Genomic DNA, 54,230 nt, shown 5'->3' with positions numbered 1-54,230 from the left:
CCTGTTCCTCGGCCCGACCGGTGTCGGTAAAACCGAGCTGTGCAAGGCGCTGGCGGAGTTTCTCTTCGACACTGAAGAGGCCATGGTGCGCATCGACATGTCCGAGTTCATGGAGAAACACTCCGTGGCTCGCCTGATCGGTGCACCACCAGGCTACGTAGGGTATGAAGAGGGCGGCTACCTGACCGAAGCCGTGCGGCGCAAACCTTATGCGGTGGTGCTGTTGGACGAGGTCGAGAAGGCCCACCCTGATGTGTTCAACGTTTTGCTGCAGGTGCTGGAAGACGGTCGCCTGACTGACAGCCACGGGCGGACGGTGGATTTCCGTAATACCGTGATCGTCATGACCTCCAACCTGGGCTCTTCGCAGATCCAGGAACTGGTGGGTGATCGTGAAGCACAGCGTGCGGCGGTGATGGATGCCGTGGGTTCGCACTTCCGGCCGGAGTTCATCAACCGGATCGACGAAGTGGTGGTGTTCGAACCGCTGGGTCGCGAGCAGATTGCCGGCATCACCCAGATCCAGCTCGGCCGCCTGCGCAGCCGTCTGGCCGAACGTGAGCTGAGCCTTGAGCTGAGCCCCGAGGCGCTGGATAAACTGATCGCCGTCGGTTACGACCCGGTCTATGGCGCACGGCCGCTGAAACGGGCGATCCAGCGCTGGATCGAGAACCCGTTGGCGCAGTTGATCCTGTCGGGCCAGTTCCTGCCAGGCAGCGCCATCACGGCGAAGGTCGAGGGCGAAGAGATCGTCTTCGCCTGAGTTTTCGGCGGGTTACGCTAAGGCCTCGAATTTCGAGGCCTTTTTTCTTTGCATTTTTTCTCGAGTGCTTGTAAAGTGCGCCCCGCTGTATGTCGCCCCGCAGCTTCCCGGCAAAATTGGGAATCTGAAAAAAAGTTGCAAATCAGTAAGTTGAATGCAAATTAGGGGTTGACAAGGGTTTTGAAGGTTGTAGAATAGCGCGCCTCAGAGACATGAACGCAGCGATGCACAAGGTCGAAGAGTTCGAAGCGGTAGTGATACAGCACTCGAAATTGCAGCACTGTTGTAATTGAAATTGATAGTTCCGCGATAGCTCAGTCGGTAGAGCAAATGACTGTTAATCATTGGGTCCCAGGTTCGAGTCCTGGTCGCGGAGCCAAATTTCAAGCCGGGGTATAGCGCAGTCCGGTAGCGCGCCTGCTTTGGGAGCAGGATGTCAGGAGTTCGAATCCCCTTACCCCGACCATCTTAGGGTCGTTAGCTCAGTTGGTAGAGCAGTTGGCTTTTAACCAATTGGTCGTAGGTTCGAATCCTACACGACCCACCATTTTTGAATCCGGTACGCTGGGTTCAAATCTTAAAAGGTTGGTTTGCCATTAGCAGCCAGCCATAAAAAAGGCACCTTAATCGGAGCCTTTTTTTTTACCGGGGTATAGCGCAGTCCGGTAGCGCGCCTGCTTTGGGAGCAGGATGTCAGGAGTTCGAATCCCCTTACCCCGACCATCTTCAGAAAGAAGGGCACCTTGCAAAAGGTGCCCTTTTTTCGTTTCTGCGCCCTGGCTGATACTATCCGGCTATTTCCTGCAAAGGAGTTGCGCCGTGCCCCTGAAAACCTCCGTGTACATCGCCACCAGCCTCGATGGCTTCATCGCCCGTGAGAGCGGTGAGCTGGACTGGCTGATGGTTGCCACCAGCTCCAGTGACGATCACGGCTATGCGGCGTACATGGCCACCATCGACACCCTGGTCATGGGCCGCAACACCTTCGAGAAGGTCCTGACCTTTGGCGAGTGGCCGTATCCGCACAAGCGCGTGGTGGTGCTGAGCAGCACCTTGCAGCAGGCCGATATGCAGCATGGCGTTGAAGTGCACCCGGGGCCGGTCGCCGACCTGGTCGAGCACCTGAATGAAACAGGCGCCAAGGGCCTGTACCTCGATGGCGGGCAGGTGATTCAGAGCTTTTTGCGCGAAGGCCGGCTGGATGAACTGACCATCACCCGCATACCGGTGTTGCTGGGCAGCGGCATCCCGCTGTTTGGGGCCCTGGCGAAGGACGTGACGCTGCAGCATATGCGCAGCACCACCTTTGAAAGCGGCTTTGTGCAGAGTACTTATCGGGTACTGAAATAAACAATGCCGACGCCATCGCGGGTCAAGTCGGGTCGCCGCACCGCCGCTCCCACAGAAACACCGCCATACCTGTGGGAGCGGCGGTGCGACGCCTCGACTTGACCCGCGATGAGGCCCTCAAAGCCAATACAAAATCAGTGCAGCTTCAACCGCGGCTCAGTCCCGCGACCAATCCGGCTGCCGAGCATCAGCATCAGCGTACGGAAAGTCCCATACAGCGCCATCTGGTGCATGCGATACAGCGACACATAAAACATCCGCGCCAACCAGCCCTCGAGCATCACGCTACCGGTCAGGTTGCCCATCAGGTTACCCACCGCCGAGAAGCGCGACAGCGACACCAGCGAGCCGTAATCCCGGTACGCATAAGTCGGTAACGGCTTGCCTTCCAGGCGCGCCTTGAGCCCCTTGGCCAGCAACGACGCCTGCTGATGCGCAGCCTGTGCCCGTGGCGGCACGTTACGGTCGCTACCCGGTTGCGGGCAGGCAGCACAGTCGCCAAAGGCGAAAATGTTGTCGTCCAGAGTAGTCTGCAGGGTAGGGCGCACCACTAGCTGGTTGATGCGGTTGGTTTCCAGGCCGTCGATGTCCTTGAGGAACCCCGGCGCCCGAATACCCGCCGCCCACACCTTGAGGCTGGCCTGAATCACCTCGCCATTGCTGGTGCGCAGCTCATCGGCCGTCACTTCGCTGACCGCCGCGTTGGTCATCACCGTTACACCGAGTTTTTCCAGGGTCTTGTGCACCGGCACGCTGATGCGCTCCGGCAGGGCTGGCAGCACCCGCGGGCCGGCTTCGATCAGGGTGATGTGCATGTCTTTTGGCTGGATACGATCCAGGCCATAAGCCGCCAGCTCGTGGGCCGCGTGATGCAGCTCGGCGGCAAGCTCGACACCGGTGGCACCGGCACCAACGATGGCCACGCTGATTTTTTCATGGGCCTGATCACCTGCGTGGGCACGCAGGTAATGGTTGAGCAACTGCTGGTGGAAACGCTCGGCCTGCTTGCGGGTGTCGAGGAACAGGCAATGCTGCGCCGCGCCCAGGGTGCCGAAGTCGTTGGTGTTGCTGCCCACCGCGATCACCAGGGTGTCATAGCCCAGGGTGCGCGCAGGCAGCAGCTCGCGGCCGTCTTCATCGAGGGTCGCGGCCAGCTGGATCTGCTTGGTTTCGCGGTCCAGGCCGCTCATGCGCCCGAGCTGGAACTGGAAGTGATTCCACTTGGCCTGGGCCACGTAGTTCAGTTCGTCTTCGGAAGAGTTGAGCGAGCCGGCCGCCACTTCGTGCAGCAGCGGCTTCCAGATGTGCGTCAGGTTGGCGTCGACCAGGGTAATGCTGGCGCTACCCTTTTTGCCCAGGGTCTTACCCAGGCGGGTCGCCAGTTCCAGGCCGCCGGCGCCGCCGCCGACAATCACTATACGGTGAGTCATGGAGATATCTCATAAGGTTTACGGAATTCGGGTCTTGAGTGGTAGGCCGCACGGGGCGGGCGTTGTGGGCGAGCGCAAGGCAGCTCATAGCACCAGTTGACTCAAGAGGCGGCTCAACAAGCCGAGCGCAACCGTTACGGCCACCACCAGCACAAGGAGCAGCCAGGGCCGGAAAGGCTTGCGCTCGACTTGGTGCTGAGGGGCTTGCAGGTATTCATCGACACGACGCTGGTCATCGGGATTCAGGCGGCTGGTCATGAGGGCCTCGTCAGATAGACGCTTGTGACTGTGGGAAAGCTACAGTGTTCACTGTAGTTGCTCGAAGGTCGCCCATCTTTCAGTCACTTGGCTGTCTTTATAACGAATGATTGCGCTTTGTATCACCGGCGCAGAATTTATGCCATCGGGCTTTGGCAGGGGGCCAGCTCAGAGGCTGATTCCGACATCAAAAACGATGCTGCGCCCCAGATTGCCACGCAAGAAATCCGGCGCATCGGGGTGGGCGAACAGCACCCGGGCGAAGGTCGGGCCCACCAGCGACAACGAGCGCCAGCCCTGGCGCAGGTATTCGGTGGGTGGCGGGAAGTGGCTATTGAGGTCGAGCACTTCGCGCTTGAGGCTGGCGAAGGCAATGATGTCCAGCTCGCTCAGGTCGAGGCCGCGTTCCTGATAGTTGTGCGATTTTTTCCGCAGGGTCGGCGCCAGGCGCTGCAGCAGTTCCTGGGCGCTGATCCGCCGTGGCCGGGCCTCGCGGCGCACCAGCTGGCTCAACGAAAAGGCACTGCGCCGGCGCTGCAGCTCTTCGCGCCACTCGTCGTTCAGGCGCCGGCCCTCATCGAGGACAAAAAACACCTCGAAGGCGGCATCGCGAAACAGCACGTCAGGCGGCTCTTGCCCGGCGGCGGCAAAATCTTCGCTGCGGTAAGGAATATTCAGGCCTTGCAGCAGGCGCTGGCAGACCCAACGCTCACGTTCCCATTTACGGGCATTGGATAGAAACGCATTGGCTTGTTCGGCCTGAATGGTGAGCAGGCGCAAGTAGTCTGAGTCGTCCATGGGCACAAGCTTAGCGTTCAATTGAGCTTTGCAGGAAATGTCTGCAAGCCATTGCTGCAACGCCGGGCCAGCGCCTAGACTGCGCACCCGTTGTGGGCTCAGTGAATATCAGGGAAGAAACATGAGCGTAGTGAAGATGGGCGGCATATTCGGTTCTGGCACGGTGGTCTGTGCCCTGGTGGTGTACGGCGTGGGCTTTTTGTTCTGGACGCCTACCGTGCCCTACGACACCCCGGATGGCCGCTATGTAGTGCTCAAGGAGGGCGACTCAGCGCCCTACAGCGTCAAACTCATCGACCATCGCGGCGCAGAAGATGAAATCGTGCGCAGCTACGCCGAGTTCAACCCCAAGGTACTCAGCGTCATGCCCGGCGATTACCGCTTGCGTCTGACCCTGAACGAGTTCGCTTGCTACGGCGCCTGGGCCGATGTGCAGGTGTCGGCGACCACCGTCAGCGTGGTCGAGCTGCAGCGCAACCCGAGTTGCCAGCCAGCAGACTGGCTGGTTGAAGGCGCGGTGTTCCGCCTGTTCGAGGCGCCCAAAGCACCGGCGGAGGCTGATCAAGCCAGCCCCGAGGTGTAGACTGCCCCCAGGTCTATTGCCTTACTCGCACAAGGGTTATTTGCCGTGATCAGTGCCGCCGTACTTTCCAGCCAGACCCTGACCATCGCCTGGGTCGCCTACGTACCCGTGCTGATCTGGGCGGTGGCGCGTACCCGCTGGCTGGAACTGTTCGCTGACAGCCGGCGCCAGCACTTGCTGTTTGGCACGGTGTTCGCCTTGTTTGCCCTGTGGCTGGTGCGCCGCGACTTCGACACCGGGGTGTCGTATCACTTTATCGGCATGACCGCCGTCACCCTGCTGCTGGACTGGCCGCTGGCGATTGTCGGTGGCTTGCTGGCGCAGCTCGGCCTGCTGGCGCTGGGGCGTCAGGACCTGGCGGCGATGGGGGTCAATGGCCTGCTGCTGATCGGCCTGCCGGTGCTGGTCACCGAGGTGTGCGCGATCCTGGTGGAGCGAGCCCAGCCGCGCAACCTGTTCGTCTATATCTTCTGTTCAGGCTTTTTTGCCGCGGCGCTGTCGGCACTCTTGTGCCTGCTCGGTGGGCTGGGGTTGCTGTGGATGGACGGGCGGTTCGTCATGCCGGAGTGGATCGAGGACTTTATCGGCTACCTGTGGCTGATCATCTTCCCCGAAGCCTTCATCAACGGCATGGTGGTCAGCGCCCTGGTGGTGTTCTGCCCGGAGTGGCTGGAGACCTTCAACCGGACCCGCTACCTGCAGGCCCCGTGGAAGGATGACGACCCCGAGCGCTGAGGCCTCAGTGACGCGGGTCGAGCTCGCCGGAGAACAGCTCGTCTTCGGCATCCGGAGCGACCGGAATCTTGTGCTCTTCCGAGGCCCAGGCACCCAGGTCGATCAGCTTGCAGCGGTCGGAACAGAACGGCCTAAACGCGCTGGCGGCGCTCCATTCCACAGGGGCGCCACAGGTCGGGCAATCTACGGTCGTTGGTTGGCTCATGCTTGGCCTCCTCGCAAAGTCAGGTAAAAGTGGTGCAGGCGGTCGACCTCCGAATGCAGCCAGGCCAGGTCGCGGTCGTTGACGATCACGTCGTGGGCGTGGCTAAGGCGTTGTTCACGGCTGGCCTGGGCCTTGAGGATGGCCTGCACCTGCTCAGTGCTGGTCTGGTCGCGCAGCAGGGTGCGTTGCACCTGCAGTGCCTGCGGCGCATCGATCACCAGTAGGCGGTCGGTGCGTTTGTACTGGCCAGACTCGACCATCAACGGCGAAACAAACACCGCATAGGGCGACTCGGCCTTGGCCAGGTAGCTGAAGATCTCCTGGCCGATCAACGGATGCAGCAGCGCTTCGAGCCACAGCCGTTGCTGCGGGTCGGCGAAGATCAGCTCGCGCAGGGCCGCGCGGTTGAGCTGGCCGTCTTCGAGCAGCACCCCCGGGCCGAAACGCTCGACGATACTCGCCAGCGCCGGGCGGCCCGGCTCGACCACCCAGCGCGCGGCCTGGTCGGCGTCGACCAGGTGCACACCCAGCTCGACAAAGCGCTGCGCGGCGGCGCTCTTGCCACTGCCGATGCCGCCGGTAAGGCCGAGAATCCAGGGGGTGAAAGCAGCGGTGGTCATCAGAATCCGGAATATTTCAGATAGGAAGTGGTTATTTGACCACCCCAGAGCAGCGCGATCCAGCCCGCAATGGCCAGATAGGGACCAAAGGGGATCGGCGTGCTCGCCTGCTTGCGCTGCAGGCGCAGCATAACCAGGCCGATCACCGCCCCCAGCAGCGACGACAACAGCAAGGTCAGCGGCAAAATCTGCCAGCCGCCCCAGGCGCCAAGCATGGCCAGCAATTTGAAATCGCCATAGCCCATGCCCTCTTTGCCGGTGACCAGCTTGAACACCCAGAACACCGACCACAGGCTCAGGTAACCGGCCACCGTGCCCCACAGGGCATCCTCCAGCGGCACGAACAGCTCAAAGGCATTGGCGATCAGCCCCAGCCACAACAACGGCAGCACCAGGGCATCGGGCAACAGATGGTGCTCGATATCGATCAAGCTCATGGCCAGCAGGCCCCAACTCAGCACCATCAGCGCCAGGGCCGCAGCGGTAAAACCCAGATGCCAGGCGGCAAACAGCGTCAGCGCCCCGCAGGCAACCTCCACCAGCGGGTAGCGCGGGCTGATGCGCGCCTGGCAAGCGGAACAGCGCCCGCGCAAGGCCAGGTAACTCACCACCGGTATGTTTTCCCACGGGCGAATGCGGTGGGCGCAATGCGGGCATTGCGAGGGCGGTAAAAACAGATCGAAGCGCGGCGCTTGTGCCTCGCTGGGCAACGCCAGCACCTCACGGGCCTCGGCCTGCCATTGGCGTTCGAGCATGATCGGCAGGCGATGCACCAGCACATTGAGAAAACTGCCGACAATCAGCCCGAGCAACAGGGCGAAGCTCAGGTACATCAGTGGCTGGCTGGCCAGGGTGTTCAACAGGTTCATGGTCAGATCACATTGCCCAGCTGGAAGATTGGCAGGTACATGGCGATCACCAGGCTGCCCACCAGCAACCCCAGGATCAGCACGATCAACGGCTCGAGCATGGCCGTGAGGGTGTCGATCAGGTGGTCGATGGCCTGTTCATAATGGCTGGCGATCCTGGCGAGCATATCGTCCAGCGTGCCGGCTGTCTCGCCAATGGCGCACATCTGCACCACCAGCGCCGGGAACAGCCCGCTGATACGTAACGCCACGTTCAAGGCCAGGCCACTGGCAAGGTCGTCGCGCACCTTGTGCACCGCCTGCTCATACAACGGATTGCCGCAGGCCCCGGCAACCGGCCCCAGCGCCTCCACCAGCGGCACCCCGGCGGCAAACGAGGTCGACAGGGTGCGGGCAAAGCGGGCGAGGGCGGCGTGCCGGAGCAGGCTGCCCAGCACCGGCAAGCGCAGCGCCACGCGCACCAGCCACAAACGCACCCCAAGCTTGTGCCGATAAGCCCAAACCAGCGCACTACAAGCGCCGCCAAACGTTATCAACAGCCACCCAAGGTGCGCGCCCAACCACTGCGACAAATTGATCACCTGTTGAGTAAACGCCGGCAGCTCGGCACCAAAACCGCCGAACAACGACTGAAAGCGCGGCACCCACCTCCAGCAATAACAACGCCGACACTCCAAAGCCCACCAGCAACACCAGCAGAGGATAGGTCATGGCTTTTTTCAGCCGCATGCGCAGGGCCTGGCGTTGCTCCTGCAGCGCCGCCACCTGGGCCAGCACCGTCTCCAGGCTGCCGGACTGCTCACCGGCGTCCACCAGGTTGCAGTACAGCCGATCGAAGTACTGCGGGTGGCGGCGCAGCGCAGTGGCCAGGCTGCTACCAGCGGCGATATCGGCCTTGATCGCCCCCAGCAGGCTGGCCAGCGCCGGGTTGGTGCTGCTCTGGGCCACTACATCCAACGCCTGCAACAGCGCCACCCCGGCCTTGACCAAGGTGGCCAGCTGGCGGCTGAACTGGCTCAGCGCCTTGCCATCCAGTGGCCGCCGCCATTGCCACAGTGGCTGGCGCACACTGGCGATACGCCCCGGGCGAATCCCGCGCTGGCGCAACTGCGCCCTGATCAACGCCGGGCTGCGCGCCGCACTCTGGCCGCTGATCAAGGCACCCTGGGCGTTAGTGCCTTGCCAGCTGTACATCCGGTTGCTTTCGGTCATCGCCACATCCTTGTTGCGCTGCCTTGCACAAGCCTGGTAACAGCTCCAGGCCCCGAGTGGCGAGCAGGGTTGCCCGCCGCCCACTAGAGTAGTCGAGCCAGAGCGACCGAATGACCGTCACGGGGTGACAAAAGGTGTCTGTTCGGGCCTACTGGCGCGCCTGCTGGCGCCGCACCACTGCGGCCGGCATGAACTGATTTTGTGAGGGAGAGTGTCCATGAAAGGGCAACGCGGTATTACCTTGATCGAACTGATGATCGTGGTGGCGATCATCGGCATTCTGGCGACCATCGCCTTACCGATTTACACCAACAGCCAGGTCCGCACCAAAGCCACGGCGGCCCTGGTAGAAATTTCTGCGTTGAAGACCGCCTTCGACCTGCGCCTGAACGAAGGCAAAGACATCGCCAACGTCGCCGCCCTGGGCGGCCAGGAGCGCACCGCCCACTGCGCCATCGCCGCCAGCGGCACCGCGGCCACGGGCGTGGGCAGCATCGTCTGCACCCTGATCGACGCCCCGGCCATCGCCACCGACAAAACCATCACCCTGACCCGCGCCGCAAGCGGCTGGGCCTGCACCAGCACCCTCAACGAAGACCTCGCCCCGGCAGGCTGCAAAGCCCTCTGAAACAGACGCAATTGCTGTTAATAAACAGTGATTTGCGTAAGCGATCCGGCAGTGGTAGCGTTATCGCCACGCCGGTGTAGCTCAGTCGGTAGAGCAGCGCACTCGTAACGCGAAGGTCGCAGGTTCGATTCCTGTCTCCGGCACCAGAGTTGTCGATAGTGTTCAGTTACTCTATCGGGCTGATGAACCGCCTTCGGGCGGTTTTTTGCTTCTCGGGGCGGCTGAATCGCTAACCCTAGTGGGAAGCTTGTCTCAGAGGATGCAACGGATGCCCTTTACGGCCGATGAGCAGCGGATTTGGGATGATGCGATAGGCTTCGCGAGGAGCAACAAGAAGGCTATCGGACGACGTTTGACGTCAGTGGATATCTATCCGGCTGAAGAGGAGCCCGTCTCGGTTTTCATGTCAGGATCTCCGGGTGCAGGCAAGACCGAGGCGTCGATTGCCTTGGTGACCCTCTTCTCCAATTCTGCGATCCTGCGCATAGATCCAGACGAACTGAGAGGTGAGTTCCCTGAGTACAGGGGAGGGAACGCCTACCTTTTCCAAGGCGCCGTCTCGATACTTGTTTCCAAAATTCTCGACTTCGCGCTGGATAGAAGGCAGTCTTTTTTGCTCGACGGCACTCTGTCGAATCTCGACGTTGCGAGACAAAATGTCGACAGGTCCCTGGCCAAAGGACGATATGTCCAGATCCTCTACGTTTACCAGAATCCCTTGCTGGCCTGGGAGTTCGTGAAAGCGCGAGAGCAGGCTGAAGGCCGGCGGATCCTCGTGGAGTATTTCGTCGAGCAGTATTTTGCGGCGCGTGACGTCGTGAACAGGCTTAAGCTAGAGTATGGAAAAGACATCCACGTCGATCTCCTGCTGAAGCACATCGACAATTCGGACCGCCTATACAAGGCTGGGGTCGAAAAGATTGACTACCATATCCCCGAGCGCTTCACCCGCGAGCAGCTGGTTGCCGCGATTGGGAACGCAATGCCCTAGGAGCTACCCATGAACCCGTTCAAGTCACGTTCTGAGAAGGTCAAAAGCCCCTTCGCTGAGTTCATTCGCAATGCGAAATCTGACGAGAAGAAGCGTATCTACAGCACTGTCCTGATTGAGGCGACCAAGCGTCAAAATGAAATCATGGTTGCAGCGCAAGTGAAGGACGCTTGATCCGCAGTGCGTTACAGGAGGCCCGGCTAAAAGCCGGGCTTTTCTTTGGCCAGGAGCAAATGATAGTTGATGTGGCTGGCTGCGGGCACCGTCAACCTCGTCAACTGTCAACCATCGTCAACCGGCAGCCGCTAGCAAAGCGGCGCGGGTTCCCGACCCCGTGCTAATAGAAATTTTGCAGGGGCCCGGAGTTGAAGGTGGTCAGAAGTCTTATCTTAGTGCTGGCTGTCGGTGCTCAGGTTACGGGAGCCGATCAGGTGTCCTAGTATCTGCCGGGGCTGGCCATCATGGCCACCATAAGAGCGAGGGAATACGCGATGCAAATGGTCCAGGTCAGATCATCCGCTATTGCTGCCGTTGGTTACGACGCTACGACGCGGAGAATGAAGATCACATTCAAGCAGGGTCGCACATACGATTTCTGCGGGGTACCGCCAGAGGTGCATCAGGGCCTGATGAATGCAGGCTCAGTTGGTGCTTACTATGATCGGGTAATCAAAGACAGGTATCAGTGTTGACCGTCGAGGACTCAGGTGCGGTCACTGGCAGGTAGTTTTCGATTTACGGATACGTTGGGCGACTATTTTCTTTAAACCTCAGTATTTGCTGGTCTGAATTGCCAAGATTCGACTCCTGTCTCCGCACCAGATATCTGATTTCTAGCTGTCTGAGGCCTCTACGAAATACCCAACAAATCCTGCCTTGTGCGGGCTTTGTTGTTTCTGGTTTTTTCTGATGTCCTGTTGTCTCTCTGCTGGTCCAGGGATTGAGTATGGATGTTCAGGTGGTACCATAGATAAGTGTTACGGATAATGGAATTCATGGAGTGTCCAGTGTGAAAAAATGGAGGTTAGTATTAATCGGTACAGTTTCGCTGTTCCTCGCAGCCTGCGAGAAAGCACCCTCTTATGAGTTCGAGGGCACATACTTCATAACTGAAGGTGAAGACTGCAAGATTCCGGCAAGTGCGGAAGACAACGAGAAATATTTTTTAGAAATAACCAAGCAGGTAAACACTGGAAGCGTGTCGTACTCCGCCAAGCTCCCATCAGTTGCAAAAGCCGAAATGCCCATTATTAGCGTGCAAAACGCCTCGCCAAGCAAAGACAATGAACTCACGTTCAGCTTCACTCACGCCAAGGTGCCCGGCGCCGTGCCGGGGAGCTCAAAGATGAGCTTCGAAATTTCTGTAGTTCCTAATAAGAACAAGGAAAACCATCTATGGCTAACTAAACAAAAGGCCATCATGGTTCGGGACGAGAAAGTATCCGAGTACGACGTTCTCGATAATTTGAGAAGATTTTTCGAACTCGGGAAGGCCGGCGCTTGCTTGAGGAAGGGAACAGCGGAGGGCTGAGTGCAACAGGGAGGCGGTGTTGGCGAGGATAACCAAACTTGCTCAACCTCGCCCGCCACCTTTTGGTCATTCGCCAAACAGCGCCTTGGTGTATTTTTTGGAGACGGCCCCGGATCGCTCCCCGTTCGCGCCGTAGTACCGATCCTCGCGACATAGCCGCTCTTTCACGTCGCAGAATATCCCGTTAACGAAGGTGAATTCGGTCAGGTCAACGTCACTCGATGTGAATACGTCGGTCGTCGCTGCCTTCTTGCCTAGGTACTTTTCCGTTAGCTCGCGGGAGATGCCTTTGTCATTGGCGCACACGTAACGGTCGCAGAGTACGCCCGATGCAGGCGTTTTCAGTGCGGTTCGCTGTTTGGCCTGTGCGGGCATCACGCCCACGGCCAGCAGCAGCGCCAAAGAGAACAGTAGAGGTGATTTATTCATACTCATTGGACTTCGTTCAGTGGGTTTCAGATTTACGCAAGCCACGGCGCTGCAGGTTAGCAGACCATGTTAAGGCAAAGAGGTTTCTGCGAGACCAGGCGATTCATTTGCCGTCGCCAAATCCTCGATCAATGCCTTCGCCATCCCACTGAGAAAATGAGCCGCACAAGTCATCGCTTCATCTTCTTCAATCATCACGTGATGAGTCAGCTTGCTCACGCAGCCCATCAACAAAGCTGCCTGTTCCAGCACAAATTCCACACTGTGCCCTGGCTCAACCCGAAACAGTCGTTCGGTGGTCTTCCCGCCCGGGCCTTCGCCGAAGGTGCCGACGCCTATCGTTTTCAGAACTGAAGCACGATCTTCGCTCATCCATACCTCCCAAAGCAGGCAGCCAGCATTGCCGAAGCAACACTGGCGCTCTTCTGAAATTGACCTCAGTGCTTCAACTGAACCTTGCTCAAAGCCACTTCAATCAAGCTTCGGGCGTGTTCAATCTCGTGCATGGTGGCCAAGGTCAGTACCTGCTCAGGCGGCCTGGGATGGAGCAGCACGGTCTGCTGAGCAATAGTCAGCGCACGGACCAAATATCCGGACGTCTGGACGAGAAGGTCTTCAAGGGATTGGTTGGGATGATGCGGTGGGTCTGGGACGATTTTTAACATGGTGTCTCCCCGGTGAATGGAGTCGCCACGAATCTGCTGTCAAACAAATGGGTGGCAACTGTACGCGGGTTGACAGACCGAACACCGGAGAACTCGGCGCACACGAAGGTGCCCCACGTACAATCGCCATAAAGGCTTGCACATGTCCACGGTGTAGTCGGCCTGTCAAAACCGGTCGCTGAAATTGCCAACGACCGGCCGAGACTAGTGTCCTCCCGGGACCACTGCAATGCTTTGAAAGCGGCAAAAGTATGATTGGGAAATGGACTACATGGAATCAGGAAATTCTGAAGATTTCCGCCGTTAAAGTACCGTTCTCGCGACTATTCGTTACAAATCCACGCTCCACGCTGGTGACCCTGCCATCACCCAAGCCATCATAGGAGGTCACCGCAACCTGGCCTGTCCAGGCGCTGCGTTTTATACGAAGGGCAACGAGAGCCCTCTTTTTCTGCTGGGGCGATGGATGAAACAAGGGCGAGTGTGGGCGCTGATGTTGATGGTTGCGGTCTTGTCGGGCTGCGCCACGGCGCCGCCGAGGGATCAGAACAATCTGTGCAATATCTACCGCCAGTACCCGGACTGGTACGAAGATTCGCTGAAGATGCAGCAGCAGTTCGGCACGCCGCAACATGTGGCGATGGCGATCATGAAGCAGGAAAGCAGCTTCGTCTCCGATGCGCTGCCGCCCCGCGACTACTTGCTGTGGGTAATTCCGTGGGGGCGGGTGAGTTCGGCCTATGGTTATGCACAGGCCCAGGATCCGGTCTGGGGTGAGTACAAATCCGGCACCGGCAATGGCGGCTCGCGGGATAACTTCGATGACGCGGTGATGTTCATCGGCTGGTACACCGCCGGCACCCAGCGTCAGTTGGGGATTTCCAAGTGGGATACCTACAATCAGTACCTGGCCTATCACGAAGGGCGCGGAGGTTTTAGTCGTGGGACTTATCGCAGCAAGCCGTGGCTGATGCAGGTGGCGCGCAAGGTGGAGGCGCAGTCGCGGGTCTATGGCGCCCAGCTCAAGGCCTGTCGCCAGGAGCTGGAAGATGATCGCGGTTGGTTCTAGACCGTTCGGCGCAGCAGCGGGCGGGTCTTGATCAGCCCCGCCGCAAGGGCCGCCAGAATCAGGGCAATGGCGATGCCTTCGTTGCGCTCGATGTGGTGGCCGAGCATGACGATGGAGCCGGCGATGCCGAATATCGGGATCAGCAACGACAGCGGCGCAACGGTTGAAACCGGGTATTCGCGCAGCAACAGGTTCCAGCCCCAGTAGCAGAAGTGCGTCGCCGCGTAGACCTGGAACAACAGCGATAGCAGGGCGATGCCCTCAAGGTGGCTGGCCAGGGCGGTGAACGGCGCGCTGCCCTGGCTGAGCCAGGTGAGCAGCAGCAAGGGGATCGGCGGGAAGAGGCTGGCCCACACTACAAAGGCAAACATCTCACGCACTTTCGAGCGTTTGATGATGACGTTGCCAACGCTCCAGCTGAAGGCGCTGACCAGCAATACGCTGTACCCCACGGTCGTCGCCTGGCCGGGGCTGCTGGCGATAATGCAGAGCAAGCCGAGGGCTGCGAGTAGCACGCCAACGCACTGGCCAAGGCTCATGCCTTCGCGAAACAGCAGCACGCCCCAACCCAAGGTGAAGAAGGCACTGAACTGGATCAGCAGGGCAGCGGTGCCGGGTGGCACGCCCAGGCTGATCCCTAAGTTGATCAGCGCCCACATTGCCACGCCGAAGATCAAGCCATAGGCGGCCAACCAACCCAGGGCCACGGGCGGGCGTTTGATGAAGAATACCCAGGGTAGGGCGGCGAGGCCGAAGCGCAGGGCGGTAAGCAACAGCGGGTCGATCTCGGCCAGGGCCAGTTTGCTGATGGGGAAGTTCAGGCCCCAGACGGCGGTCACCAGCACGGCGAGCAGCAAGTGTTTTGGTTGCATGGTGTTGTTATCCACAGGCGGGCAGGGCGCCACTATGCGCAATGCAGGCGCTGGCCCGCTTGCGTTATCGGGTCGCAGGCCGGTAGATTCGGGCCATGATTGAAATTGACCCGTCTGAACACATTCCCCGCGATGTAGTGGTGACCGCCGTTGATTATGCCGATGGCCATCACTTCGCGCTGCATACCCACCAGCGCGGGCAGTTCGCCTACGCGGCCTGTGGGGTGATTACCGTGTTCACCCGCCAGGGCAACTGGGTGGTGCCGCCGCAACGGGCGATCTGGGTGCCGGCGCAGGTGCCCCATGAGATGGTCATGAGCGGGCCGGTGACCATGCTCAACACCTATATCAGCAACGAGGCGGCGGCACGTTTGGCGCTGCCGGGGTTGTGTCAGGTGTTTGATGTGTCGGCGTTTTTGCGCCAGTTGCTGATTCAGGCAGCAGACGTGCCGGCGCTGTATGCGCAAGAACAGCGCGACGGTCATTTGATGGCCTTGCTGCTACACGAAATCGCCAGCATGGCGCCGCTGTCGCTGAATGCGCCGCTGCCGGATGATCCGCGCCTGGCCCAGGCGTGCCAGCGGCTGTTGCAGCAACCCTCGCTTGACGTGAGCATCGATGACATGGCCCGGCAGGTGGGCCGGAGCCGGCGTACGTTTACCCGGCTGTTTCGTCAGCAAACCGGTATCAGCTTTGTCGAATGGCGCCAGCAGGCATGCCTGTTGGCAGCGGTGGTGCGCCTGGGCAATGGCGAGCCGATCACCCGGGTGGCGGTGGACCTGGGCTATAGCAGCCCGAGTGCGTTCACCAGTGTGTTTCGCAAGGTGCTGGGAGCGGCGCCGAGTCGGTATTTCAGCAAGGATGCGCTATGAATCATGAAGCACAGGTGCAGCAGATTATCTCGACCGATACGCGCCGCTGGCAGGTGCTTGAGGTGGTCCGGCGCCTGGATCTGCCGGACTGCTGGATCGGTGCCGGATTTGTGCGTAATGCGGTGTGGGATTATTTGCACGGTCGTACGCCGTCAGCGCTGACCGGGGATGTGGATGTCATCTGGTTTGATCCGGCTCGGGCAGACGCTGCCGAAGACCAACGCCTGGAAGCGACGTTGCGCGTGCTGGCTCCCGGCATCGACTGGTCGGTAAAAAACCAGGCGCGCATGCACAGCCGCAACGGCGATGCGCCCTACGGTTCATCCGCCGAAGCAATGTCCTTCTGGTGTGAAACGGCTACCGCCATTGGGGTACGGCGTACTGCCGATGACAGGTGTGAAGTGTCGGCGCCTTTGGGGCTTGATGACTTGTTCGCGCTGCTGCTCAGGCCGAGTCGGCGCTTTGTGATGGATAAGCGGCAGGTTTATGAGGAGCGGATTGCGGGTAAGGCGTGGTTGAGTAAGTGGCCACGGTTGCGGTGTGTTGGCTGATGTCCTTTTGTGGGGTGGCTGAGTCCCTGCAGAAAGCGAAAACCCGATGAAAGCTGGTGGGATCATTTCTCGCTGGGCTCGTACTCGGGTTTTATAGCTTTCGCGGATAAGCCCATCCATGAAATAGTACTAGTGCCATGGAGAGCCAATCTATGAGTGGGTAATCACCCGATGAATAGTTTTGAATTCTAAGGTAGGTGTATTTTTCATGGTTCACCAGATAGAGGTAGCAACTGCTGAAAAAGACATTGCAGGTCAAGGAGATGAGGAACTTTGTCCAGCCTAGGTCAGCCCCAGTGAAGCGCTTCTTTAATAGAAGTGCTAATGAAATGCCCAGGGTTGCAAACACGAAAAAAGCAGTAATTATCATTTTTAAATTCGTCGCATACTTTCTTGTTTGTTATGGCGTCGTTCATGATTTTAGTGGCTAGTGATACGTTTTCCAATTTTTTGAATGCGCGTACATAGGCCGTTTTCCAGAATCGGAAAGGGTGCAAGGTGAGGCGCGCTTCAGGTGGTGTTGGGCCTCATCTTCGCTTTTCTTTCTTGGGGTAGCTGAATCCATGAAAGAGAAATAGAAGTGGAGCGCACCAGCCAATAAATTGATAGTCTTCGATTATGTCGGGGCGGTATCCGAAATAAACAAAATGATCCTGTTTTGCGATTAAAAGATAGCAAACCCCAAAAAAGGCATTGTAAGCCAAGCAAAACAATAGCTTGGTCCAGCCTAAGGATGGCCCGGAAAAATGTAATTTTAAAAAAATAGAAGACGCAATGCCAATAATTGCAAATCCTATAAATGCTAATGGGATCATTTTTTTATTTCATCATGGATTTGCATTCCTGTGAGTATGTCAGCTATGACTTCGGAACCCAGCGTCCCTGCCCCCATATTTTTATAGCCCCGCTCGAAGTCAGATTTCAGGTAGCGAAATAAGCGCCAGGAGTCTTTCTTGAGAACATTTCTGCCGAAGCCGTAAGCCGATAAACCTAAGTCAATACTGTTGTATGCGATATTTCCTTCGCGATTTTGAAAGCCGGCCGTTTTAGCAAGGGACTGATATCCCTTACGGACCGGACCTTCGGTATCATTGCTTCTTGTAACGAGATTTCGCCCATTTTCATAAATGTTATTTGTTCCATGTGCCATAAGTGGCACTCCAAAAAATACACATAGGGATCCAACACTGGCGTAACAAATACCTCCGCCAGCTACGACCTGAGCGGTGCCAACAGCCACACCGAATCCTTTGAAAAATATCTCCTGCGACTGTTTGAGCAAACTCCGCTGCTCCTCCTGAATTTCTCTAAGCCCTTCCTCAGGGCTCAAGCGTCGCTGCTCGACATCATCGACCACGCGCTTGGCGTAGTACGCCAGCTCGCGGTTGAATTGCATGCGTACACCATCATCCTGAAGATGTCGGGCACTGATCGAGCAGGCGTAGCTGGTCAGGCGTGCGGCGGCGCTACTGACGTCCCATAGATCGTGTGAGCGCAGTTCAGGTTTTTTCTTCATTCGCTCCATTGCTTGTCCCCCCAAAAGGCATGACCGCTGGTGCCTGCCAGGTGATGAGTCCAGAAAATGTCGCGATAGCGGATGGCAAGGTGTTCCTGGGCATCCATGTCGTGCTGGAGAACCGCGTGGGGTACATCGATTCTCAAATCGACGACCATCCCGCCCCTGAGTTCTATGGTGTAGTACTTCTCATGGTGGCCGCTGGAAGAGATTCGAAAGAAGTTGATCAGGCACTTCAGCTCCTCTCGATTGGCCAGCGCCTGAGCCAGTAACGGTGATGCCTTGTCTATGTTTTTGCTGATGACAATCGGGCGGTGGGTGGCGTTCTGGGTGTTGCCGAGGTTGGAAAGGTTATGACTGTACGCCAGCACCATGATCTCGTCGCAATGCCCGGACTGATACTTGTTGCCCATTGAATCTGCGGTGGAGCAGCCAGCCGAGATCAACCCTTGCTGCCTGCCGGTGATGGTCATGTATCCATGATTGGCCATAAGCGTTACTCCCTGTAGTCAGAGAGCGCAGCCTAGATTCGAATAAGTTGATGGGTATGTAGGTCGTTTCCGAAAATTGTCGCTTTGGCCTGAAAGATTTACGCCCAGCCAAACAACTCACAAGCATTACCCGTACTCACCTCAGCCAACCGCTCAACCTCGATCCCCATGATCCCAGCCAGCGCCTGGGCAATCTGCGGCAGGTGCTCCGGGCTGTTGCGCACGCCGGGGAACATCACCGGGGGCATGTCTGGCGCGTCGGTTTCCAGCACCACGCTGTCGAGCGGTAACTGTGGCAGCACCTTGTGCAAGCGCAGCGCTTGCGGCCAGGTCGCGGCGCCGCCGAGGCCGAGTTTGAAGCCGAGCTTGTGGTACTCGCGGGCTTCTTCGACGCTGCCGGCAAAGGCGTGGATGATGCCGCCGCGCTTGAGTTTGTAGCGTTTGAGCGTGGCGATGACCACGGCGTGGCTGCGGCGCACGTGCAGCAGGGCGGGCAGGTTGCAGTCTGCGGCCAGTTGCAGTTGTGCTTCGAACAGCGCCTGCTGGCGTTCGCGGTCGAGTTCGGGCAGGTAGTAATCCAGGCCGAATTCACCGACCGCGCACAGCTGGCGCTCGCCCTGCAGGCGGGTCAGCCAGTCGCCCAATTCGACAAGGTGCTCGGGGCGGTGCTGGTCTAGGTAGACCGGGTGCAGGCCGAACGCGGCATAAAGTTGCGAGTCGCTGCGCACCAGGTCCCAGACCCGCTGCCAATTATCCTGATGCACCCCCAGCACCACCATGCGCTCGACCCCACCGGCCCGGGCGTTGGCCATTAAGGCCGGGCGGTCGGGGTCGAAGTCTGGAAAGTCCAGGTGGGTGTGGGTGTCGATCAGGCGCATGTTCAGGCCGGGAAGATTCGCTGTTTGAAGGTTCGACCGATGGCGTGCACGCCAGGTTGGTATTGCTTCTGTTCAACGGCGGCGAGGGCCAGTTTTAGCGCGGTTTCAGCGATTAGGCCGTGTTGCTGGGCCATGGCGTTGACCGGCAGCGGCAGAAAGTCGAGCAGTTGGTTGTCACCGAAGGTGCCCAGTTGCAGGCGGCGCGAGTCGGCCGGGCGCGCTTGCAGTACGTCGAACACGCCTTGCAGCAGCACGTAGGAAGTGGTCACCAAGGCGTCGGGCAAGCGGCCGAGGTCTTCGAGCAACTGGTTCATCAGGCGCTGGCCGCACTCGCGGCTGAAGGCTTCGCCTTGCAGGCGGCTGACGTTACCGCTGAAGCCTTCCAGGGCCTGGTCGAAACCACCGGCGCGGGCCTGGCTGACGCTCAGCTCCGGGCGCGCGCCGATCAGGGCGATGTGCGCAGGCTGGGTGGCCAGCAGGCTGCGGGTCAGTTGCTGGCTGGCGTTGCGGTCGTCGCTGACGATCGAGCAGAAGTGCGCGGGGTCGAGGCTGCGGTCGATGGCGATGATCGGCATGCCCTTGGCTTGCAGTTCGCGGTAGCTGTCGTCTTCTAGCGGCAGGCAACTGGCGACGAACAGGGCGTCGCAACGGCGGGCGCGAAACAGCTGCTGCAGCTGGCGCTCGCTGTCGGGCTGGTCGTCGCTGCTGGCGATCAGAAGTTGGTAACCCTGGGCCCGGGCGCGTTGTTCCAGTTGCTTGGCGATTCGCGCGTAGCTGGGGTTTTCCAGGTCGGGGAGGATGAAGCCGAGGGTACGCGTGTGCCGGCTGCGCAAACCTGCAGCCTGGGGGTTAGGGGTAAAGCCGTGGGCTTCGACCACCGCCTGCACCCGCTCGACAGTGCTTTTGCTGATGCGTTGCTGTTCGGCCTTGCCATTGATGACGTAGCTGGCGGTGGTGACGGACACACCGGCCAGACGCGCGATATCGCTGAGTTTCACCGCATTTTCCTTGTTATTACCGAGACTGGCTGCAAAGCCTGACCGGGTATTGTCGCCGATCCTGGAAGGATGGCGCAGACGACCATTGTCGCAATTGTCCTACAACATGGGCAATGTTGTTCACAGTTGGAGCGCAGTACCTGTAGGAGCGGGCTTGCCCCGCGATGAGGCCAGTACAGCCCACACATCATTACGACCGCTTCGCATTCGATCGCAGGGCAAGCCCGCTCCTATAGCAATACGACAAGCAGGGCTTCATTCATCCCACATTATCGAGTAACGTGCTCGTGAATCTAGATTAAACGTTTCAGCAGGCGATTTACTGCCGATCCCTTCGCCTGGACAGGGCCATTGCAACTGGCCCTTAGCTGAACAATTCACAACAATACCTCAGCACCGCCCTGGTGCTGCAAAGGAGAAGGTCATGCTCGAGCTCACCGTGGAGCAGATATCCATGGGCCAGTCGGCTGTGGATAAGTCGGCGGCGCTGCACCTGTTGGCCGAGCGCCTGGTCAGCGACGGCCTGGTTGCCGAAGGCTATCTGGCCGGCCTGCAAGCCCGTGAAGCGCAGGGCTCGACCTTCCTCGGCCAAGGTATTGCCATCCCCCATGGCACCCCCGCAACCCGCGAGCTGGTGCATGCCACCGGGGTGCGCCTGCTGCAGTTTCCCGAAGGGGTCGACTGGGGCGATGGCCAGATCGTCTACCTGGCCATTGGCATCGCCGCCCGCTCCGATGAGCACCTGCGTCTGCTGCAACTGCTGACCCGCGCCCTGGGCGAGACGGACTTGGCCGAAGCCCTGCGCCGTGCCAGCTCTGCTGAGGCATTGCTGAAGTTGCTGCAAGGCGCGCCGCAAGAGCTGGCGCTGGATGCGCAGATGATCGGCCTGGGCGTGCCCGCCGAAGATTTTGACGAGCTGGTATGGCGCGCCGCACGCCTGCTGACCCGCGCGCAGTGTGTCGGCGGCGGCTTTGCCGGGGTGTTGCAGCAGCTCGACCCGCTGCCGCTGGGCGAGGGGCTGTGGTGGCTGCACAGCGAGCAGGCGGTGCGCCAGCCGGGCCTGGCCTTCGTCACCCCGCAGCAACCGCTGCGCCACAATGGCCAGCCGGTGCAGGGCCTGTTCTGCCTGGCTAGCCTTGGCGCTGCGTATCAGGCCTTGCTCGAGCGCCTGTGCACGCTGTTGATCGAAGGCCGCGGCCAGGAGCTGTGCCGCGCCACCAACAGCCGCACCGTGCTGGAAGTGCTGGGCGGCGAGCTGCCTGCCGACTGGCCCAGCGCGCGTATCGGCCTGGCCAATGCTCACGGCCTGCATGCGCGGCCGGCCAAGGAGCTGGCGCAACTGGCGAAAAACTTTGATGGCGAGATTCGCCTGCGCCTGGTCGACAGCGGCCAGCCGGCGGTGTCGGCCAAGAGCCTGAGCAAGCTGCTGAGCCTCGGCGCCCGGCGTGGGCAGATGCTGGAAATCATCGCCGAACCCGCCATTGCCGGCGATGCCTTGCCGGCGTTGCTGGCCGCGATTGAAGCGGGCCTGGGCGAAGAGGTGGAGGCGCTGGCGCCCGTCGTCGAGGCGGTCATCGAGGTGATCGCCGAGCCAGAGCTTGTGCCACCGGCAGCGGGCGCGCTGATCCACGGCGTTGCCGCCGCGCCGGGCATTGCCAGCGGCCCGGCGCATATCCAGGTGCTGCGCGAGTTCGACTACCCGCTGCGCGGTGAATCGCTGCCGATTGAACGCCAGCGCTTGCAGCAAGCGCTTAGCAATGTGAACCAGGAGATCGCAGCGCTGACCCAGCGCAGCCCGGCCAAGGCCATCCGCGAGATTTTCGTCACCCACCAGGAAATGCTCGCCGACCCGGACCTTACCAACGAAGTCGACCAGCGCCTGCGCCAGGGCGAAAGCGCCGCCGCTGCGTGGATGGCGGTGATCGATGCCGCCGCGCGCCAGCAGGAGTCCTTGCACGATGCGTTGCTCGCCGAACGTGCCGCCGACCTGCGCGATATCGGCCGGCGGGTATTGGCCCAACTGTGTGGCGAAGCCGACGTGCCGGCGCCGGAGCAACCCTATGTGTTGGTGATGGAAGAGGTCGGCCCCTCCGATGTGGCGCGCCTCGACCCGCAACGGGTAGCCGGAATTCTGACCGCTCGGGGCGGCGCCACCGCCCACAGCGCCATCGTCGCTCGTGCCCTGGGCATCCCCACTGTGGTGGGTGCCGGCGATGCCGTGCTGCTGATTGCCCCGGGTACGCCGCTGCTGCTTGACGGCCAACGCGGGCGCCTGACCGTCGCCCCCGCCGCTGACCAACTCGAACGGGCCCTGGCCGAACGCGACCGCCGCGAGCAACGCCTGCAGGCCGCCAAGGCCCGGCGCCTGGAGCCTGCAATCACCCGCGACGGCCATGCCATCGAGGTGTTCGCCAATATCGGCGAAAGCGCCGGGATCGAAGCGGTGGTTGATCAGGGCGCCGAAGGCGTTGGCCTGCTGCGCACCGAACTGATCTTCATGGCTCACCCGCAAGCCCCCGACGAAGCCGTGCAAGAGGCCGAGTACCGCCGCGTGCTCGATGGCCTTGCTGGCCGGCCGCTGGTGGTGCGCACCCTCGATGTCGGCGGCGACAAACCCTTGCCTTACTGGCCGATCGCCAAGGAAGAAAACCCCTTCCTCGGCGTGCGCGGCATTCGCCTGACCCTGCAACGCCCGCAGGTGATGGAAAGCCAGCTGCGCGCCTTGCTGCGCGCTGCTGGCGACCGGCCGCTGCGGATCATGTTCCCGATGGTCGGCCAGCTCGAAGAGTGGCGCCAGGCGCGGGCCATGGTCGAGCGCCTGCGCGAGGAAATCAGCGTCAGCGACCTGCAACTGGGGATCATGATCGAGGTGCCATCGGCCGCCTTGCTGGCGCCGGTGCTGGCCCAGGAAGTGGACTTTTTCAGCGTCGGCACCAACGACCTGACCCAGTACACCCTGGCCATCGACCGCGGCCACCCGAGCCTTTCGGCGCAAGCCGACGGCCTGCACCCGGCGGTGCTGCAACTGATCGACATCACCGTGCGCGCCGCCCATGCCCATGGCAAATGGGTCGGCGTGTGCGGCGAGCTGGCGGCCGATCCGCAGGCGGTGGCGCTGCTGCTCGGCCTTGGCGTCGATGAGCTGAGCGTTGCTGCGCGCAGCATCGCCGAGGTGAAAGCCGAAGTACGTGAACTGAACTTTGAACATGCCCAAAAGCTTGCGCGCCAAGCCTTGCTGCAGGGCAGTGCCGGTGCAGTGCGGGCACTGCTGGAGACCCGTTGATGGCCAAGATACTGACCCTGACCCTGAACCCAGCGCTGGACCTTACCGTCCGCCTCGACAGCCTGCAGGCCGGCCAGGTCAACCGCAGCCAGGCGCAGCACAGCCATGCCGCCGGCAAGGGCCTGAACGTTGCCCAGGTACTGGCCGATCTTGGCCATAGCGTGACGGTGGGCGGCTTTCTCGGTCGCGACAACCTGGCGCCGTTCGAGGCCCTGATCGGCCGCCGTGGCTTTGCCGATTGCTTCGTGCGGGTAGCCGGCGAGACCCGCTGCAACATCAAGCTGGTCGAAGCCTGCGGCCAGGTCACCGATATCAACGGCCCCGGCCCGCAGGTCGATGAGCAGGCGCGTCTGGAACTGCTGACCCGCCTGGAGCAGATCGCCCCCGGTCACGCTGCGGTGGTGGTCGCCGGCAGCCTGCCGCAGGGCATCAGCCCGCAGTGGTTGCAGATGCTCCTGGCCCGGCTCAAGGCCATGGGCCTGAAAGTGGCTCTGGACACTAGCGGTGAAGCCTTGCGGGCCGGGCTTGCCTGCGGGCCGTGGCTGGTCAAGCCGAACACCGATGAGCTGAGCGAAGTGCTTGGCACTGCGGTGCATGATGTTGCCCAGCAGCAACAAGCTGCAACCCGGTTGATCGGCCAGGGTGTCGAACATGTGGTGGTGTCCCAGGGCGAGCAGGGCGTCAACTGGTTCCGCCAGGGCAGCGTCCTCAGCGCCGTGCCGCCCAAGGTCACAGTAGCCAGTACCGTCGGCGCCGGTGATTCGCTGCTGGCGGGCATGGTCCATGGCCTGCTGAGTGCCGACACGCCGGCGCAAACCCTGCGTCGGGCCACGGCGATTGCCGCCCAGGCGGTGACCCAGATCGGTTTTGGCATCAACGACCGGGCGCAACTGGCGCAACTGGAAAGCCAGGTGCAGCTGACAGAAGCACAACAAGAGGCTTGCAGATGAACATTGCCATCGTCACCGCCTGCCCCAATGGCCAGGTCTCCAGTGTGCTCAGTGCGCGCCTGCTGGAAGCGGCCGCGCTGCGCCAGGGCTGGAGCACCAGCGTTGAAGTGCACGACCCGCAGCAACCCGAGCGGCAGTTATCGGCGGCGGCGATCGCTGCCGCCGACTGGGTGCTGGTGGTCAACACCGGCCCGCTGGAGCTGCGCCGTTTCGCCGGCAAGCGCCTGTACCAGAGCACCCCGGCGCAAGCCCTGGCGGATGTCGAAAACTTTCTCCGTGAAGCGGCCGAAAAGGCTGTGGTTTATCAGCCCGAAGCCGAGCCGGTTGCAGCGCCGGTAGAGCGCAGCGCGAAGATTGTCGCGGTCACTGCCTGCCCGACTGGCGTCGCCCATACCTTCATGGCCGCCGAGGCTTTGCAGCAGGCGGCGCAGCAGCTGGGCTACCAGCTCAGCGTCGAGACCCAGGGCTCGGTGGGGGCGCGTAACCCCTTGTCGGCAGCGGCCATTGCCGACGCCGACGTGGTGCTGCTGGCCGCTGATATCGAGGTGCCCACCGCGCGCTTTGCCGGCAAGCGCATCTACCGCTGCGGCACCGGCGTTGCCCTCAAGCAGGCCCAGGCGACACTGAAAAAAGCCCTGGCCGAAGCCCGCGAAGAAGCTGCCGTGCAAGGTGCAAACGCAGCGCCTGCGCGCAGCGAAAAAACCGGGGTGTACAAGCACCTGCTCACCGGCGTGTCGTTCATGCTGCCGATGGTGGTGGCCGGCGGTTTGCTGATCGCGCTGTCGTTTGTGTTCGGTATCGAGGCTTTCAAAGAGCCCGGCACCCTGCCTGCAGCATTGATGCAAATCGGCGGTGACGCGGCGTTCAAACTGATGGTGCCGCTGCTGGCCGGTTACATCGCTTATTCGATAGCCGACCGTCCGGGGCTGGCGCCGGGGATGATTGGCGGCTTGCTCGCCAGTACCTTGGGCGCGGGGTTTATCGGCGGGATCGTCGCAGGCTTTCTCGCCGGTTACAGCGCCAAGGCCATCAGCCGCTGGGCGCGCCTGCCCAGCAGCCTTGAGGCGCTCAAGCCGATCCTGATCATCCCGCTGCTGGCCAGCCTGTTCACCGGCCTGGTGATGATTTACGTGGTCGGCAAGCCGGTGGCCGGCATGCTCGAAGGCCTGACCCATTTTCTCGACAGCATGGGCACCACCAACGCGATTCTGCTCGGCGTGTTGCTCGGCGGGATGATGTGCGTCGACCTCGGCGGGCCGATCAACAAGGCGGCCTATGCGTTTTCGGTCGGGCTGCTGGCGTCGCAGAGTTATGCACCGATGGCCGCGACCATGGCCGCCGGCATGGTACCGCCGATTGGCCTGGGCATCGCCAGCTTCATTGCCCGGCGCAAGTTCGCCCAGAGCGAGCGCGAAGCCGGCAAGGCGGCGCTGGTGCTGGGCCTGTGTTTTATTTCCGAGGGGGCGATTCCGTTTGCCGCCAAAGACCCGCTGCGGGTGATCCCGGCCAGTGTCGTCGGCGGTGCGCTGACCGGCGCCTTGTCGATGTACTTCGGCTGCAAGCTGATGGCGCCCCATGGCGGCCTGTTCGTCATGCTGATCCCCAATGCGATCAACCATGCCGTGTTGTACTTGCTGGCGATCGTCGCCGGCAGCCTGCTGACGGCAGTGGTGTATGCCGTGCTCAAGCGTGGTGAAGGGGTGGAGCTGACCGTGCAGCCGGCCAAGGCCTGATCAGTTGCGCGGGCGCGGGTACTTCTTGCGCAGGGGGACCAGCAGGTCGCTCAGGCCGTTGTGATCGACCTCGTGCATCAGCGCCAGCAGGCTACCCAGCTCGCCCTTGGGAAAGCCCTGGCGGGCGAACCAGTTGAGGTAGTGACCAGGCAGGTCGGCGATCAGCCGGCCCTGGTATTTGCCGTAGGGCATTTCGCGGGTGACCAGCAGGACGAGGGCTTCCGGGTTCATGGCAAGGCTGTTCTTTGAAGAGGTGGGCCAACATACATGCAATCTGCATGAAGGCCAAAGGACAGTTCATGCAGAACGCGTGCAAGTGATAAGTTCATTTAATTTCAAGTTATTGAAAGTTAACGATATTTTTTATGTTCGCCGGCTGGCACGAACCCTGCTCCGATCTATTGCACTTCCCTCATGCAAAGGAGCAACGTCATGACTACCCCCAACAAAGAAGTGGTCTCGGTTCTCAACGAACTGATCGAGTTCAGCAAGGATGGCGAAAAGGGTTTCAAAACCTCTGCCGAGGATGTGAAAAATCCGCAGCTCAAAAGCTACTTCATCCAGCGTGCCGGTGAGTGCGGTAGCGCCGCCGCCGAACTGCAACAGCAAGTGCGCAGCCTGGGCGGCGACCCGGAAACCTCCACCAGCGTCAGCGGTGACCTGCACCGTGGTTGGGTCAACCTGAAGTCGATGCTCACCGGCAAGGATGAAGAAGCGGTGCTCAACGAAGTCGAGCGCGGCGAGGACCACGCCCTGAAAGCCTACAAGGACGCCCTGGAAAAACTGGCTCGCCTCAACACCCTGCCAAGCAGCGAGGTGTACGCGCTGGTTGAACGCCAGTACCACGGTGTGCAGCGTAACCATGACCAGGTCAAGGCCCTGCGCAACCAGGCTCGCGCCAGCTCTTAACGCGCAGCCTCGACCCGGTTGCGGCCGTTGCCCTTGGCACGGTAAAGCGCCTCGTCGGCATCGCCCAGCAAGGTCGCAAGATCTTGCTGGGCGCCTGGCGTGTGGCAACCGATGCCGATACTGACGGTCACCGGCGCTGTGTCAGCGCCAAACGGCGGCAACGCCTCGACGGCTGTGCGAATGCGTTCGGCCAGCAGCAGTGCCCCCGGCAGTTCAGTCTCCGGCAACACCACCAGAAATTCCTCACCCCCATAGCGTGCGGCCAGGTCGGCCGGGCGGCGAATGCTGCTGGCAATCGCTGCGGCCACCTGGCGCAAGGCGGCATCGCCACCCGGGTGGCCATGGCGATCGTTGAAGGCCTTGAAGTGATCGACATCGACCATCAGCACCGCCAGCGGCCGGGCATTGCGCAGGCTTCGCGCCCATTCCTGGCGCAGCACCTGGTCGAGGCGCCGGCGGTTGGCAAGGCCGGTCAGGCTGTCGGTGGCGGCCAGCGCCGCCAGGCCTTGTTCGGCGCTCTGTCGGCGGCGTAATTCGCGACCCAATAGCAGGGTCAGCCAGAGAATGCCGATGCACAGTACGCCGGTGGCGACGCTGACCAGCACGGCGGTGCGCCGCCACGACTCGAAGACTTCGTCGGCGGAGTGGGCGACGATGACGATCAGCGGCAAGTCGCCAACCCGGGCGAAGGTAAACAGCCGTTCTTTACCGGTGCGGGTGGAAACCCCGGCAAAGGTGCCGCTGACATCGGCGCGCATGCGCTGGAAGTTCGGCCGGTCGCTGTAGTTCTGGCCGATTTTTGGTTCATCCGGGCTGCCCGGCTGGCGTACCAGCAGGGCGCCGTCGGTGTTCATCAGGTTGATGCTGCTGTCGGTGCCGATGTCCAGGCGCTGGAACAGCGTGCTGAAGTACGACAGGCGCAAGGCCCCGGCAGCCACGCCGAGAAACTCGCCGTGTGGCCCGGAGATGCGCCGGCTGAAGCTGATGCACCAGTCCAGGTCGCCCAGCCGCGCCTTGAACGGTTGGCCGATGACCAGCCCCAGGTCAGGGTTGTCGCGATGCTGCTGGAAGTCCTTGCTGTCGGCGAAGTTGGCCTGGCGCGGGATGGCGCTGGTGGAGTCTGCAACCACGTCGCCCTTGGCATCGAGCCAGAGGATATCGCCACGTACCGGTGCGGTAACGGCCTGGTTGAAGAGAATCTGCTGGCGCAGCTCGACCGGCACGGCGAGCAGTTCCGGGCGCTGCACGGCCCAGATCAGGCCTTGCAGGGAAAGGTCATAGAGTTCGACATTGCGCACGATGTCGCTTTCGATCAGCTGCACTATGTTGCTGGCCGAGCGTGCGGCAGCCTGTTCGACGCTGCTGCGTTCGCGCATCAACAGGAAGGTGACGATGGCGACGATGGCGAGCACCGCGAGGCAACTGCCCAGGTTGAGGATCAGCTCCGGATGAGACTTGTACAGGGCGGATCGCTGGGATCGGGTGGGCAACGTCATGGTCACTGATGCCGAAGACCGTCTGGAAAGTGCGGTATTACTGCGCGGCGGCCGTATTCTAGGGGCGCGCGGATTGTCGGACAAGGATTTAATGGTGACATTCTGACGAATGTGGGAGCGGGCTTGCCCCGCGATTGCAATGGGTCAGACCCATCGCATCGCGAGTCAAGCTCGCGCCTACAGCTTCGATCAGAAAATGTTCAGCGGGTAGTCAACGATCACCCGGTACTCGTCGACATCGTTGTCGATGTGCGAGTAGCCCTGAGTGCCACGGTGCGAGGCCCAGCGCAGCAGTACCGAGAGGTCCTTGAGCTGGCCTTGCTGGAACACGTACTGCAGGTCGACGTCACGTTCCCAGTGCTGGGCATTCTCGCCGTCGGCGTTGTACCAGTGGCCGTAGCCGACGCTGTTGGGGTCGACCTTGCTCATGTCCAGCTCACCGCGCGAGTAGGACACAATCGAGGTCAGGCCGGGGATGCCGGCACCGGCGAAGTCGTAGGCGTACTTGAGCTTCCACGAGCGCTCGTTGGGGCCGTTGAAGTCCGAGTAAATCTGCGAGTTGTCGAGAAAGACGCTGTCGCCCTGGTTGATGTAGTCGAACGGGGTGTTGCCGTTGACCCGCTGGTACACCGCGGTGAGGCTGTTGTAGCCGACGTTGACGGTGAAATGCAGGCTGTAGGTGTTGTTGTCGATGTGCCCGAGCAGCGCCTGGCCGGTGTCCTGGGTGTGGTAGAAGTGCAGGCCGGGGTTGAGGCTGACCAGCTCGTTGAGCTGCCAGGTGTAGTCCAGATCGAAGTAGTACTGGTTCCAGATGTCCTTGAGCTCGGCGGCATACAGGCTCGAGGTCAGGTTCGGTACGCCGCTCCAGGCCACCCCGGCCCAGTTCAGGTGGCGGCTGTCGCGCTCGTCCTGCAACTTGCCGTAGAAGGTGTCGATGCGCCGATGGCCGCTCTGGTTGTAGGGCTTGGTGAAGCTGGCCTGGCCGGCTTCGAGCATCACCCCGTCAAAGCTGTTGTTGGTGACGCTGACGCCACGGAAGGTCTGCGGCAGCATGCGCGACTCGCCGCCGGCGATCACCGGGTTGGTGAGGAACAGGTCGCCGGCCTTGAGCTCGGTGTCGAAGGCTTTCATCTTCAGCGCAGCGCCGGCAGTGGAGAACGAATCGTGGGCCTTGCCCGGTTCGCCATCGCCCTTGGTGTTGATGGGCAAAATACTCGAGCCGGAGGTACCGCCACCGCCGTCGAGTTTCAGCCCGAGCATGGCGTGGGCATCGAGGCCGAAACCCACCGTGCCTGGGGTGTAGCCCGATTCGAACTTGCCGAGAAAACCCTGGCCCCATTCGCGGTTGTCACGCACGCCTGGCAGCAGCTGGTTGCGGTTCAGGTAGTAGTTGCGAGCGTGCACATTGAGGCTCGACCCTTCGATGAAGCCTTCGGCCTTTTCCTCGTCGGCCTGGGCGCTGCAGGGCATCGTTGCAGCCAATGCAACGAACAGTGGGGTGAAGCGTAAAGCAGTGTTCACCGGTGTGGACTCCTTGGGGTGAATGTACGGCAGTTTTTATTGTGTGAAAGACGGTCTTGTTATGAACAAACGAGCCAGCGCGCTGGCATTTTTCGACACACGAAAAAAAGCCGCTGATCGGCAGCGGCTTTGAAAGACAACCGCACAGGCGCTCAAGTCACCTGTACGGCCATCGAGGGAGTCGAAGGAGTGGAGCGTGTCGCTATCAGCTATCGGAAGCGTCACTCGCTTGAGCCTTGGAAGCGGTCTGTTCCAGGCCTTTGGCCTGCTCGGAACGTTGCGCGGCGAAGGCTTCCTGAACGACGGCGGCGCGCTCGGCATTACGGGCAACAAAGGCCGGGGATTCTTCAGCCATGGCCAGTGGCGACAGCAACAGGGACGACAGGACGAATACGCTGGCAACACCCATACTGTTGGACATTTGCAACAACCTTCTTGCTTGGCAAGTGTGGATTAGGTTTGACTAAATTAGTCGGAAATGGGTGATAGAAACAGTTACTTTTAGGATAAGCACTGTTGCGTCAAAGGTAATAGTCATCGCGGGTCAAGCCCGCTCCCACAATGGATCTGTGTACACCGGACCTGCGATGAGGCCCTCAGGCCGGCAACAGGATCCCGAAGGTATTGGCCCCCGCCTGGCTGCGCACGAACACGCTGCCGCCATGCATCAGCGCAATCGCCTTGACGATCGCGAGCCCCAGCCCGTGGTTGCCGGCGCCGCTGTTGCTGCGCGCTGCATCCACCCGGTAGAAGCGTTCGAACAGCATCGCCAGGTGTTCCTCGCCAATCGCCGGCCCCGGGTTGCTCACGGCGATGCTTACCTGGCCGTGCTGCTCCTCGATTCGCACCTGGATCACCTGCTCGGGCAAGGTGTGCTGCACCGCGTTGTTCAGCAGGTTGATCAGCGCCCGGCGCAGCTGGGCCTTTTCGATGCGCGCCTGGGCATCGCCGCTGACCTGCACACTGATGCGCGCGTCCTCGAGGATGTAGTCCAGGTAGTCGAGAGTGGTCGCCACTTCTTCGGCCAGCGAGGTGCTGGTCAGCGCCGTGGCCTTGCTGCCCTGGTCGGCGCTGGCGAGGAAGAGCATGTCGTTGATGATGCTGCGCAGGCGCTCGAGTTCTTCAAGGTTCGATTGCAGCACCTCGAAGTAGTGCTCGGCGCTGCGCCCACGGGTCAGGGCGACCTGGGTCTGGCCGATCAGGTTGGTCAGCGGCGAGCGCAGTTCATGGGCGACGTCGGCGTTGAAGGCTTCCAGGCGGCTGTAGGCCTGGTCGACGCGCTCCAGGGTCGAGTTGAAGGCGCTGGCGAACTGCGCCAGCTCCGGGGCGAGGTCGGCCAGTTGCAGGCGCCCGCTCAGGCGCGGTGGCGCCAGCTTTTGAGCTTCGGCCGAGAGTGCCAGCAACGGCCGCAAACCATAGCGCGCCACCCAGTAACCGAGCAACGAGGCCAGCACCACGCCCAGTACCGACAGGCTGATGATCGCCACCAGCAAGGTGTGCTGGGTTTGCCAGAAAGTCTCGGTGTCGATGCCGATCAAAAAGCGCAGGGCCGGGCGCTTGCCCATGGCCGGCAGTTCGCTGACCAGTACCTTGTAAGGGTAGGGGCTGGCGGCCAGGTGCAGGTCGCGCATGCCCAGCCGGCCCTGGGCAAAGGTGCGGATGCTGGCGTCTGGCTGGCCATACTCGAACGGGCTACCGTCGCTGACCACCCAGAAGCGGATGCGCCGGTCTTCTTCGCTGAGCAAATTGAGCTTGTTGGTGATCTTCTGCCAGTGCTCGCGGGTGTCGTAGCGGGTCAGCGACGACTCCAGCACGCTGAAGCGCGCTTCAAGCTCGGCGGTGGGCAGCAGGTCGAGGCTGCGGTCGACCTGCTTGTACAGCGCGGTTCCGATCACCAGGAACACACCCAGCGCCACCAGGGTGAACAGCGCGCTCAGGCGCAGGGCGATGGAGTTAGTCGGCACGGTTTTCCAGAACATAGCCCATGCCTCGGATGGTGTGCAGCAGTTTGGTTTCGAAAGGCCCGTCGAGCTTGGCGCGCAGACGCTTGATCGCTACCTCGACGACGTTGGCGTCGCTGTCGAAATTGATATCCCAGACCAGCTCGGCAATCGCCGTTTTCGACAGAATTTCGCCATGCCGGCGGGCCAGCACGCTGAGCAGCGAGAACTCCTTGGCGGTCAGCTCCAGGCGCTGCCCGGCGCGGCTGGCCTTGCGGCTGATCAGGTCGACCCAGAGGTCGGCGACCTGGATCTGCACCGGCTCATGGCCGCCGCCACGGCGGGTCAGGGCTTGCAGGCGGGCGACCAGTTCGAGGAACGAGAACGGCTTGCCAAGGTAGTCGTCGGCGCCTTCGCGCAGGCCGTGGATGCGGTCTTCGACCCGCTCGCGGGCGGTGAGCATGATCACCGGCGTCTGCTTGCGCGCACGCAGGGCGCGCAGCACACCGTAGCCGTCCAGGCCCGGGAGCATCACATCGAGGACGATCACCGCATAGTCGCCTTCCAGGGCCATGTGCAGGCCATCGATACCGTCGCGCGCCAGGTCCACGGTAAAGCCTTGCTCGCTGAGGCCGCGGTGCAGGTAGTCGGCGGTCTTTTGTTCGTCTTCGATAATCAGCACACGCATGGTCGGCTCTCAACTGGCATCGGTTTGCGCCATGGTCACGGCCGTCTGGCGCCGGTGGAACAGGCGTTCCAGGGCCAAGTATATGACCGGTGTGGTGAACAGTGTCAGCGCCTGGCTGACCAGCAGCCCGCCGACCACAGCAATGCCCAGTGGCTGGCGCAGCTCGGCGCCGGCGCCCATGCCGAACATCAGCGGCACGGCGCCAAGCAGGGCGGCGAGGGTGGTCATCATGATCGGCCGAAAACGTGTCAGGCAGGCCTTGTGGATCGCCTCTTCGGCGCTCAGGCCCTGGTGGCGCTGGGCGTCGAGGGCAAAATCGATGAGCAGGATGCCGTTCTTCTTGACGATGCCAATCAGCAGCACGATGCCGATCAAGCCCATGATCGAAAAATCCTCGCCCGACAGCCACAACAGCGCCAGGGCGCCGAGCCCGGCCGAGGGCAGGGTGGAGATGATGGTCAGCGGATGGACGAAGCTCTCGTAGAGCACGCCGAGGATGATGTACACCGCCACCAGCGCCGCGAGGATCAGCCACGGCTGGCTCGACAGCGAACTCTGGAAGGCCTGGGCCGCACCCTGGAAGGTGCCGATGATCGAATCGGGCATGCCCAGTTCGCGCTGGGTGCGTTCAAGAATCTGCACCGCGTCGCCCAAGGCGACGCCGGGGGCCAGGTTGAACGACAGGTTGGCAGCCGGGAACAGGCCGTCATGGGCAATCGACAACGGCCCGGTGCTCGGCGCCGCGACCTTGGCCAGCACCGACAACGGCACCATCTCGCCGCTCAAGGGCGAGCGCAGGTAGAAGTAGTTGAGGCTCTCGGCCTTGCCGCGCTGGCGGGCGTCGAGTTCGAGGATCACCTTGTACTGGTTGGTCTCGGTCTGGAACTCGCTGATCTGCCGCTGGCCGAAGGCATCGTAGAGCGCCTGGTCGACGTCGGTGGTGGTCAGGCCGAAACGCGCCGCGGCCTTGCGGTCGATGTCGATGCGGGTAACGCTGGCGCCCAGTTGCAGGTCGTTGGACAGGTCGCGAAAGGCCGGGTTGGCCTTCAGCCGCTCGGTCAGGCGCTGGGTCCAGAGGTTCAGGGCCGGGCCGTCGTTGCTCTTGAGCACGTACTGGTACTGGCTGCGGCTCGGTCCGGAGCTGAGGTTGATGTCCTGGCCGGCGCGCAGGTACAGGACCACGCCTGGCACCTTGGCCAGCTTCGGCCGCAGGCGGTCGATGAATTCGCTGGCCGAGACGTCGCGATCGCCGCGGTCCTTGAGGGCGATCCAGAAGCGGCCGTTGGCGATGGTCTGGTTGCTGCCGGTCACTCCGACAGCATGGGAGAAGGCTCGCACGGCCGGGTCGGCCTCGACGATCCTGGCCAGCGCCTTATGTTTTTCGAGCATGTCCGGGTAGGAGACATCGGCCGCCGCCTCGCTGGTGCCGAGCACGAAGCCGGTGTCCTGCACCGGGAAGAAGCCTTTGGGGATGGCAATGTAGCCGACCACCGCCAGGGCGAAGGTCAGGCCGAACAGGCCCAGCATCAGTCGCTGGTGGGCCAGGGCCTTGACCAGCCCGCGCTCGTACCAGCCGAGCAGGCGGCTCGGGGCGTCATGGGCGTTGTGCTGCGGGCGGCGCATGAACAGGGCGCAGAGGGTCGGCGCCAGGGTCAGCGACACTACCACGGAAATCAGGATGGTCGAGGTGGCGGTGAGGGCGAACTCCTTGAACAGCCGCCCGACCACGCCGCCCATGAACAGCAGCGGAATGAACGCGGCAATCAGCGAAAAACTGATCGACACCACGGTAAAGCCGATTTCGCCCGAGCCCTTGATCGCCGCCTCGCGCATGCCGTCACCGGCTTCCAGGTGACGGTGAATGTTCTCCACCACCACGATCGCATCATCGACCACAAAGCCCACGGAGATGACGATGGCCACCAGGGTCAGGTTGTTCAGGCTGAAACCGAACAGGTACATCAGGGCGAAGCTGGCCACCAGCGACACACCGAGCACGCTCGACACGATCAGGGTCGCCGACCATTGGCGCAGGAACAGCGCCATTACCCCGATCACCAGCAGCACGGCGATCATCAGGGTGATCTCCACCTCGTGCAGCGAGGCGCGGATGGTCTGGGTGCGGTCGTTGAGCACCGACACCTGCACGGATGCCGGCAGCATCTGCTCAAGCCCCGGCAAGGCCGCCATGATGCCGTCGACGGTATCGACGATGTTCGCCCCGGGCTGGCGGAACACCACCAGGTTCAGGCCCTGCTGCTTGCCGGACCAGGCTTTGACGTAAGCGTTTTCGGCGCCATTGATGACCTTGGCAACATCCTGCAGGTGCACCGGCGCGCCGTCGCGGTACGAGACGATCAGTTGGGCGTATTCCTCGGGGTGGAACAACTGGTCGTTGGTGGCGATGGTCGACACGCTGTTCTGCCCGTATAGCGCGCCCTTGGCCAGGTTCAGGCTGGTCTGCTGGATGGCCTGGCGCAGGTCGGCCAGGGTCAGGCCCAGGGCGGCGAGTTTTTCTGGCTGGGCCTGTACGCGGATGGCCGGGCGCAACTGCCCGGTGATGTTGATCAGGCCGACCCCGTCGATCTGGCTCAACTGGCGGGCCAGCAGGGTTTCGGCGTAATCACTGAGCTCGTTGGCCGGCATCTGCGCCGAGCTTACGGTAAGAATCAGCACCGGGCTGTCGGCCGGGTTGACCTTGCGCCAGGTCGGTGGGCTGGGCATGTCCTGGGGCAGGCGCGCGGTGGCGGTGTTGATTGCTGCCTGGACTTCCTGGGCGGCGGTGTCGATGCTCTTGTCGAGGGTGAACTGCAAGATCAGGTTGGTCGAGCCCAGGGCGCTGCTGGAGGTCATCTGGGTCATGCCGGGGATGGCGCTGAACTGCACCTCCAGCGGCGTGGCCACCGACGAGGCCATGGTTTCCGGGCTGGCGCCGGGCAGTTGCGCGGTAACCTGGATGGTCGGGAAATCGGCTTCGGGCAATGGCGCCACCGGCAGGCGCGGAAAGGCGATGACCCCGAGCAGCACCAGGGCGAAGGTCAGCAGCAGGGTGGCGATCGGGCGGTCGATGCACCAGGCGCTGATCGAGCCGCGCGGGTTCATGGCTGCACCTTGGCGCTGGTCACGTCTTCTGGCGGCGGTGCCTCAGGGGCGATTTCGACATGGGCGCCGGGCTTGAGCCGCGACTGGCCGTCGGACACCAACCGGTCGCCAGCTGCGACCCCGGCAATGATGTTCAGCACGCTGTCCTGGTAAAGCACCTTGACCGGCACGCTGTCGACCTTGTCGCCATTGAGGCGGTACACGTAATGGCCGTCGATGCCGCGCTGCACCACTTGCGGTGGCACCACCAGGGCTTTTTGATCCAGCGCGGTCTGCAGCTTGAGGGTCACCAGTTGCCCGGGCCACAGCCGCGCATCCGGGTTGGCGAACTCGGCCTTGATCCGGATGGTGCCGGTGTTGGCCGCCACCTGGTTGTCGATCAGGCTAAGCCTGCCCTCGCCCAGCAGCGTGCCGCCGCTGTCGCCGTCGCCTTCCAGGTAGGCTTGCACCACCGCCGGGGTTGGCGCGGTGAGCAGGCCCTGCAGGGTTGGCAGCAATTGCTGCGGCAGCGAGAACTCGACACCGATCGGGTCGATCTGGGTCACGCTGAACAGCCCCTGGGTGTCGGCCACGCGCAGGAAGTTGCCCTCGTCGACATTGCGAATACCGACCCGGCCGGTCACCGGCGAGCGAATCTGCGTGTACGAAAGTTGCACTTGAGCGGCGGCAATCGCGGCCTGGTTGCCGAGTACCGTGGCCTTGAGCTGGTTGAACAGTGCCTGCTGCTGGTCGAGGGTCTGTTTTGAGACGCTGTTGTCGGTGCTCAGCAGCCTATAGCGCTTGAGGTCGACTTCGGCCACCTGCAACTGCGCCTGGCTCTGGCCCAGTTGGGCCTTGGCCTGTTCGAGGGTGGCGCGGATCGAACGGTCGTCGATGGTGGCCAGCAGGTCGCCTTGCTTGACCGCCTGGCCTTCTTTGACCAGCAACTGCGTCAGCAGCCCTTCGACCTGCGGGCGAATCACCACGCTGTGCAGCGACAGCACCGAACCGATGCCGCTGACAAAGCGCGGCACGTCCTGCTGCTTGACGCTGACCACGCGCACCGGGATGGCGCTACTGGTGGTGGATTGTTCCTTGCCGGGGCGGTTGACCAGCCACAGGGCGATGCCTGCCAGGGCGATGAGCAGGGCGCAGATAACGAGGGAACGAGGCTTGATTCGCATGCTTGCAGGGCACCGCGGACGGAAGGGTGAGTATTTAGCGTTATAGCTGCTCAATCAGGTCAGCAGCGTGACCGCTAACTGACAGCGCTGACAGGTTTGGCGTACACCGCTCCTTTGTGGGAGCGGGCTTGACCCGCGATGAGGCCCGACCTGCCAACACAGCAGATTCTGTGTATTTCAGCTCGGTAATGGCCAAGTGCCAATATCCTGAGCTGGATCAAGATTGCGCAAAAATTTGCCACTAGAGTCGTACGCCCTGCCGATTCTCCCCGACAAAAACGAGTGCCTCCGATGAAGAGCAATTTGCCTGTGACCGGTCGCAATGTGGATTATCCCGGTGACGCCAATATCCTTTCCACCACTGACCTGACCAGCCAGATCACCTACGCCAATGACGATTTCATCAAGATCAGTGGCTTTACCCGCGAAGAGTTGATCGGCAACCCCCACCATATCGTCCGCCACCCGGACATGCCGCCCCAGGCTTTCGCGCAAATGTGGCAAACGCTGAAGAGCGGCCGCTCATGGATGGGCCTGGTGAAAAACCGTTGCAAGAACGGCGACCATTACTGGGTCAGCGCCTTTGTTACGCCCATCTCCAGCAACGGTCAGGCCATGGAGTACCAGTCGGTGCGGACCAAGCCCAGTGCCGAGCAGGTCGAGGCCGCTGAGCGTTGTTACGCCCACCTGCGCAGTGGCCGCAACCGCTGGTGGCAGCGTCTGCCGGTGCTGGGGTTGGGCTGGCAGTTGTGGGGCGGGGTGACCCTGGCGCTGGCGGCGGTGTTTGCCATCAGTCGCCTGCTGCTGCCGGTGCTGCCATGGCAAGGTGCGCTGGAGCTGATTGTGGCCAGCGGCCTGGCGGCGTTGATGATCTTCATTGCCCTGCGCCCGCTGGAGCGCCTGCGCGTGCAGGCCCAGGCGATTGCCGACAACCCCTTGAGCCAGCAGCTGTACACCGGCCGGCGCGACGGCATCGGCCAGATCGACTTCGCCCTGCGCATGCTCAAGGGCCAGTTGGGCGCGGTGGTCGGGCGTATCGGCGATACCTCGCGGCGCCTGGCCGGGCATACCGGCAGCCTTGCCCAGTCGCTGCAAAGCAGCCACAGCAACAGCCTGGAGCAACAGAGCGAAGCCGACCAGGTGGCCACCGCGATCAACCAGATGGCCGCCAGCGTTGCCCAGGTCGCCAGCAGCGCCCAGCAAGCCTCGCAGGCTGCCGACCAGGCCGAAGGGGAAACTCAGGCCGGGCATCAACTGGTCGATCTCAACCGCAGCGCCATCCAGAACCTGGCCAACTCGCTGAATTCGGCCACCGAAGTTATCCACAATCTGGAAAGCCACAGCAGCGAGATCACCGGGGTGCTCGAGGTGATTCGCGGCATCGCCGAGCAGACCAACCTGCTGGCCCTCAACGCTGCCATCGAAGCAGCGCGAGCCGGTGACCAGGGCCGTGGTTTTGCCGTGGTTGCCGACGAAGTACGCGGCCTGGCCCAGCGCACCGCGCAGTCGACCCACGAGATCCAGCGGATGATCAGCGCCCTGCAAAATGGTGCGCGCGAAGCGGTGCAGGTCATGCAGCAGAGCAGCGAACATGCCGGGCACAGTGTCGAACAGGCGCAGCGCGCCGCCAGCGCCCTGGACGGCATCAGCCTGCGGGTCAACCAGATCAGTGAAATGAGCCTGCAGATTGCCGCGGCAGTGGAGCAGCAAAGCCAGGTCAGCGAGAGCATCAACCGCAACATCATCAGCATTCGCCAGGCCAGCGAAGCCACCGTGCAGGTCGGCCAGCAGAGCCACCTGAGCGCCACCGACGTGGCCGGGCTGGCGCAAGACCTGCGCCGGCTGGCCGATGAGTTCTGGCGGCGCTGCCAGTAGGGTGATTCAAAAACCGATGAAGCTGTAGTACAGGCTCGGCTCGCTGCGCACCTGTGCGCCGCAGGCCTCAAGCTCGGCGCTCAGTTGCGGATCGACCACATGCAGCGTCCACGGCGCCAGCGGCTGCTCCAGCGCTGGTTGTTGCAGGGCCTGGGCAAGCGCGGCAGTGTCGGGCAGGTATGCGGTAAAGCCATTGCCCTTGAGCGCGCTGACATCGATGCCCAGCGCCTGGCAGATGGCAACCTTGGCACGGATATCATCGCGGTCGGCCTGGCGTGAACGCTCGATCAGCTCCGCCAGGCGCTTATCGACCAATTGATTGCCGTGGATCAGCGCCGGGCCGCTTTGCCAGGCTTCGCCCGGGCAGTCCTTGGCTTCGGGGCGCAGCGGGATGTGCGGGTTGATTTCCATCGGGTAGATGCGGCACACCAGCGGGCGGATCTCGTAGATGCCGCAGCGGTTGTCGTCATCCAGGTTGCGGCAGCGGCCGGGGTTGAAGGCAGCGAAGGTGATGGTCACCCAGGCTTCGCTGCTGCCGCAGGGCACCGGCCAGGAGCGGCGCATGGCGTGCTCGCGCTGCTCGGCCGGCAGGCCCAGGCCGTTGGCGAGGAAGGCTTCGACCAGGACGATGACCTGGCCGCCAGAGCCAGCCCATTGGCGAGCTTCGCTCAAGGTCAGGGGCACATGATGTCCGGTGCAGCATTTGCCACAGCCGGTGCAGTCGAAACGGATATCGGAGGCAGGTGCGCTGTTCACGGTTGGCCGGGTGCCCACTCGGTGACGTAAGCCGCCTTGCGTTTTTTATCGAACAGGCACAGCTCGGTGCCTTTGCGGTTGTTCATGTGTTTTTGCGGGTAGCGGCCTTCGAGCAGCAAGGCGCTGTAACCGACGCGGTCGTCGAACTCGGCGGCCTTGCCCAGGGCCTTGACCTGTTTGAGCTGGCTGGCGGCGATGCAGCTTTTCAGGACCTGCTGTTCATGCTCGCTCCAGGCCTGGCTGCTGGAAGCCTGGGCGCCGGCACTGAACACAGCGCAGCCGAGCAGGGTGAAGAGGAGGGCTTTCATGGCGGGTACTCGCAAAGGTGTGCGCACAATTGTGCCTGAGCCTCAGGCACATTCAAGCGCAGCGCTTCGCGGGTATGTGTCAGCGTTCTTCGAAGGCCACGGTGCGCGCGGCGACGATCAGGCAGTCGGTCAGCTCCGGCGAGGAGAACTTGGTCAGCACCGCGTTGGCCCCGGCATCCTTGGCTTTGTCGCTGTTCATGGCGCTGTCCAGCGAGGTGTGCAGCAACACATAGAGGTGCTGGAAGTCAGGGGTTTCGCGCAGGGTGCGGGTGAAGGCGTAGCCGTCCATCTCTGACATCTCGATGTCCGATACCACTACGTTGATCTCGCGCTCGGTGCCTTGCAGTTCCAGCAGGGTGTTGATTGCATCCTTGGCGCTGCGCGCGGTGTGGCATTCGATGCCGAGGTTGCGCAGGGTGTGCACCGACTGCTGCAGGGCCACCTGGCTGTCATCGACCACCAGAATGTTGGTGGCGGCCAGTACCGCAGCATCTTCGGCATTGAGCTCGGAGCTGGCCACCTCATGGGGCGGCGGGGCGATGCCGTGGATGACCTTCTCGATATCCAGTACCTGTACCAGGGTGTTGTCGACCCGGGTCACGCCGGTGATGAACGACTTGCTCCCCGAGCCGTAGGGCGGCGGCTTGATGTCGGTGCTCAGGCAATGGACGATCTTGCTCACCGCCTGCACGTGCAGGCCCTGTTTGGAGCGGCTGATGTCGGTGACGATCAGGCAGCCGCCGTCCGGGTCTGCCAGCGGCCGTTCGCCGATGGCCCGGGACAGGTCGATGACCGACAGCGAGTTGCCGCGCAGGGTGGCCACGCCTTTGACGTGGGGGTGCGACTCCGGCAGCTTGGTCAGCGGCGGGCAGGGGATGATTTCACTGACCTTGAGCAGGTTGATCGCCATCAGCTTGCCGCTGCGCAGGGTAAACAGCAGCAGCGACAGCGAGTCCGCGCGGGCATTTTGCGACGCCATAGGCACCTTCAGGGCAGAGTAATAGGGGGAGATGCCAGGTTATCGACCCGGCAGCCCGTGGCTTTAATCACTCGGTGAAATCAGCGTAGACCCAAGCGCCGCGCCAGGCGACTGAGATTGGCCCGGTCCAGGCCCAGCTCGCGGGCGGTGCTGGCCCAGTTGTGCTGGTGGCGCTCCAGGCAGGCCTGGATCAGCTGGCGCTGGTAGTCATCCAGGGCCTGGCGCAGGTCGCCAACGGGCAGCGGCGCTTCGACCAGCGGCTGTGTTTCGGCTTGTGTCGGCAGCGCCTCGAGCGGGCGCAGGTCCAGGTCGGCGGCCTCCAGGGTGAGGATTTTCGGCCGCTGTGCATGTTGCCCCAGGGCCTTGAGCGCCGAGCGGCCGATCAGGTGTTCCAGCTCGCGCACGTTGCCCGGCCAGCTGTAGGCAAGCAACGCGGCCTGGGCTTCGGCGCTCAGGCGCAGGCTACCGAGGCCCATGCGCGAGCGGTTCTGTTCAAGAAAGTAGCCGCTGAGCAGCAGCACATCGCGCCCGCGCTCACGCAGCGACGGTACCAGCAGCGGATACACGCTCAGGCGGTGGTAGAAGTCGGCGCGGTAACGCCCGGCGCGCACTTCTTCGGCCAGGTCGCGGTTGGTGGCGGCGATCAGGCGTACATCGACGCGGTGCTCCTGGTCCGAGCCCAGGCGTTGCAACTGGCCGCTTTGCAGCACGCGCAACAGCTTGGCCTGCACGCTCAGCGACAACTCGCCGACTTCATCGAGAAACAACGTGCCGCCATTGGCCAGCTCGAACTTGCCACGGCGCTCGCCGACCGCGCCGGTAAAGGCGCCACGCACATGGCCGAACAGCTCGCTCTCGACCAGGGTGTCGGGCAGCGCCGCACAGTTGAGGCTGATCATCGGCCGCTCGGCGCGGCTCGAGGCCCGGTGGATAGCCTGGGCCACCAACTCCTTGCCGACCCCGGTTTCGCCGGTGATCAACACCGTCAGGTCGCTGCTGCCGACCAGGCGGATTTCTTCCAGCAGGCGTTTGTGCGCCTTGCTCTGGCCGATCAGTTCTTTGTGCTGTTGGCCGCTGGCCTGGCGATACACCTCGGCGCGCTGGTGTTCGTCTTCGGCGCGCAAGGCCAGTTGTTCGATGCGCTCGGCAACATTGACCGTAGCCGCGGCCAGGCTTGCAAAGGCCTGCAGGGCATCGAGCTCGACCTGCTGGAACTGCTCCGGGTCGAGCGCATCGAGGGTGATCAGGCCCCAGGGCTGTTCGTCGACAAACAGCGGGCAGCCCATGCAGTCGTGGACTTCAAGCTGATGATGCAGGCCTTCGACCAGGCCGTCATAAGGGTCGGGCAAGTCGCTGTCGCTGGCGAAGCGGGTGGGCTCTTCGCGGCTGAGGATGGCGGCAAAGCGTGGATGTTCATCGACCTTGAAGCGCCGCCCGAGGGTATCGGTGCTCAAGCCGTCCACCGCCAGGGGCACCAGCCATTCGCCGTCCAGGCGCAACAGCGCCGCGGCATCGCACGGCAGCAGGCTGCGCATGGCTTGGAGCAGGCGCCGGTAGCGCTCGCGTTCGGGCAATTCGCGGGACAGGTCGCTGACCAGCGGCAGCAAGGCGGTGAGCAGGGATTTTGCGGTCATAAAGACTCCTGTGGGTCAAAATGACTATATCGCAGATGTTGTCGTTATGACTCTATAATTTATAAGTTGTTGATTTATATGGATTAAATAGTTGGCATGAAAGCTGTAATAACTCAGGCATTCATCAAGAAGCCACAGGCTCAGGAGTCATCCATGCTCAATGCCCAGGATCGTGCAATCGTCAAAGCCACCGTACCCCTGCTGGAAAGCGGCGGTGAAGCGCTGACCACCCATTTTTACAAGCTGATGCTCAGCGAGTACCCCGAAGTGCGCCCGCTGTTCAACCAGGCCCACCAGGCCAGCGGCGACCAGCCACGGGCCTTGGCCAATGGCGTGCTGATGTACGCCCGGCACATCGACCAGCTCGAACAACTGGGTGGCCTGGTCGGGCAGATCATCAACAAGCATGTGGCTTTGCAGATCCTGCCGGAACATTACCCGATTGTCGGTAGCTGCCTGCTGCGCGCCATCGAAGAAGTCCTCGGCAAAGACATCGCCACCCCTGAAGTGATCGCCGCCTGGGGCGCGGCCTATCAGCAACTGGCCGATATCCTCATCGGCGCCGAAGGCGAGGTCTATGCACAAAAAGCTGCGGCCCCTGGTGGCTGGCGTGGCGCGCGCGCATTCAAGCTGGTCGAGCGGGTCGAGGAGAGCAGCGAAATCGTCTCGTTCTACTTCGCCCCGGTTGATGGCGGCGCGATCCTGCAGGCCGAGCCTGGCCAGTACATCGGGTTGCAACTGCTGATCGACGGCGTCGAACAGCGCCGCAACTATTCGCTGTCGGCCCTGAGCAATGCCGGCCAGTACCGCATCAGCGTCAAGCGCGAAGCCGGCGGCAAAGTCTCCAACTACCTGCACCAGCAGCTGGCGGTAGGCGACAGCATCAACCTGTTCCCGCCATCGGGCGAGTTCACCTTGAGTGCCAGCGACAAGCCGCTGGTGCTGATCAGCGGCGGCGTCGGCATCACCCCGACCTTGCCGATGCTCGAAGCGGCGCTGGAAAGCGGCCGTTTGGTGCACTTCATTCACTGCGCGCGCAACGGCGCGGTGCACGCCTTCCGCGACTGGGTCGATGAGCTGGCGGCGCGCCACCCGCAGGTCAAGCGCTTCTACTGCTATGCCGAGGACGATGGCGTCAGCCAGCCGGCGGACGCCGTGGGTTTGCTCAGCGCCGATCAGCTTGGCCAGTGGTTGCCGCAAGAGCGTGATGTGGACGCCTACTTCCTCGGCCCGAAAGCCTTCATGGCCAGCGTCAAGCGCCACCTCAAGGGCCTGGGCGTGCCCGAGCAGCAGAGCCGCTACGAATTTTTCGGCCCGGCCTCGGCGCTTGAGTAAACGTTTCGGTAACCGCGAACTGAAAGGATAGGGGCACGGCCAGCGATGGCTGTGCCTTGCGGCAATCGGTCGCCTTCTCAAGCAGGGGGGCCTGGCCTTTTTACTGCATGCAGACAAAGCGTCATGCGCCTGGCGCATCATCCTTCCAGCCGTATCAAGGAAACCGTATCGTGAGCATCAATTGGGCTGACAAACTGCGCAAGAGCCTGCATGGCTCGGCCGACTCGCTGGGCAACCTGTGCGTCGAGGCGTTCCACTACCTGGCCCTGTTCGGCATCGGTGGCATCACCGCCTACGCGGCCGTGGTCACCTTCATCGAGATGCTCGGCAAGGGCGTCAGCGTCGACGACATCCTGCTGCTGTTCATCTACCTCGAACTCGGCGCCATGGTCGGGATCTACTTCAAGACCAACCAACCGTATCTAACACAGTTTTCTCTGCGGCCTGCTGGTTGGCAAGCCTAGATCTCATTCTATCTGGCGTAATTTGGAGTAATTGAGTATGAAGTGGGCGGATGTCAGCCGAAAACGCTTACACGACGGTGCCAACTCGATTGGCAACTTGCTGGTGGAAAGCTTCCACTATTTGGGTTTGTTTGCTATTGGTGCTGCTACGGCATGGGCCTCTGTAATGGCCTTTATGCAGATGTTCGAAAAAGGAAATGCCAGCATTGATGATATTCTCTTGCTATTTATTTATTTAGAGCTGGGAGCGATGGTAGGCATATATTTCAAAACCAATCACCTGCCTATTCGATTTCTGCTGTACATAGCAATAACCGCACTTACCCGATATCTGATTGGCGATGTATCGCATCATAGAGCTCCAGATATTGGGCTGTTGTACCTATGTGGTGGGATCTTTTTCCTGTCGCTATCCGTTTTGGCGGTTAGGGTTGCTTCAAATAAATTCCCCTCCAGTAAAGCGATAGATGCGACTGGTGACTTCGTTGAGGATAAAATGGTTGAAAAAAATTGACGTAGTAGTGATTTTTTGATAGAAAGCCGTCACCTCCACCCGCAATTAAATAGGTTGTTCAAATGCGACCTGATTCAAAAATGCTATAAGCAACTGCTCTACGCTAATCCTAATGGTTAACGTTTGGCTACCCTTAAGTCTATAGAGTGAAATGCGGGTGGGGGTTTTTTGAGCAAGCTTAAATTATGTAAATCTGTCGACGAGCTGGCTGCTCTGCTTGGTACTACATATGGGAAAATCCGGTATTTCTATTATTTGCACCCTACATCAGAAAGCTACTCAACTTTCGAGATAAAGAAGAAGAGTGGTGGCGTACGAGAGATCTCAGCTCCCTCTGATAAGTTAAAAACTCTTCAGGGGCGATTGAAGGTTTTACTCAGTGAGATTTACGAGCCTAAAAAGTATGTGACAGGTTTTGTTAATGGAAAATCTATTGTCGCAAATGCAAAGCCTCACACCAGAAAGAAGTTTGTTTTTAATCTGGACTTGCAAGATTTTTTTCCTTCAATAACATTTGCTCGTGTTCGTGGGTTATTAATTTCTAAACCCTATTCCCTAGATTCATCTGTAGCAACTGTAATATCCCACCTTGTAACAGTGAATGGGAAATTGCCACAAGGTGGTCCTTGTTCTCCTGTAATTTCAAATATGATTTGCTCATCGCTGGATAGGAAGCTGAAAACTCTTGCGGTGCAAAATCGAGCTGAATACACAAGATATGCTGATGATATAACCTTTTCTTTCTATGATGATCTTGAATATCTTGCGAGCGATATAGTTCAGGTTTTGAAAGGAGACGAGCTTCCTAATCACTACTTTGCAAGGTGTGGGCGAAGCTTGGAGAGGTTAGTTGTTGACGCTGGTTTTAAGGTAAATTACTTAAAGGTTAGGTTGCAGGGGCGATACGAGAGGCAAGTAGTTACTGGTCTAGTAGTAAACAAAAAACCAAATGTAAATCGGCAATACGTCAGAAAGACGGCTGCGATGATTCACTCGATTGAAACAAAGGGACTGGAGGAAGCCAGGAGGATACACTCGGAGAAAATTATTAAGCAAGAAAAAAAGAGTAGAGGTGGTAAGGACGAAGAGATCAAAGTTCCACCGGTTGAGGCTCATATACAGGGGCGACTGTTGTTTTTGAAGCAGGTTGTCGGGCTTGAGTCGCAGGTTTACAGACGACTGGCGTTACGTTTCAACCTTCTTGGATTAAAATATAGAGTGCCTCTAGGGGTTTCAAAAAATAAATTCAGCGAGGAGTTTAGGAAATTTACCAAGTGGTATGACTCCAAGTGCTGGGTTGTGGAGGTTGAGGGTGAGATACGCGGGGAGTTTGAGTGTGGTCAGGGTTCTGGTTTCATGATTTCTGATCAGGTGCTTGTGACATGCTCCCATGTGTTGGATTTAAAAGGCGTTAAGCTGGATGAAGCAACAGTTTATCAAGCATCCTCTAGGTCGAGAAGTTATAAAGCTAATTTGCTTTATCGTGACGACCATAGAGATATAGCTTTGCTTAAGATTTTAGTTGATAAGTCTGAGTTTGACTATTTTGATTTGGAAGCTTCAGTGTTGGCTGATGTCGGTGATGAAGTTTCTATCTTGGGCTTCCCGCAAGACAAGCTCGGTGCTCAGAGTGCAGGGAATCAAACTGCCTTTGTTCGAAATAAATTCCCCATAAGTGGGGTTGGTTTTGTTGAGGTAGATAAAGAGTTGTATGCCGGAAATAGCGGCGGGCCAGTGCTTAATCAGGATAGTCGAGTAGTAGGTGTTGTTGGTATTGGTAACGATGGTGAGTATTGTGACCACAGCCGATTTATTTGTGTTTCTGAGTTGGTGAAGGTTCTTGATGCATTTAAGACTGCTTCAGTTGAGGGTTCTAAGCTTGAGACTGCTTAGAGTTTTTAAGTGAATTCGTGCTGAGTGTGTCTTGTGGTCAGTGATAATACTGCCTGTAAAAATGACCCAAAGTATTAGGCACTGATTCTTTGTGCTGGAAACGTCGGATGCCGATATTTTCTCTTTTTCCATAATTATGGCCTCAATGCATTAAGGGTCTTTGTGGCAGGATTTTTAATAGTGCGAGTTGAACATGCAGTTTTGGCACGTATTAACGTGCCATTGCTTTAGGGAGGTTGTTAACTGCCAAAAGCTGTTGTGATTGTAGATCCTACTATTCCCCCGAGAATACCTGCCGAAAGAATAGTCAAAAGCTCGATTGCTTTGCTGTTTTTTTGATCGAAGTATTTTATAAGTTCGCTTGTTTCGTTGAGGGGGTATTGAGGGTGCTCGGATATTTCTTGGTCGATGTATTCTTGCAGGTATGTCTCTGATTCTCCGCTTTTATACATCGCAGCGTAGTTGCTAGCGATCTGCCCTTTTCTGAATATTAAATGTCCCTTAAGTAAGCCGATATCCTTAAATGCTTTTTGGAAGAGCTTTGGCTTTTCTATTGTCCTTTTTATGATGTTTTTCTTGTTTGTTTTTTCTTGAAGCTCAAGGATCGAATGTGTTGTGTCCTGAATCTCTCCCCATTTTTTCAAACTGAATTGTGCATCTTTGTTTAATTGGTAGAAAAATGACAATTCGTCCGCGAGGGTTTCTTGTAGTTCTTCAAGAGCTTTGTCCTCGTTTTTAAATTTATGTGGGTTGTAATTAAATTTAAGAGTGTTGTATCCTCGGCTCTTTATTTCATTGAGTGTAAATGACGAACTTTCAATGGTTGTGTCGCTTTCGTTTAGGTAGAAATTTGCGTGAAAGGGTGACGGGCCTAGAAAATCATACTCTAGGAATGTTTCGATCTTTTGTAGTTCTTTAGTTAAGAACTCCCTGACTACTTGAACCGCTGTAGAGGGTAGGGTGTCTTCTGTGGCGGATAGACACTCGATATAGCTCACTGGGCCATGCCACTCATGTCGCACAGTGATTTTAAAGTTCTCGGTGCCCGTATCTAAATATTTTTCTGGTAGATTTATTAACTCTGCTTGAATTCGAGATGGTATATAGATTTTAAAAGTTAAATTTAAGAATGTAATAAGTGGATAGCCATGGTCACCCTCTCTAATTTTAGGGTTGGGGGGTGATGTGTCTATTTTCTCATCTTTAATATCTTCATCGAAAGATATGGTTACGTCTGATGCGTTTGTAAGATTTTTAAGGGTTTTGGTTATTTCATCGATATATTCTTGTACGGAGATTTCTTTGTCTATGTTGTCTTTCAATGAAAAGTGAAAACATCCTACCCCAAAAGCTTTCATGTATTTCCTTATGTAGTATATTGGCGGTTGTAGTTTTTGGCGGTTGTAGTTTTTGGCCAATTGCTATCATAGGGTCAGAGTTTTCTCTGTCAACCGGTAGGAATGTCGAAGCTCTGCTTTGCGAGGCAAAAATATTAGCATCCAAGGCCTCCAGCTGTGCCATAGATAAAGGCGAATGTCAGACCGCGTGGTCAAGACCAACCACATGCCGATCCGCTTCCTGCTGTATGTAGCGATCACCGCGCTGACCCGCCTGCTGATTGGCGACGTGTCGCACCACAAGGCGCCGGACGCCGGTTTGCTGTACGTGTGCGGCGGCATCCTGCTGCTGGCGTTCTCGATCCTGGTGGTGCGCTACGCCTCGTACCGCTACCCGTCGACCAAAGCCATCGATGCTAGTGGCAAGGAGATCGAGGAAGCCAAGTAACCTGGCCGGCTTTTGCACCGTTGCGGGTCATGGCGGCGAGGGTTTCCACGGCGCTGTGGCCCTGTTCGATGGCGATACCGAACTGGACGCTCTCGATCAAGCGCTGCAGGCGCTGCGGGTCGTTGCGCTGGGCCGGGCTGATCAGCCGCTTGGCGACGATGCCGGTGTCGTTGGAGAGGGTCAGCATGATGCTGCCGTCGAGCCGCTCGATACTCAGGTTGACCCGGTACTCGGGGGCAAAAGCGGCGTTGATCTGTGCGAAAGGGTTGATCATGGAGCTTCACCTGGCAAAGACATGCAGTGATTGACCGGGTGAGGGAGGGTTGGTTCAGGTGATTTTTCTCACGGTCTTTTGCGATATCTGACAGCTAAATCCTACGACCGAGTGGGATGCTTCTGAATTGCTTCTGCCCAAGCAGAAGGCCACCTTTACCGTGCTAGGTTCCGGGCTTCATTTGCCCAAGGAAGCTACACATGACACGGAATAATCAACCCACCTCTTCCTTCACCAACGCGCTGACTTCGCAACAGAGCGCAGCCGTTTCATCCTCTGTTACCGAAGCCATCTATCGTCTGGCAACCCAAGGCAGCCGCACGCGCAAGGGGGGTGTCATTCGCCAGGCCAGTGCCCCACTGACCATCACCCTGGACGATGGCCAGGTGGTGCGCGTGGCGCAGACCGGTGACTATGCCGAGTATCCGGACGGCAGCCGCGCGCACATCATTAGCGGCGCCGGAGCCCAAGGGCAACTGCAGGATCAGGCCATTGCCCTGGTCGGCAGTGCCTTGAGCAACGGTGATGAAATCATCGATACCCCACAAAACACCGTGCTGATCAGCAAGCAGCAAGGTGTACCCATGGCGGACGATTTCCTCACGAGCGCGAGGTGAGCGATGGTCTATCGCCTGAGCCTCAATGGTCGCGGCGCCGGGCAGCATGGCGACCCGACCACCAGCGGGGCGACCTGCCTCAGCAGCCAGTCCAGTCACCTGCAGAACGGGGTCGGCAGCCTGCGCCTGGGGGATGCCACCACGCCTTGCCCGGAGTGCGGCCAGGCCGGCAAGATTGCCGAAGGGTATGCTGACTGGACCATCAACGGGCTGCCGATCGCCTTTGATGGTGCGCAGATCGACTGCGGCTGCCCGGCCGGCAGTAACCACCTGGTCGCGCCGCTGGATGGTGGCGGCGCCAGAGCGGCGCCGGTAGCGGGCGGCTTTGCCGCGCCGGCTGGCCAGGCCTTCAAGCCGCCTGCGGCGACGCTCAGGCCAACTGCCATCGGTACGACCGGGCCCGCTTCAGCCATGTCCAGTGCGCCCGGCACGCTGGAGCCTGGCTTCTATGTGGTGCCACGCAGCATGTCGGGCCAGCAGGTGCTGGCCCGGCTTGGCGGCGAAAACCGCTACCTCAGCGCCCGGCTGCAACGGCTTAACCCCAGCTTCGCCGAAGGCTTCAAGGCCGGTGAGCTGTTCGTCCTCGGCGACCCCGACAACGGCATGAGTTGTACCCGCGAGGAAGCACAACTGATGGCCGCTGCCGCCCAGGTGCGCGAGGTACTGGCGCCGCTGACCGAGGAAGAGGCCAACTTCATGGTCCGCTACCAGGGTGAAATTGCCGGCTTGTTCAGCGGCGCCAGCCAGTCGATGGGCGTCGGCAAAGACATGCTCGGTCATGGTTTGAGCCAGGTTGAAAACAGCCTGCGCGCGCTTGAACAGCTGCATCAGCGCTCGTTCAGCACCTACGGGCATCTGAACAGCCCGCAGTTTTTCGCCTCCCGCCAACAGCTGTACCGCCAGCTGGATGCCCAGTTGAAGACGGCGTTTCTCAACAAGCCATTGAACCTGGGCAATTACGAGAGCCTGCGTCGAGACCTCGGCATCTCGACCAAAAGCCTGGTTCACCACTGGAGGCGTGCCGGTGCGCCGGGAGAGATCCCGGGTTATGCCACGCATCTTGAGCAGGTATCCCGGACCGCGAAATACCTTAAGCACGGTGGGTATGTCGGTATTGCCCTGGGGGGCGGCGCTTCGGTTCTCAAAGTGCAGGAAGTGTGTAGAGCGGGGGAGACGGAGGAATGCAAGAAGATTCGATTTACTGAGGCTGGGAGCTTTTCTGGGGGGCTGGCGGGTGGTGCTGCTGGTGCCTATCTGGGAGGGAAGACAGCTGTAGCTGTATGTGGCGTCGCCGCTGCGGCTGCCGGCGGAATTGGTCTGGCGGTATGTGGAATCGTCCTAGTGGGAGGGGGATCATTTGCAGGAGGGGTGGGGGTTGGAGCAGGTGGCGAATGGATTGGGGAATTTTTGTATGAGAAGACAAGTCCATGAGCAACTTCTGGAGCTCTTGGTGGGCATTTGCCTTCATGCTGACCCCCTTCGTGATGGGTATAGCCGGCGTAGCCATGGAAACTTACATCGCCCGAAGCCGTGACTTCGACCTCGTCATTGCCAGCCTACCAAACAGTGTCTGGCTCAAGCAGCAGATACCGTTCTGGGGGACCACCAGGTTGAAATCGCGCTGTTATTTGCTCAGCACGATTTGCGGTGCAATGCTTTATCCAAAGCTCAGTATCCGCCTGGGAATGATGGATGCAGAGGATCTGCGCAACTTTCCGCCACGGCTTCGGCGGCGATTGTTGATTGCTTCCTGGTTGATCATCATTGGTTCGGTGTGGATGTTTATCGGTGTCGGCCTGATCAAACTTTCAAAAATCTGAGCATAAAAAAGGCGAGCCCCAGGGGCTCTCCTTTTTACCGTCTGCGTCGTTGATTACCAGTTGAGGCGAGTTTGCTCGTTATTCAGGAATTATTTGAGCCCAAGGTGAAGGTGATTTACAACCGGATGGAACCATGATGTTTGATTACTACACTTGGCATTCTGATATCCAGATTTCATTCCTGCTCACCCCCATTGTAACTGGTGTGACAGGCGTATTTATCAACCGATACGTGGCTAGTAGTCGACACTTGAACGTCATGCTTGCAGCCCTTAAGAACAGTCGTTGGCCAGAGCAGCAGATATTAAAGGGAGGGCTGATCCTTCCGGCGGCTCGAGTCAATCGGGTTGCCGGTATCTCGGGCTTTCTTGTGTTCCCGAGCTTCAGTGTTCGCACCGGGAGGCTGAATGCAGAAGACTTACGTAACTTTCCACCTTACCTTCGACGGTGGTTGATCGCATCGTTCTGGCTCACGATTTTGGGGTGCATAGGAATGCTCCTAAGTGTATGCCTTCTCAAACTTTCAGCAACCTGAGCATTCCAAAGCGAGCCCCATGGGCTCGCCTTGGAAGTTTGCAGGGCAGAGGAGACTCAGGAGTGTAAAAAGATTCGATTTGCTGAGGCCGGAGGCTTTTCTGGTGGGTCGCTTGCGGGCGGGCCAGGAGTTAAAGCAGGTGGCGAATGGCTCAGGGGATTCGTTTATAAAAAGGTCAATCCATAACGGAATTTTGTAGTTCTTGGTGGGTATTTACTTTCATGCTGACTCCTTTCGTGCCCAGTCTTTCCGGCGTGGCGATAGGCGCGTATATCGCCTGCAGCCGCGACTTCAACACCATCGGAGAATGCCTAGGAGACAAGATTTATCAGGTGAAACATGATTGACATAAACACTTGGCCGCCGAGCGTTGCGATCGCTTTCGGTTTTGCACCCTTTGTCATCCTCTTATTTGGCGTAGCCATGGAAACCTACATCGCCCGAAGCCGTGACTTCGACCTCGTCATTGCCAGTCTCCCAAACAGTCTCTGGCTCAAGCAGCAGATACCGTTCTGGGGGACCACCAGGTTGAAATCGCGCTGTTATTTGCTCAGCACGATTTGCGGCGCAATGCTTTATCCAAAGCTCAGTATCCGCCTGGGAATGATGGATGCAGAGGATCTGCGCAACTTTCCGCCATGGCTTCGGCGGCGATTGTTGATTGCTTCCTGGTTGATCATCATTGGTTCGGTGTGGCTGTTTATCGGAGTCGGTCTGATCAAACTTTCAAAAACCTGAGCATAAAAAAAGCGAGCCCCAGGGGCTCGCCTTTTTACCGTCTGCGTTGCTGCTTGTTCAGTTGATGCGAGCTTGCTCGTTCTCCAGGAACTCTTCCTGCAACAGCCCGTCATTCTGGGCGCCGTCGATGCTTTGCTGGGCCACCGCGCGTTTGCTGCGCAGTTTGCCGTAGAAATGCTCCAGGGCGTGGTTCAGTTTGATTGCGGCGCCTTCGACAGCCTGGTCGAGGGATGCGGACTTGTGGCTTACGGAAATCGGTTGATGGCCTTTTGGGCGTGCCTCCATCTGGCAGCGTTTGTCGTGCGGACCTGGCTTGTCGCCGTTCTCGTCGCGCAGGTGGACCTCGATGCGGGTGAGGTCTTCGTCATATCGTTCGAGCGTGCTTTCTACCGTGCTGCGGACCCACTCTTCCAGCCGGATGTTGCCTTGAATATGGTTGTCGCTATTGACCTGGATTTGCATAGTTCAATCCCTTATTCAGCTAGCTCGCAAGAGAATCGATGGGGCCTTGGCGGCCTGTGACAACCATCGCCTCTTGACTACAAGGTCAGGCACTTGGCCAAACAATTCAAGCCCTTTTGAAATAAAAATATCTTGTAGCAAATAGCCCGGCACAGGCCGGGCTTTTGCATGCGCTGGATCAGAACGCGACGGAGGTCTGCAGGTATACCGTACGGGGTTCACCCACGTACTTGCCCTTGTTGTTGTCGTCGAACGAGCGGGTGTAGTACTGGTGATTGAAGATGTTTTTCACCCCCACGGCGACGTTGAGGTTCGACAGTTGCGGGCCGAAATCGTAGGCCGCGCGGCTACTGAACAGCATGTAGCCGGGGATGCGCCCGGTGCTGCCGTCAGCGCTTTCGGCCGCGGTATTGGCGTTGTCGGCGAACTGGTCGCTCTGGTAGCTGCTGTCGAGGTTGAGCCGCCACTGGCCTTCGGTATAACCGATGCCCAAGGTGCCTTTGTGGCGCGAGGAGAAGGGCACACGATTGCCCTTGTTCGGCCCGTCTTCGCGGATTTTAGCGTCGACGAAGGCGTAGGTGGCATACACGTCGAAACCTGCCAGCGCCGGGTTGAGGCCTTCGAGGGCGTACTTGACGCTGGTCTCGATGCCCTGGTGACGGGTTTCGCCGCGGGCGATCACTGAATCGTTGGTCTGGTTGCTTTCGTACTGGTTGTCGAAGTTGATCAGGAAGGCGCCGATCTCGGCTTGCAGGTTGCCGTTGTCGTAGCGGGTTCCCAGTTCCCAGGTGCGGGCTTTTTCCGGTTTCACTTCGCCGCTGCTGACCCGGTTGGGCATCTGGCTGTACTGCACGCTGCCGAACGAGCCTTCGGTGTTGGCGTACAGGTTCCAGCTGTCAGTCAGGTGGTACATGACATTGAGCGCCGGCAGCGCAGTGTTGTAGTCGCCCTGGTAGCGCTGGCCGTTGAGTTTGTTCGACTGCTCGGAATCGATCATTTCGTAGCGGATGCCCGGGGTGATGGTCCACTGGCCGATGTCGATGCGGTCATCGAGGAAAAGCGCGTGGGCTTCGGTGCTGCCACGGGTGTCGCGGTCGTTGCGGCTGGCGCTGGTCGGCAACTGGTTGGCAGCGATCGGCTCG

55 protein-coding genes, 5 tRNA genes and 3 pseudogenes (2 of these 63 cut by a window edge) are annotated in these 54,230 nt (G+C 60.1%); 32 read left to right on the top strand and 31 right to left on the bottom strand.

Annotated elements, in window-relative coordinates; genetic code table 11:
• The 6 genes from clpB to ACZ9A3_RS19645 all read left to right on the top strand — a co-directional run.
• A protein-coding gene (gene clpB / locus ACZ9A3_RS19670) for an ATP-dependent chaperone ClpB (protein ID WP_476253038.1) crosses the window boundary here: on the top strand, positions 1-763 show its end. Its footprint begins 1,802 nt before the window's first position; 763 of the gene's 2,565 nt are visible here — the last part of the coding sequence; its start codon lies off the left edge, out of view; it ends in the stop codon at positions 761-763.
• Positions 764-1,066: 303 nt separating this feature from the next.
• Positions 1,067-1,142 (top strand) — tRNA-Asn (locus ACZ9A3_RS19665).
• 10 nt (positions 1,143-1,152) lie between these two features.
• Positions 1,153-1,229: transfer RNA gene (locus tag ACZ9A3_RS19660), tRNA-Pro, on the top strand.
• 5 nt (positions 1,230-1,234) lie between these two features.
• Positions 1,235-1,310 (top strand) — tRNA-Lys (locus ACZ9A3_RS19655).
• Between the two features lie 99 nt (positions 1,311-1,409).
• A tRNA-Pro gene (locus ACZ9A3_RS19650) sits at positions 1,410-1,486 on the top strand.
• A gap of 96 nt (positions 1,487-1,582) precedes the next feature.
• Entirely contained in the window at positions 1,583-2,113 is a 531-nt protein-coding gene (locus ACZ9A3_RS19645) for a dihydrofolate reductase family protein (RefSeq protein ID WP_093379425.1), read from the top strand.
• Between the two features lie 134 nt (positions 2,114-2,247).
• Here the strand turns inward: ACZ9A3_RS19645 and ACZ9A3_RS19640 are convergent, their stop codons facing one another.
• From ACZ9A3_RS19640 to ACZ9A3_RS19630, 3 genes are all read right to left on the bottom strand, one after another.
• Positions 2,248-3,543: an NAD(P)/FAD-dependent oxidoreductase gene (locus ACZ9A3_RS19640; RefSeq protein WP_045200816.1), complete on the bottom strand. Its 1,296-nt coding sequence runs from the start codon at positions 3,541-3,543 to the stop codon at positions 2,248-2,250.
• An 84-nt stretch (positions 3,544-3,627) separates the two neighbouring features.
• Complete coding sequence (locus ACZ9A3_RS19635) at positions 3,628-3,801, bottom strand: DUF3094 family protein (RefSeq protein ID WP_045200819.1); 174 nt, start codon at positions 3,799-3,801, stop codon at positions 3,628-3,630.
• Between the two features lie 168 nt (positions 3,802-3,969).
• On the bottom strand, positions 3,970-4,599 hold the full coding sequence (locus ACZ9A3_RS19630; protein WP_010220617.1) for a DUF1780 domain-containing protein: 630 nt from the start codon (positions 4,597-4,599) through the stop codon (positions 3,970-3,972).
• Between the two features lie 121 nt (positions 4,600-4,720).
• On the opposite strand from ACZ9A3_RS19630, the gene ACZ9A3_RS19625 reads away from it, so the two are divergent.
• Positions 4,721-5,182, top strand: a complete 462-nt coding sequence (locus ACZ9A3_RS19625) for a hypothetical protein (RefSeq protein ID WP_213603237.1) — start codon at positions 4,721-4,723, stop codon at positions 5,180-5,182.
• A 45-nt stretch (positions 5,183-5,227) separates the two neighbouring features.
• Positions 5,228-5,917, top strand: a complete 690-nt coding sequence (locus ACZ9A3_RS19620; RefSeq protein ID WP_045200823.1) for an energy-coupling factor ABC transporter permease — start codon at positions 5,228-5,230, stop codon at positions 5,915-5,917.
• A 4-nt stretch (positions 5,918-5,921) separates the two neighbouring features.
• Here the strand turns inward: ACZ9A3_RS19620 and yacG are convergent, their stop codons facing one another.
• The 4 genes and pseudogenes from yacG to ACZ9A3_RS19600 all read right to left on the bottom strand — a co-directional run bounded on the left by yacG (position 5,922) and on the right by ACZ9A3_RS19600 (position 8,823).
• Positions 5,922-6,122, bottom strand: a complete 201-nt coding sequence (yacG, locus tag ACZ9A3_RS19615) for a DNA gyrase inhibitor YacG (protein ID WP_045200825.1) — start codon at positions 6,120-6,122, stop codon at positions 5,922-5,924.
• Positions 6,119-6,742, bottom strand: coding sequence for a dephospho-CoA kinase (gene coaE / locus ACZ9A3_RS19610; protein WP_045200827.1), 624 nt, complete (start codon positions 6,740-6,742; stop codon positions 6,119-6,121). The genes yacG and coaE overlap by 4 nt, the downstream gene beginning before the upstream one ends.
• Entirely contained in the window at positions 6,742-7,611 is an 870-nt protein-coding gene (locus ACZ9A3_RS19605) for a prepilin peptidase (protein WP_476253037.1), read from the bottom strand. The genes coaE and ACZ9A3_RS19605 overlap by 1 nt, the downstream gene beginning before the upstream one ends.
• A 2-nt stretch (positions 7,612-7,613) precedes the next feature.
• A pseudogene (locus ACZ9A3_RS19600) lies at positions 7,614-8,823 on the bottom strand (type II secretion system F family protein).
• A 217-nt stretch (positions 8,824-9,040) separates the two neighbouring features.
• Between ACZ9A3_RS19600 and ACZ9A3_RS19595 the strand changes: the two are divergent.
• The 6 genes from ACZ9A3_RS19595 (at position 9,041) to ACZ9A3_RS19570 (ending at position 11,973) form a co-directional block, all read left to right on the top strand.
• The gene (locus ACZ9A3_RS19595; protein WP_093379440.1) at positions 9,041-9,451 is read left to right on the top strand and encodes a pilin; all 411 of its coding nucleotides are present in this window, start codon (positions 9,041-9,043) and stop codon (positions 9,449-9,451) included.
• Between the two features lie 70 nt (positions 9,452-9,521).
• Positions 9,522-9,597: transfer RNA gene (locus tag ACZ9A3_RS19590), tRNA-Thr, on the top strand.
• A 122-nt stretch (positions 9,598-9,719) separates the two neighbouring features.
• On the top strand, positions 9,720-10,442 hold the full coding sequence (locus tag ACZ9A3_RS19585) for a zeta toxin family protein (protein ID WP_476253036.1): 723 nt from the start codon (positions 9,720-9,722) through the stop codon (positions 10,440-10,442).
• A 9-nt stretch (positions 10,443-10,451) separates the two neighbouring features.
• Positions 10,452-10,616 carry a hypothetical protein gene (locus tag ACZ9A3_RS19580; RefSeq protein ID WP_476253035.1) on the top strand — a complete coding sequence of 55 codons (165 nt, stop codon included), beginning with the start codon at positions 10,452-10,454 and terminating at the stop codon, positions 10,614-10,616.
• Between the two features lie 287 nt (positions 10,617-10,903).
• Positions 10,904-11,134, top strand: coding sequence for a KTSC domain-containing protein (locus tag ACZ9A3_RS19575; RefSeq protein WP_476253034.1), 231 nt, complete (start codon positions 10,904-10,906; stop codon positions 11,132-11,134).
• Positions 11,135-11,442: 308 nt separating this feature from the next.
• The gene (locus ACZ9A3_RS19570; protein WP_476253033.1) at positions 11,443-11,973 is read left to right on the top strand and encodes a hypothetical protein; all 531 of its coding nucleotides are present in this window, start codon (positions 11,443-11,445) and stop codon (positions 11,971-11,973) included.
• Positions 11,974-12,039: 66 nt separating this feature from the next.
• Here ACZ9A3_RS19570 and ACZ9A3_RS19565 read toward each other — a convergent pair whose 3' ends face one another.
• From ACZ9A3_RS19565 to ACZ9A3_RS19555, 3 genes are all read right to left on the bottom strand, one after another.
• A complete protein-coding gene (locus tag ACZ9A3_RS19565) occupies positions 12,040-12,408 on the bottom strand; it encodes a YcgJ family protein (protein ID WP_249744399.1) in 369 nt (122 codons plus the stop codon).
• 63 nt (positions 12,409-12,471) lie between these two features.
• Positions 12,472-12,774 carry a DUF3077 domain-containing protein gene (locus tag ACZ9A3_RS19560; protein WP_195885019.1) on the bottom strand — a complete coding sequence of 101 codons (303 nt, stop codon included), beginning with the start codon at positions 12,772-12,774 and terminating at the stop codon, positions 12,472-12,474.
• Positions 12,775-12,839: 65 nt separating this feature from the next.
• Positions 12,840-13,067 carry a hypothetical protein gene (locus ACZ9A3_RS19555; protein WP_045197124.1) on the bottom strand — a complete coding sequence of 76 codons (228 nt, stop codon included), beginning with the start codon at positions 13,065-13,067 and terminating at the stop codon, positions 12,840-12,842.
• 466 nt (positions 13,068-13,533) lie between these two features.
• Here ACZ9A3_RS19555 and ACZ9A3_RS19550 point away from each other — a divergent pair, with 466 nt between their 5' ends.
• Complete coding sequence (locus tag ACZ9A3_RS19550; RefSeq protein WP_045197126.1) at positions 13,534-14,136, top strand: transglycosylase SLT domain-containing protein; 603 nt, start codon at positions 13,534-13,536, stop codon at positions 14,134-14,136.
• Here the strand turns inward: ACZ9A3_RS19550 and ACZ9A3_RS19545 are convergent.
• Positions 14,133-15,008, bottom strand: a complete 876-nt coding sequence (locus ACZ9A3_RS19545) for an EamA family transporter (RefSeq protein ID WP_476253032.1) — start codon at positions 15,006-15,008, stop codon at positions 14,133-14,135. The two genes, ACZ9A3_RS19550 and ACZ9A3_RS19545, sit on opposite strands and share 4 nt — an antisense overlap.
• A 95-nt stretch (positions 15,009-15,103) precedes the next feature.
• Here ACZ9A3_RS19545 and ACZ9A3_RS19540 point away from each other — a divergent pair, with 95 nt between their 5' ends.
• On the top strand, positions 15,104-15,880 hold the full coding sequence (locus ACZ9A3_RS19540) for an AraC family ligand binding domain-containing protein (RefSeq protein WP_476253031.1): 777 nt from the start codon (positions 15,104-15,106) through the stop codon (positions 15,878-15,880).
• Complete coding sequence (locus ACZ9A3_RS19535) at positions 15,877-16,431, top strand: nucleotidyltransferase family protein (protein ID WP_258594893.1); 555 nt, start codon at positions 15,877-15,879, stop codon at positions 16,429-16,431. Before ACZ9A3_RS19540 ends, ACZ9A3_RS19535 begins: the two co-directional genes overlap by 4 nt.
• A gap of 811 nt (positions 16,432-17,242) precedes the next feature.
• Here ACZ9A3_RS19535 and ACZ9A3_RS19530 read toward each other — a convergent pair.
• The 4 genes from ACZ9A3_RS19530 to cra form a co-directional block, all read right to left on the bottom strand.
• Entirely contained in the window at positions 17,243-17,956 is a 714-nt protein-coding gene (locus ACZ9A3_RS19530; protein WP_476253030.1) for a DUF4225 domain-containing protein, read from the bottom strand.
• Positions 17,944-18,438 carry an Hcp family type VI secretion system effector gene (locus ACZ9A3_RS19525; RefSeq protein WP_123566525.1) on the bottom strand — a complete coding sequence of 165 codons (495 nt, stop codon included), beginning with the start codon at positions 18,436-18,438 and terminating at the stop codon, positions 17,944-17,946. Before ACZ9A3_RS19525 ends, ACZ9A3_RS19530 begins: the two co-directional genes overlap by 13 nt.
• A gap of 98 nt (positions 18,439-18,536) precedes the next feature.
• Entirely contained in the window at positions 18,537-19,316 is a 780-nt protein-coding gene (locus ACZ9A3_RS19520) for a TatD family hydrolase (RefSeq protein ID WP_476253029.1), read from the bottom strand.
• A gap of 2 nt (positions 19,317-19,318) precedes the next feature.
• Positions 19,319-20,314 (bottom strand): catabolite repressor/activator, encoded by a 996-nt coding sequence (gene cra, locus ACZ9A3_RS19515; protein WP_476253028.1) that lies wholly within the window; start codon positions 20,312-20,314, stop codon positions 19,319-19,321.
• A 424-nt stretch (positions 20,315-20,738) separates the two neighbouring features.
• On the opposite strand from cra, the gene ptsP reads away from it, so the two are divergent.
• From ptsP to ACZ9A3_RS19500, 3 genes are read left to right on the top strand one after another with little or no spacing between them, the layout of a single operon-like run.
• On the top strand, positions 20,739-23,597 hold the full coding sequence (gene ptsP, locus ACZ9A3_RS19510; RefSeq protein ID WP_476253027.1) for a phosphoenolpyruvate--protein phosphotransferase: 2,859 nt from the start codon (positions 20,739-20,741) through the stop codon (positions 23,595-23,597).
• Complete coding sequence (gene pfkB / locus ACZ9A3_RS19505; RefSeq protein WP_476253026.1) at positions 23,597-24,547, top strand: 1-phosphofructokinase; 951 nt, start codon at positions 23,597-23,599, stop codon at positions 24,545-24,547. The genes ptsP and pfkB overlap by 1 nt, the downstream gene beginning before the upstream one ends.
• Positions 24,544-26,280, top strand: a complete 1,737-nt coding sequence (locus ACZ9A3_RS19500; protein WP_476253025.1) for a PTS fructose-like transporter subunit IIB — start codon at positions 24,544-24,546, stop codon at positions 26,278-26,280. The genes pfkB and ACZ9A3_RS19500 overlap by 4 nt, the downstream gene beginning before the upstream one ends.
• Here ACZ9A3_RS19500 and ACZ9A3_RS19495 read toward each other — a convergent pair whose 3' ends face one another.
• Positions 26,281-26,511 (bottom strand): DUF3820 family protein, encoded by a 231-nt coding sequence (locus ACZ9A3_RS19495; RefSeq protein ID WP_093379533.1) that lies wholly within the window; start codon positions 26,509-26,511, stop codon positions 26,281-26,283.
• A gap of 201 nt (positions 26,512-26,712) precedes the next feature.
• Between ACZ9A3_RS19495 and ACZ9A3_RS19490 the strand changes: the two genes are divergently transcribed.
• Positions 26,713-27,189 (top strand): PA2169 family four-helix-bundle protein, encoded by a 477-nt coding sequence (locus tag ACZ9A3_RS19490; protein WP_045197145.1) that lies wholly within the window; start codon positions 26,713-26,715, stop codon positions 27,187-27,189.
• Here the strand turns inward: ACZ9A3_RS19490 and ACZ9A3_RS19485 are convergent.
• From ACZ9A3_RS19485 to ACZ9A3_RS19455, 7 genes are all read right to left on the bottom strand, one after another.
• The gene (locus ACZ9A3_RS19485; protein ID WP_476253345.1) at positions 27,186-28,679 is read right to left on the bottom strand and encodes a GGDEF domain-containing protein; all 1,494 of its coding nucleotides are present in this window, start codon (positions 28,677-28,679) and stop codon (positions 27,186-27,188) included. The genes ACZ9A3_RS19490 and ACZ9A3_RS19485 overlap by 4 nt on opposite strands.
• A gap of 195 nt (positions 28,680-28,874) precedes the next feature.
• Positions 28,875-30,206, bottom strand: coding sequence for an OprD family porin (locus ACZ9A3_RS19480; RefSeq protein WP_156160193.1), 1,332 nt, complete (start codon positions 30,204-30,206; stop codon positions 28,875-28,877).
• Positions 30,207-30,411: 205 nt separating this feature from the next.
• On the bottom strand, positions 30,412-30,627 hold the full coding sequence (locus ACZ9A3_RS19475) for a hypothetical protein (protein ID WP_258608050.1): 216 nt from the start codon (positions 30,625-30,627) through the stop codon (positions 30,412-30,414).
• Between the two features lie 175 nt (positions 30,628-30,802).
• Positions 30,803-32,185, bottom strand: a complete 1,383-nt coding sequence (locus tag ACZ9A3_RS19470) for a heavy metal sensor histidine kinase (protein ID WP_213603271.1) — start codon at positions 32,183-32,185, stop codon at positions 30,803-30,805.
• Entirely contained in the window at positions 32,160-32,834 is a 675-nt protein-coding gene (locus ACZ9A3_RS19465) for a heavy metal response regulator transcription factor (protein ID WP_045197149.1), read from the bottom strand. Before ACZ9A3_RS19465 ends, ACZ9A3_RS19470 begins: the two co-directional genes overlap by 26 nt.
• 9 nt (positions 32,835-32,843) lie before the next feature.
• Positions 32,844-35,936, bottom strand: a complete 3,093-nt coding sequence (locus ACZ9A3_RS19460; RefSeq protein ID WP_476253024.1) for a multidrug efflux RND transporter permease subunit — start codon at positions 35,934-35,936, stop codon at positions 32,844-32,846.
• Positions 35,933-37,099, bottom strand: coding sequence for an efflux RND transporter periplasmic adaptor subunit (locus ACZ9A3_RS19455; RefSeq protein WP_476253023.1), 1,167 nt, complete (start codon positions 37,097-37,099; stop codon positions 35,933-35,935). Before ACZ9A3_RS19455 ends, ACZ9A3_RS19460 begins: the two co-directional genes overlap by 4 nt.
• Before the next feature lie 291 nt (positions 37,100-37,390).
• On the opposite strand from ACZ9A3_RS19455, the pseudogene ACZ9A3_RS19450 reads away from it, so the two are divergent.
• A pseudogene (locus ACZ9A3_RS19450) lies at positions 37,391-37,672 on the top strand (PAS domain-containing protein); the annotation flags it as partial.
• A 216-nt stretch (positions 37,673-37,888) separates the two neighbouring features.
• Complete coding sequence (locus ACZ9A3_RS19445) at positions 37,889-38,974, top strand: methyl-accepting chemotaxis protein (protein ID WP_371128667.1); 1,086 nt, start codon at positions 37,889-37,891, stop codon at positions 38,972-38,974.
• 6 nt (positions 38,975-38,980) lie between these two features.
• Here ACZ9A3_RS19445 and ACZ9A3_RS19440 read toward each other — a convergent pair whose 3' ends face one another.
• The 4 genes from ACZ9A3_RS19440 to norR all read right to left on the bottom strand — a co-directional run bounded on the left by ACZ9A3_RS19440 (position 38,981) and on the right by norR (position 42,651).
• Positions 38,981-39,748 carry a YkgJ family cysteine cluster protein gene (locus ACZ9A3_RS19440; protein WP_476253022.1) on the bottom strand — a complete coding sequence of 256 codons (768 nt, stop codon included), beginning with the start codon at positions 39,746-39,748 and terminating at the stop codon, positions 38,981-38,983.
• Positions 39,727-40,038: a hypothetical protein gene (locus ACZ9A3_RS19435; protein ID WP_476253021.1), complete on the bottom strand. Its 312-nt coding sequence runs from the start codon at positions 40,036-40,038 to the stop codon at positions 39,727-39,729. Before ACZ9A3_RS19435 ends, ACZ9A3_RS19440 begins: the two co-directional genes overlap by 22 nt.
• Before the next feature lie 79 nt (positions 40,039-40,117).
• Positions 40,118-41,017, bottom strand: coding sequence for a chemotaxis protein (locus ACZ9A3_RS19430; protein ID WP_045197161.1), 900 nt, complete (start codon positions 41,015-41,017; stop codon positions 40,118-40,120).
• An 80-nt stretch (positions 41,018-41,097) separates the two neighbouring features.
• Entirely contained in the window at positions 41,098-42,651 is a 1,554-nt protein-coding gene (gene norR / locus ACZ9A3_RS19425; protein WP_476253020.1) for a nitric oxide reductase transcriptional regulator NorR, read from the bottom strand.
• Between the two features lie 153 nt (positions 42,652-42,804).
• On the opposite strand from norR, the gene hmpA reads away from it, so the two are divergent.
• The 4 genes from hmpA to ACZ9A3_RS19405 all read left to right on the top strand — a co-directional run bounded on the left by hmpA (position 42,805) and on the right by ACZ9A3_RS19405 (position 46,857).
• The gene (hmpA, locus tag ACZ9A3_RS19420; RefSeq protein ID WP_476253019.1) at positions 42,805-43,986 is read left to right on the top strand and encodes an NO-inducible flavohemoprotein; all 1,182 of its coding nucleotides are present in this window, start codon (positions 42,805-42,807) and stop codon (positions 43,984-43,986) included.
• Between the two features lie 170 nt (positions 43,987-44,156).
• Positions 44,157-44,450 carry a hypothetical protein gene (locus ACZ9A3_RS19415; protein ID WP_476253018.1) on the top strand — a complete coding sequence of 98 codons (294 nt, stop codon included), beginning with the start codon at positions 44,157-44,159 and terminating at the stop codon, positions 44,448-44,450.
• A gap of 31 nt (positions 44,451-44,481) precedes the next feature.
• A complete protein-coding gene (locus ACZ9A3_RS19410; protein WP_476253017.1) occupies positions 44,482-44,964 on the top strand; it encodes a phosphate-starvation-inducible protein PsiE in 483 nt (160 codons plus the stop codon).
• Positions 44,965-45,132: 168 nt separating this feature from the next.
• Positions 45,133-46,857: a trypsin-like peptidase domain-containing protein gene (locus tag ACZ9A3_RS19405; RefSeq protein ID WP_476253016.1), complete on the top strand. Its 1,725-nt coding sequence runs from the start codon at positions 45,133-45,135 to the stop codon at positions 46,855-46,857.
• A gap of 239 nt (positions 46,858-47,096) precedes the next feature.
• Here ACZ9A3_RS19405 and ACZ9A3_RS19400 read toward each other — a convergent pair whose 3' ends face one another.
• Positions 47,097-48,215, bottom strand: a complete 1,119-nt coding sequence (locus ACZ9A3_RS19400; protein ID WP_145306925.1) for a hypothetical protein — start codon at positions 48,213-48,215, stop codon at positions 47,097-47,099.
• Positions 48,216-48,408: 193 nt separating this feature from the next.
• Here ACZ9A3_RS19400 and ACZ9A3_RS19395 point away from each other — a divergent pair.
• Positions 48,409-48,642, top strand: a pseudogene (locus ACZ9A3_RS19395) (phosphate-starvation-inducible PsiE family protein); the annotation flags it as partial.
• On the opposite strand, the gene ACZ9A3_RS19390 reads toward ACZ9A3_RS19395, so the two are convergent.
• Positions 48,611-48,916 (bottom strand): DUF3509 domain-containing protein, encoded by a 306-nt coding sequence (locus ACZ9A3_RS19390; RefSeq protein WP_476253015.1) that lies wholly within the window; start codon positions 48,914-48,916, stop codon positions 48,611-48,613. The pseudogene ACZ9A3_RS19395 and the gene ACZ9A3_RS19390 overlap by 32 nt on opposite strands.
• Before the next feature lie 200 nt (positions 48,917-49,116).
• On the opposite strand from ACZ9A3_RS19390, the gene ACZ9A3_RS19385 reads away from it, so the two are divergent.
• The 4 genes from ACZ9A3_RS19385 to ACZ9A3_RS19370 all read left to right on the top strand — a co-directional run bounded on the left by ACZ9A3_RS19385 (position 49,117) and on the right by ACZ9A3_RS19370 (position 52,626).
• Positions 49,117-49,533 (top strand): hypothetical protein, encoded by a 417-nt coding sequence (locus tag ACZ9A3_RS19385; RefSeq protein ID WP_258594858.1) that lies wholly within the window; start codon positions 49,117-49,119, stop codon positions 49,531-49,533.
• A gap of 3 nt (positions 49,534-49,536) precedes the next feature.
• Positions 49,537-50,964, top strand: a complete 1,428-nt coding sequence (locus ACZ9A3_RS19380) for a PAAR domain-containing protein (RefSeq protein ID WP_476253014.1) — start codon at positions 49,537-49,539, stop codon at positions 50,962-50,964.
• Complete coding sequence (locus ACZ9A3_RS19375; protein ID WP_258594854.1) at positions 50,961-51,353, top strand: hypothetical protein; 393 nt, start codon at positions 50,961-50,963, stop codon at positions 51,351-51,353. The genes ACZ9A3_RS19380 and ACZ9A3_RS19375 overlap by 4 nt, the downstream gene beginning before the upstream one ends.
• 874 nt (positions 51,354-52,227) lie before the next feature.
• Positions 52,228-52,626, top strand: a complete 399-nt coding sequence (locus ACZ9A3_RS19370; RefSeq protein WP_476253013.1) for a hypothetical protein — start codon at positions 52,228-52,230, stop codon at positions 52,624-52,626.
• Between the two features lie 57 nt (positions 52,627-52,683).
• On the opposite strand, the gene ACZ9A3_RS19365 is transcribed toward ACZ9A3_RS19370, so the two are convergent.
• Both ACZ9A3_RS19365 and fecA read right to left on the bottom strand, forming a co-directional pair.
• Positions 52,684-53,088, bottom strand: coding sequence for an HPF/RaiA family ribosome-associated protein (locus ACZ9A3_RS19365; protein WP_045197178.1), 405 nt, complete (start codon positions 53,086-53,088; stop codon positions 52,684-52,686).
• Between the two features lie 178 nt (positions 53,089-53,266).
• Positions 53,267-54,230, bottom strand: partial view of a TonB-dependent Fe(3+) dicitrate receptor FecA gene (gene fecA / locus ACZ9A3_RS19360; RefSeq protein ID WP_476253012.1) — the end only. It continues 1,376 nt past the right edge of the window; 964 of the gene's 2,340 nt are visible here — the last part of the coding sequence; its start codon lies off the right edge, out of view — the gene reads right to left on this strand; its stop codon occupies positions 53,267-53,269.

Source organism: Pseudomonas sp. TE4620, assembly GCF_056279045.1.
Note: the sequence above shows the minus strand (reverse complement) of the source record. Positions and strands in the feature narration are given on the sequence as shown.

What these genes read in the sequence shown, in the direction of transcription:
- ACZ9A3_RS19465 (WP_045197149.1), bottom strand. Translation starts at nt 32,834, where the DNA reads ATGCGTGTGCTGATTATCGAAGACGAACAAAAGACCGCCGACTACCTG.
- ACZ9A3_RS19580 (WP_476253035.1), top strand. Translation starts at nt 10,452, where the DNA reads ATGAACCCGTTCAAGTCACGTTCTGAGAAGGTCAAAAGCCCCTTCGCT.
- ACZ9A3_RS19540 (WP_476253031.1), top strand. Translation starts at nt 15,104, where the DNA reads ATGATTGAAATTGACCCGTCTGAACACATTCCCCGCGATGTAGTGGTG.
- ACZ9A3_RS19530 (WP_476253030.1), bottom strand. Translation starts at nt 17,956, where the DNA reads ATGGAGCGAATGAAGAAAAAACCTGAACTGCGCTCACACGATCTATGG.
- ACZ9A3_RS19555 (WP_045197124.1), bottom strand. Translation starts at nt 13,067, where the DNA reads ATGTTAAAAATCGTCCCAGACCCACCGCATCATCCCAACCAATCCCTT.
- ACZ9A3_RS19585 (WP_476253036.1), top strand. Translation starts at nt 9,720, where the DNA reads ATGCCCTTTACGGCCGATGAGCAGCGGATTTGGGATGATGCGATAGGC.
- ACZ9A3_RS19470 (WP_213603271.1), bottom strand. Translation starts at nt 32,185, where the DNA reads ATGTTCTGGAAAACCGTGCCGACTAACTCCATCGCCCTGCGCCTGAGC.
- ACZ9A3_RS19400 (WP_145306925.1), bottom strand. Translation starts at nt 48,215, where the DNA reads ATGAAAGCTTTTGGGGTAGGATGTTTTCACTTTTCATTGAAAGACAAC.
- ACZ9A3_RS19575 (WP_476253034.1), top strand. Translation starts at nt 10,904, where the DNA reads ATGGCCACCATAAGAGCGAGGGAATACGCGATGCAAATGGTCCAGGTC.
- ACZ9A3_RS19545 (WP_476253032.1), bottom strand. Translation starts at nt 15,008, where the DNA reads ATGCAACCAAAACACTTGCTGCTCGCCGTGCTGGTGACCGCCGTCTGG.
- hmpA (WP_476253019.1), top strand. Translation starts at nt 42,805, where the DNA reads ATGCTCAATGCCCAGGATCGTGCAATCGTCAAAGCCACCGTACCCCTG.
- ACZ9A3_RS19625 (WP_213603237.1), top strand. Translation starts at nt 4,721, where the DNA reads ATGAGCGTAGTGAAGATGGGCGGCATATTCGGTTCTGGCACGGTGGTC.
- ACZ9A3_RS19370 (WP_476253013.1), top strand. Translation starts at nt 52,228, where the DNA reads ATGATTGACATAAACACTTGGCCGCCGAGCGTTGCGATCGCTTTCGGT.
- ACZ9A3_RS19475 (WP_258608050.1), bottom strand. Translation starts at nt 30,627, where the DNA reads ATGTCCAACAGTATGGGTGTTGCCAGCGTATTCGTCCTGTCGTCCCTG.
- ACZ9A3_RS19525 (WP_123566525.1), bottom strand. Translation starts at nt 18,438, where the DNA reads ATGGCCAATCATGGATACATGACCATCACCGGCAGGCAGCAAGGGTTG.
- ACZ9A3_RS19460 (WP_476253024.1), bottom strand. Translation starts at nt 35,936, where the DNA reads ATGAACCCGCGCGGCTCGATCAGCGCCTGGTGCATCGACCGCCCGATC.
- ACZ9A3_RS19520 (WP_476253029.1), bottom strand. Translation starts at nt 19,316, where the DNA reads ATGCGCCTGATCGACACCCACACCCACCTGGACTTTCCAGACTTCGAC.
- norR (WP_476253020.1), bottom strand. Translation starts at nt 42,651, where the DNA reads ATGACCGCAAAATCCCTGCTCACCGCCTTGCTGCCGCTGGTCAGCGAC.
- ACZ9A3_RS19605 (WP_476253037.1), bottom strand. Translation starts at nt 7,611, where the DNA reads ATGAACCTGTTGAACACCCTGGCCAGCCAGCCACTGATGTACCTGAGC.
- ACZ9A3_RS19380 (WP_476253014.1), top strand. Translation starts at nt 49,537, where the DNA reads ATGGTCTATCGCCTGAGCCTCAATGGTCGCGGCGCCGGGCAGCATGGC.
- ACZ9A3_RS19430 (WP_045197161.1), bottom strand. Translation starts at nt 41,017, where the DNA reads ATGGCGTCGCAAAATGCCCGCGCGGACTCGCTGTCGCTGCTGCTGTTT.
- pfkB (WP_476253026.1), top strand. Translation starts at nt 23,597, where the DNA reads ATGGCCAAGATACTGACCCTGACCCTGAACCCAGCGCTGGACCTTACC.
- ptsP (WP_476253027.1), top strand. Translation starts at nt 20,739, where the DNA reads ATGCTCGAGCTCACCGTGGAGCAGATATCCATGGGCCAGTCGGCTGTG.
- ACZ9A3_RS19490 (WP_045197145.1), top strand. Translation starts at nt 26,713, where the DNA reads ATGACTACCCCCAACAAAGAAGTGGTCTCGGTTCTCAACGAACTGATC.
- ACZ9A3_RS19495 (WP_093379533.1), bottom strand. Translation starts at nt 26,511, where the DNA reads ATGAACCCGGAAGCCCTCGTCCTGCTGGTCACCCGCGAAATGCCCTAC.
- ACZ9A3_RS19560 (WP_195885019.1), bottom strand. Translation starts at nt 12,774, where the DNA reads ATGAGCGAAGATCGTGCTTCAGTTCTGAAAACGATAGGCGTCGGCACC.
- ACZ9A3_RS19550 (WP_045197126.1), top strand. Translation starts at nt 13,534, where the DNA reads ATGAAACAAGGGCGAGTGTGGGCGCTGATGTTGATGGTTGCGGTCTTG.
- ACZ9A3_RS19365 (WP_045197178.1), bottom strand. Translation starts at nt 53,088, where the DNA reads ATGCAAATCCAGGTCAATAGCGACAACCATATTCAAGGCAACATCCGG.
- ACZ9A3_RS19455 (WP_476253023.1), bottom strand. Translation starts at nt 37,099, where the DNA reads ATGCGAATCAAGCCTCGTTCCCTCGTTATCTGCGCCCTGCTCATCGCC.
- ACZ9A3_RS19595 (WP_093379440.1), top strand. Translation starts at nt 9,041, where the DNA reads ATGAAAGGGCAACGCGGTATTACCTTGATCGAACTGATGATCGTGGTG.
- ACZ9A3_RS19385 (WP_258594858.1), top strand. Translation starts at nt 49,117, where the DNA reads ATGACACGGAATAATCAACCCACCTCTTCCTTCACCAACGCGCTGACT.
- ACZ9A3_RS19375 (WP_258594854.1), top strand. Translation starts at nt 50,961, where the DNA reads ATGAGCAACTTCTGGAGCTCTTGGTGGGCATTTGCCTTCATGCTGACC.
- ACZ9A3_RS19630 (WP_010220617.1), bottom strand. Translation starts at nt 4,599, where the DNA reads ATGGACGACTCAGACTACTTGCGCCTGCTCACCATTCAGGCCGAACAA.
- coaE (WP_045200827.1), bottom strand. Translation starts at nt 6,742, where the DNA reads ATGACCACCGCTGCTTTCACCCCCTGGATTCTCGGCCTTACCGGCGGC.
- ACZ9A3_RS19500 (WP_476253025.1), top strand. Translation starts at nt 24,544, where the DNA reads ATGAACATTGCCATCGTCACCGCCTGCCCCAATGGCCAGGTCTCCAGT.
- ACZ9A3_RS19565 (WP_249744399.1), bottom strand. Translation starts at nt 12,408, where the DNA reads ATGAGTATGAATAAATCACCTCTACTGTTCTCTTTGGCGCTGCTGCTG.
- ACZ9A3_RS19640 (WP_045200816.1), bottom strand. Translation starts at nt 3,543, where the DNA reads ATGACTCACCGTATAGTGATTGTCGGCGGCGGCGCCGGCGGCCTGGAA.
- yacG (WP_045200825.1), bottom strand. Translation starts at nt 6,122, where the DNA reads ATGAGCCAACCAACGACCGTAGATTGCCCGACCTGTGGCGCCCCTGTG.
- ACZ9A3_RS19435 (WP_476253021.1), bottom strand. Translation starts at nt 40,038, where the DNA reads ATGAAAGCCCTCCTCTTCACCCTGCTCGGCTGCGCTGTGTTCAGTGCC.
- ACZ9A3_RS19635 (WP_045200819.1), bottom strand. Translation starts at nt 3,801, where the DNA reads ATGACCAGCCGCCTGAATCCCGATGACCAGCGTCGTGTCGATGAATAC.
- ACZ9A3_RS19390 (WP_476253015.1), bottom strand. Translation starts at nt 48,916, where the DNA reads ATGATCAACCCTTTCGCACAGATCAACGCCGCTTTTGCCCCCGAGTAC.
- ACZ9A3_RS19535 (WP_258594893.1), top strand. Translation starts at nt 15,877, where the DNA reads ATGAATCATGAAGCACAGGTGCAGCAGATTATCTCGACCGATACGCGC.